General features: G+C 69.9%; 61 protein-coding genes and 1 riboswitch (1 of these 62 cut by a window edge). Of the genes, 30 read left to right on the forward strand and 31 right to left on the reverse strand.

The window, feature by feature from the left end; genetic code table 11:
• Positions 1–234: 234 nt before the first annotated feature.
• The 7 genes from P6F26_RS13630 to P6F26_RS13660 form a co-directional block, all read right to left on the reverse strand.
• Positions 235–1,866, reverse strand: a complete 1,632-nt coding sequence (locus P6F26_RS13630) for an FAD-binding dehydrogenase (RefSeq protein WP_278029240.1) — start codon at positions 1,864–1,866, stop codon at positions 235–237.
• A 309-nt stretch (positions 1,867–2,175) separates the two neighbouring features.
• Positions 2,176–2,955: a succinate dehydrogenase iron-sulfur subunit gene (locus P6F26_RS13635; protein WP_278029241.1), complete on the reverse strand. Its 780-nt coding sequence runs from the start codon at positions 2,953–2,955 to the stop codon at positions 2,176–2,178.
• 70 nt (positions 2,956–3,025) lie between these two features.
• Positions 3,026–3,349, reverse strand: a complete 324-nt coding sequence (locus tag P6F26_RS13640) for a hypothetical protein (RefSeq protein WP_278029242.1) — start codon at positions 3,347–3,349, stop codon at positions 3,026–3,028.
• Positions 3,349–5,157 (reverse strand): succinate dehydrogenase flavoprotein subunit, encoded by a 1,809-nt coding sequence (gene sdhA / locus P6F26_RS13645; protein ID WP_430736751.1) that lies wholly within the window; start codon positions 5,155–5,157, stop codon positions 3,349–3,351. Before sdhA ends, P6F26_RS13640 begins: the two co-directional genes overlap by 1 nt.
• A gap of 33 nt (positions 5,158–5,190) precedes the next feature.
• Positions 5,191–5,562, reverse strand: coding sequence for a succinate dehydrogenase, hydrophobic membrane anchor protein (gene sdhD / locus P6F26_RS13650; RefSeq protein WP_278029244.1), 372 nt, complete (start codon positions 5,560–5,562; stop codon positions 5,191–5,193).
• 12 nt (positions 5,563–5,574) lie between these two features.
• Positions 5,575–5,958 carry a succinate dehydrogenase, cytochrome b556 subunit gene (gene sdhC / locus P6F26_RS13655; RefSeq protein ID WP_278029245.1) on the reverse strand — a complete coding sequence of 128 codons (384 nt, stop codon included), beginning with the start codon at positions 5,956–5,958 and terminating at the stop codon, positions 5,575–5,577.
• Between the two features lie 268 nt (positions 5,959–6,226).
• Positions 6,227–7,222, reverse strand: a complete 996-nt coding sequence (locus P6F26_RS13660; RefSeq protein WP_278029246.1) for an NAD(P)-dependent alcohol dehydrogenase — start codon at positions 7,220–7,222, stop codon at positions 6,227–6,229.
• Between the two features lie 100 nt (positions 7,223–7,322).
• Here P6F26_RS13660 and P6F26_RS13665 point away from each other — a divergent pair, with 100 nt between their 5' ends.
• Complete coding sequence (locus P6F26_RS13665) at positions 7,323–8,213, forward strand: LysR family transcriptional regulator (RefSeq protein ID WP_278029247.1); 891 nt, start codon at positions 7,323–7,325, stop codon at positions 8,211–8,213.
• 76 nt (positions 8,214–8,289) lie between these two features.
• Here P6F26_RS13665 and P6F26_RS13670 read toward each other — a convergent pair whose 3' ends face one another.
• Both P6F26_RS13670 and P6F26_RS13675 read right to left on the reverse strand, forming a co-directional pair.
• Positions 8,290–10,431 carry an esterase-like activity of phytase family protein gene (locus tag P6F26_RS13670; RefSeq protein WP_278029248.1) on the reverse strand — a complete coding sequence of 714 codons (2,142 nt, stop codon included), beginning with the start codon at positions 10,429–10,431 and terminating at the stop codon, positions 8,290–8,292.
• A 129-nt stretch (positions 10,432–10,560) separates the two neighbouring features.
• On the reverse strand, positions 10,561–11,772 hold the full coding sequence (locus P6F26_RS13675) for an aminopeptidase P family protein (RefSeq protein ID WP_278029249.1): 1,212 nt from the start codon (positions 11,770–11,772) through the stop codon (positions 10,561–10,563).
• Positions 11,773–11,937: 165 nt separating this feature from the next.
• Between P6F26_RS13675 and P6F26_RS13680 the strand changes: the two genes are divergently transcribed.
• From P6F26_RS13680 to P6F26_RS13725, 10 genes are all read left to right on the forward strand, one after another.
• Entirely contained in the window at positions 11,938–12,879 is a 942-nt protein-coding gene (locus tag P6F26_RS13680) for an ABC transporter permease (protein ID WP_278029250.1), read from the forward strand.
• 71 nt (positions 12,880–12,950) lie between these two features.
• Positions 12,951–13,715, forward strand: coding sequence for an ABC transporter permease (locus P6F26_RS13685; protein WP_430736752.1), 765 nt, complete (start codon positions 12,951–12,953; stop codon positions 13,713–13,715).
• The gene (locus tag P6F26_RS13690; protein ID WP_278029252.1) at positions 13,712–15,301 is read left to right on the forward strand and encodes an ABC transporter ATP-binding protein; all 1,590 of its coding nucleotides are present in this window, start codon (positions 13,712–13,714) and stop codon (positions 15,299–15,301) included. The genes P6F26_RS13685 and P6F26_RS13690 overlap by 4 nt, the downstream gene beginning before the upstream one ends.
• Complete coding sequence (locus P6F26_RS13695; protein ID WP_278029253.1) at positions 15,298–16,743, forward strand: aldehyde dehydrogenase family protein; 1,446 nt, start codon at positions 15,298–15,300, stop codon at positions 16,741–16,743. Before P6F26_RS13690 ends, P6F26_RS13695 begins: the two co-directional genes overlap by 4 nt.
• Before the next feature lie 126 nt (positions 16,744–16,869).
• Positions 16,870–17,424, forward strand: a complete 555-nt coding sequence (locus P6F26_RS13700) for a hypothetical protein (protein WP_278029254.1) — start codon at positions 16,870–16,872, stop codon at positions 17,422–17,424.
• Positions 17,421–17,867 (forward strand): acyl-CoA thioesterase, encoded by a 447-nt coding sequence (locus P6F26_RS13705; protein WP_278029255.1) that lies wholly within the window; start codon positions 17,421–17,423, stop codon positions 17,865–17,867. Before P6F26_RS13700 ends, P6F26_RS13705 begins: the two co-directional genes overlap by 4 nt.
• The gene (locus P6F26_RS13710; RefSeq protein WP_278029256.1) at positions 17,857–18,597 is read left to right on the forward strand and encodes a glucose 1-dehydrogenase; all 741 of its coding nucleotides are present in this window, start codon (positions 17,857–17,859) and stop codon (positions 18,595–18,597) included. The genes P6F26_RS13705 and P6F26_RS13710 overlap by 11 nt, the downstream gene beginning before the upstream one ends.
• The gene (locus P6F26_RS13715) at positions 18,597–18,950 is read left to right on the forward strand and encodes a hypothetical protein (protein WP_278029257.1); all 354 of its coding nucleotides are present in this window, start codon (positions 18,597–18,599) and stop codon (positions 18,948–18,950) included. Before P6F26_RS13710 ends, P6F26_RS13715 begins: the two co-directional genes overlap by 1 nt.
• Positions 18,950–19,951 carry a P1 family peptidase gene (locus P6F26_RS13720; RefSeq protein WP_278029304.1) on the forward strand — a complete coding sequence of 334 codons (1,002 nt, stop codon included), beginning with the start codon at positions 18,950–18,952 and terminating at the stop codon, positions 19,949–19,951. The genes P6F26_RS13715 and P6F26_RS13720 overlap by 1 nt, the downstream gene beginning before the upstream one ends.
• 79 nt (positions 19,952–20,030) lie before the next feature.
• On the forward strand, positions 20,031–20,594 hold the full coding sequence (locus P6F26_RS13725; RefSeq protein ID WP_278029258.1) for a hypothetical protein: 564 nt from the start codon (positions 20,031–20,033) through the stop codon (positions 20,592–20,594).
• A 59-nt stretch (positions 20,595–20,653) separates the two neighbouring features.
• Here P6F26_RS13725 and P6F26_RS13730 read toward each other — a convergent pair whose 3' ends face one another.
• The 5 genes from P6F26_RS13730 to P6F26_RS13750 all read right to left on the reverse strand — a co-directional run bounded on the left by P6F26_RS13730 (position 20,654) and on the right by P6F26_RS13750 (position 23,341).
• Positions 20,654–21,244 (reverse strand): F0F1 ATP synthase subunit B, encoded by a 591-nt coding sequence (locus tag P6F26_RS13730; protein WP_278029259.1) that lies wholly within the window; start codon positions 21,242–21,244, stop codon positions 20,654–20,656.
• A gap of 4 nt (positions 21,245–21,248) precedes the next feature.
• On the reverse strand, positions 21,249–21,737 hold the full coding sequence (locus P6F26_RS13735; protein WP_278029260.1) for a F0F1 ATP synthase subunit B': 489 nt from the start codon (positions 21,735–21,737) through the stop codon (positions 21,249–21,251).
• A gap of 86 nt (positions 21,738–21,823) precedes the next feature.
• The gene (locus P6F26_RS13740; protein WP_278029261.1) at positions 21,824–22,060 is read right to left on the reverse strand and encodes a F0F1 ATP synthase subunit C; all 237 of its coding nucleotides are present in this window, start codon (positions 22,058–22,060) and stop codon (positions 21,824–21,826) included.
• 74 nt (positions 22,061–22,134) lie between these two features.
• Positions 22,135–22,869, reverse strand: a complete 735-nt coding sequence (locus P6F26_RS13745; RefSeq protein WP_278029305.1) for a F0F1 ATP synthase subunit A — start codon at positions 22,867–22,869, stop codon at positions 22,135–22,137.
• A 118-nt stretch (positions 22,870–22,987) separates the two neighbouring features.
• Positions 22,988–23,341, reverse strand: coding sequence for an AtpZ/AtpI family protein (locus P6F26_RS13750; RefSeq protein ID WP_278029262.1), 354 nt, complete (start codon positions 23,339–23,341; stop codon positions 22,988–22,990).
• A 228-nt stretch (positions 23,342–23,569) separates the two neighbouring features.
• On the opposite strand from P6F26_RS13750, the gene P6F26_RS13755 reads away from it, so the two are divergent.
• Positions 23,570–23,977: an ArsR/SmtB family transcription factor gene (locus P6F26_RS13755; protein WP_278029263.1), complete on the forward strand. Its 408-nt coding sequence runs from the start codon at positions 23,570–23,572 to the stop codon at positions 23,975–23,977.
• On the opposite strand, the gene P6F26_RS13760 is transcribed toward P6F26_RS13755, so the two are convergent.
• Together P6F26_RS13760 and P6F26_RS13765 are read right to left on the reverse strand one after the other, a co-directional pair.
• Positions 23,924–24,820 (reverse strand): DMT family transporter, encoded by an 897-nt coding sequence (locus tag P6F26_RS13760; RefSeq protein WP_278029264.1) that lies wholly within the window; start codon positions 24,818–24,820, stop codon positions 23,924–23,926. The two genes, P6F26_RS13755 and P6F26_RS13760, sit on opposite strands and share 54 nt — an antisense overlap.
• A complete protein-coding gene (locus P6F26_RS13765) occupies positions 24,817–25,698 on the reverse strand; it encodes a LysR family transcriptional regulator (protein WP_278029265.1) in 882 nt (293 codons plus the stop codon). Before P6F26_RS13765 ends, P6F26_RS13760 begins: the two co-directional genes overlap by 4 nt.
• A 185-nt stretch (positions 25,699–25,883) precedes the next feature.
• Here P6F26_RS13765 and P6F26_RS13770 point away from each other — a divergent pair, with 185 nt between their 5' ends.
• From P6F26_RS13770 to P6F26_RS13820, 11 genes are all read left to right on the forward strand, one after another.
• Positions 25,884–26,402, forward strand: coding sequence for a hypothetical protein (locus tag P6F26_RS13770; RefSeq protein ID WP_278029266.1), 519 nt, complete (start codon positions 25,884–25,886; stop codon positions 26,400–26,402).
• 218 nt (positions 26,403–26,620) lie between these two features.
• A complete protein-coding gene (gene ffh, locus P6F26_RS13775) occupies positions 26,621–28,117 on the forward strand; it encodes a signal recognition particle protein (protein WP_278029267.1) in 1,497 nt (498 codons plus the stop codon).
• Between the two features lie 2 nt (positions 28,118–28,119).
• Positions 28,120–28,623, forward strand: a complete 504-nt coding sequence (locus P6F26_RS13780; RefSeq protein WP_278029268.1) for a GNAT family N-acetyltransferase — start codon at positions 28,120–28,122, stop codon at positions 28,621–28,623.
• Positions 28,620–29,192 (forward strand): GNAT family N-acetyltransferase, encoded by a 573-nt coding sequence (locus tag P6F26_RS13785; protein WP_278029269.1) that lies wholly within the window; start codon positions 28,620–28,622, stop codon positions 29,190–29,192. Before P6F26_RS13780 ends, P6F26_RS13785 begins: the two co-directional genes overlap by 4 nt.
• Positions 29,189–29,734, forward strand: coding sequence for a GNAT family N-acetyltransferase (locus P6F26_RS13790; RefSeq protein ID WP_278029270.1), 546 nt, complete (start codon positions 29,189–29,191; stop codon positions 29,732–29,734). The genes P6F26_RS13785 and P6F26_RS13790 overlap by 4 nt, the downstream gene beginning before the upstream one ends.
• Positions 29,731–30,267: a GNAT family N-acetyltransferase gene (locus P6F26_RS13795; protein ID WP_278029271.1), complete on the forward strand. Its 537-nt coding sequence runs from the start codon at positions 29,731–29,733 to the stop codon at positions 30,265–30,267. Before P6F26_RS13790 ends, P6F26_RS13795 begins: the two co-directional genes overlap by 4 nt.
• Complete coding sequence (locus tag P6F26_RS13800) at positions 30,264–30,560, forward strand: chorismate mutase (RefSeq protein ID WP_278029272.1); 297 nt, start codon at positions 30,264–30,266, stop codon at positions 30,558–30,560. The genes P6F26_RS13795 and P6F26_RS13800 overlap by 4 nt, the downstream gene beginning before the upstream one ends.
• A 40-nt stretch (positions 30,561–30,600) precedes the next feature.
• Positions 30,601–31,029 (forward strand): 30S ribosomal protein S16, encoded by a 429-nt coding sequence (gene rpsP / locus P6F26_RS13805; RefSeq protein WP_278029273.1) that lies wholly within the window; start codon positions 30,601–30,603, stop codon positions 31,027–31,029.
• A 132-nt stretch (positions 31,030–31,161) separates the two neighbouring features.
• Positions 31,162–31,356 (forward strand): hypothetical protein, encoded by a 195-nt coding sequence (locus tag P6F26_RS13810; RefSeq protein WP_278029274.1) that lies wholly within the window; start codon positions 31,162–31,164, stop codon positions 31,354–31,356.
• The gene (gene rimM / locus P6F26_RS13815; protein ID WP_278029275.1) at positions 31,349–31,855 is read left to right on the forward strand and encodes a ribosome maturation factor RimM; all 507 of its coding nucleotides are present in this window, start codon (positions 31,349–31,351) and stop codon (positions 31,853–31,855) included. The genes P6F26_RS13810 and rimM overlap by 8 nt, the downstream gene beginning before the upstream one ends.
• A 64-nt stretch (positions 31,856–31,919) precedes the next feature.
• Entirely contained in the window at positions 31,920–32,087 is a 168-nt protein-coding gene (locus P6F26_RS13820) for a DUF1328 family protein (protein WP_430736749.1), read from the forward strand.
• Positions 32,088–32,091: 4 nt separating this feature from the next.
• On the opposite strand, the gene P6F26_RS13825 is transcribed toward P6F26_RS13820, so the two are convergent.
• Positions 32,092–32,853 (reverse strand): ABC transporter permease, encoded by a 762-nt coding sequence (locus P6F26_RS13825; protein WP_278029276.1) that lies wholly within the window; start codon positions 32,851–32,853, stop codon positions 32,092–32,094.
• The gene (locus P6F26_RS13830; protein WP_278029277.1) at positions 32,850–33,788 is read right to left on the reverse strand and encodes an ABC transporter ATP-binding protein; all 939 of its coding nucleotides are present in this window, start codon (positions 33,786–33,788) and stop codon (positions 32,850–32,852) included. The genes P6F26_RS13825 and P6F26_RS13830 overlap by 4 nt, the downstream gene beginning before the upstream one ends.
• Positions 33,789–34,017: 229 nt before the next feature.
• Between P6F26_RS13830 and trmD the strand changes: the two genes are divergently transcribed.
• From trmD to P6F26_RS13850, 4 genes are all read left to right on the forward strand, one after another.
• On the forward strand, positions 34,018–34,869 hold the full coding sequence (trmD, locus tag P6F26_RS13835) for a tRNA (guanosine(37)-N1)-methyltransferase TrmD (RefSeq protein ID WP_278029278.1): 852 nt from the start codon (positions 34,018–34,020) through the stop codon (positions 34,867–34,869).
• 252 nt (positions 34,870–35,121) lie between these two features.
• A complete protein-coding gene (gene rplS, locus P6F26_RS13840) occupies positions 35,122–35,505 on the forward strand; it encodes a 50S ribosomal protein L19 (RefSeq protein ID WP_278029279.1) in 384 nt (127 codons plus the stop codon).
• A gap of 14 nt (positions 35,506–35,519) precedes the next feature.
• Complete coding sequence (gene rpmE, locus P6F26_RS13845; RefSeq protein ID WP_278029280.1) at positions 35,520–35,741, forward strand: 50S ribosomal protein L31; 222 nt, start codon at positions 35,520–35,522, stop codon at positions 35,739–35,741.
• A gap of 284 nt (positions 35,742–36,025) precedes the next feature.
• Positions 36,026–36,835: a division plane positioning ATPase MipZ gene (locus tag P6F26_RS13850; RefSeq protein WP_278029281.1), complete on the forward strand. Its 810-nt coding sequence runs from the start codon at positions 36,026–36,028 to the stop codon at positions 36,833–36,835.
• 108 nt (positions 36,836–36,943) lie between these two features.
• On the opposite strand, the gene P6F26_RS13855 is transcribed toward P6F26_RS13850, so the two are convergent.
• From P6F26_RS13855 to trmB, 7 genes are all read right to left on the reverse strand, one after another.
• The gene (locus P6F26_RS13855; protein ID WP_278029282.1) at positions 36,944–37,957 is read right to left on the reverse strand and encodes a cytochrome d ubiquinol oxidase subunit II; all 1,014 of its coding nucleotides are present in this window, start codon (positions 37,955–37,957) and stop codon (positions 36,944–36,946) included.
• Between the two features lie 4 nt (positions 37,958–37,961).
• Complete coding sequence (locus P6F26_RS13860) at positions 37,962–39,398, reverse strand: cytochrome ubiquinol oxidase subunit I (protein ID WP_278029283.1); 1,437 nt, start codon at positions 39,396–39,398, stop codon at positions 37,962–37,964.
• 19 nt (positions 39,399–39,417) lie between these two features.
• Entirely contained in the window at positions 39,418–39,969 is a 552-nt protein-coding gene (locus P6F26_RS13865; RefSeq protein ID WP_278029284.1) for a GbsR/MarR family transcriptional regulator, read from the reverse strand.
• Positions 39,970–40,516: 547 nt separating this feature from the next.
• Positions 40,517–42,199: a 30S ribosomal protein S1 gene (rpsA, locus tag P6F26_RS13870; RefSeq protein ID WP_278029285.1), complete on the reverse strand. Its 1,683-nt coding sequence runs from the start codon at positions 42,197–42,199 to the stop codon at positions 40,517–40,519.
• 223 nt (positions 42,200–42,422) lie between these two features.
• Positions 42,423–43,031: a (d)CMP kinase gene (locus P6F26_RS13875; protein ID WP_278029286.1), complete on the reverse strand. Its 609-nt coding sequence runs from the start codon at positions 43,029–43,031 to the stop codon at positions 42,423–42,425.
• Positions 43,032–43,112: 81 nt separating this feature from the next.
• A complete protein-coding gene (gene aroA, locus P6F26_RS13880) occupies positions 43,113–44,468 on the reverse strand; it encodes a 3-phosphoshikimate 1-carboxyvinyltransferase (RefSeq protein ID WP_278029287.1) in 1,356 nt (451 codons plus the stop codon).
• Between the two features lie 83 nt (positions 44,469–44,551).
• The gene (trmB, locus tag P6F26_RS13885) at positions 44,552–45,268 is read right to left on the reverse strand and encodes a tRNA (guanine(46)-N(7))-methyltransferase TrmB (RefSeq protein ID WP_278029288.1); all 717 of its coding nucleotides are present in this window, start codon (positions 45,266–45,268) and stop codon (positions 44,552–44,554) included.
• Positions 45,269–45,345: 77 nt separating this feature from the next.
• On the opposite strand from trmB, the gene cls reads away from it, so the two are divergent.
• Positions 45,346–46,755 carry a cardiolipin synthase gene (cls, locus tag P6F26_RS13890; RefSeq protein WP_278029289.1) on the forward strand — a complete coding sequence of 470 codons (1,410 nt, stop codon included), beginning with the start codon at positions 45,346–45,348 and terminating at the stop codon, positions 46,753–46,755.
• Positions 46,756–46,769: 14 nt separating this feature from the next.
• Positions 46,770–47,456: an endonuclease/exonuclease/phosphatase family protein gene (locus P6F26_RS13895; protein WP_278029290.1), complete on the forward strand. Its 687-nt coding sequence runs from the start codon at positions 46,770–46,772 to the stop codon at positions 47,454–47,456.
• Between the two features lie 19 nt (positions 47,457–47,475).
• On the opposite strand, the gene metK is transcribed toward P6F26_RS13895, so the two are convergent.
• The 5 genes from metK to P6F26_RS13920 all read right to left on the reverse strand — a co-directional run bounded on the left by metK (position 47,476) and on the right by P6F26_RS13920 (position 52,846).
• Entirely contained in the window at positions 47,476–48,642 is a 1,167-nt protein-coding gene (metK, locus tag P6F26_RS13900; protein WP_278029291.1) for a methionine adenosyltransferase, read from the reverse strand.
• A 7-nt stretch (positions 48,643–48,649) separates the two neighbouring features.
• Positions 48,650–48,698: riboswitch (SAM-SAH riboswitch) on the reverse strand.
• Between the two features lie 53 nt (positions 48,699–48,751).
• Complete coding sequence (gene lnt, locus P6F26_RS13905; protein WP_278029292.1) at positions 48,752–50,287, reverse strand: apolipoprotein N-acyltransferase; 1,536 nt, start codon at positions 50,285–50,287, stop codon at positions 48,752–48,754.
• Positions 50,284–51,183 carry a transporter associated domain-containing protein gene (locus P6F26_RS13910; protein ID WP_278029293.1) on the reverse strand — a complete coding sequence of 300 codons (900 nt, stop codon included), beginning with the start codon at positions 51,181–51,183 and terminating at the stop codon, positions 50,284–50,286. The genes lnt and P6F26_RS13910 overlap by 4 nt, the downstream gene beginning before the upstream one ends.
• Before the next feature lie 45 nt (positions 51,184–51,228).
• Entirely contained in the window at positions 51,229–51,726 is a 498-nt protein-coding gene (gene ybeY / locus P6F26_RS13915) for an rRNA maturation RNase YbeY (RefSeq protein WP_278029294.1), read from the reverse strand.
• A gap of 64 nt (positions 51,727–51,790) precedes the next feature.
• A complete protein-coding gene (locus P6F26_RS13920) occupies positions 51,791–52,846 on the reverse strand; it encodes a PhoH family protein (protein ID WP_430736750.1) in 1,056 nt (351 codons plus the stop codon).
• A gap of 360 nt (positions 52,847–53,206) precedes the next feature.
• On the opposite strand from P6F26_RS13920, the gene P6F26_RS13925 reads away from it, so the two are divergent.
• Entirely contained in the window at positions 53,207–53,530 is a 324-nt protein-coding gene (locus P6F26_RS13925) for a hypothetical protein (RefSeq protein WP_278029296.1), read from the forward strand.
• Between the two features lie 4 nt (positions 53,531–53,534).
• Here the strand turns inward: P6F26_RS13925 and miaB are convergent, their stop codons facing one another.
• On the reverse strand, positions 53,535–53,767 hold the final stretch of the coding sequence (miaB, locus tag P6F26_RS13930; RefSeq protein WP_278029297.1) for a tRNA (N6-isopentenyl adenosine(37)-C2)-methylthiotransferase MiaB. The gene runs 1,090 nt beyond the window's last position; the window shows 233 of its 1,323 coding nt (coding positions 1,091–1,323); its start codon lies beyond the right edge, outside the window — the gene reads right to left on this strand; its stop codon occupies positions 53,535–53,537.

Consider the following 53,767-nt stretch of genomic DNA (forward strand, 5'->3'; position numbering starts at 1 on the left):
CCGCCCGCGCGGGGAGGCGCGTGCCTTGCGGCGGAGGACGAGGACCACATGGACCGCAAGCCCGATCGCGATCGCCGCCAGCAGCGCGGCCGCGACCGGGTCGGCCGCGTCGGCCGCCGGTGGCGCGGGCGGCGTCAGGAAGAGGATCGGGGCGTCGTTCCGCATGGCCGATGCCTGCCAGCCGACTGCGGCGGATCGATGGCCGCGCGGCGATGAGCGGTCCGCAAGGGCGCGTCAGACCGCCTCGCCGACAACCTTTCCCGAGAAGATGCAGCCTCCCAGGAACGTCCCCTCGAGCGCGTTGTAGCCATGGTAGCCGCCGCCGCCGAACCCCGCCACCTCGCCCGCCGCGTAAAGGCCGGGGAAGGCGCTGCCGTCGGCGCGCAGGACCCGGCCCGACAGGTCCGTGTGCAGCCCCCCGAGCGATTTCCGCGTCAGGACGTTGAGCCTGACGGCGATGAGCGGTCCATGCGCGGGGTCGAGGATGCGGTGCGGCCTTGCCGTGCGCACCAGCCGGTCGCCGAGATAGGCGCGCGCGCCGCGCATCGCCGTCACCTGCGCGTCCTTCGCGACGGCGTTGGCGATCTGGGCGTCCCGCGCCTCGATCTGGGCGGCGATGCCCGCAAGTTCGAGCGGGGCCTCGGGCGTGATCCGGTTCATGCCCTCCACCAGCCTGGCGAGGTCCCTGGCCACGACGAAATCCTCGCCACGGGTCTTGAACGCCTCGACCGCCGCGGGCGCGCCCCGCCCGAGCCGCTCGCGCAGGACGGCGGCCCAGCTGGCCGAGGTCAGGTCCGGGTTCTGTTCGGACCCCGAAAGCGCGAATTCCTTCTCGATGATCGTCTGCGTCAGCACGAACCACGAATGGCCGTGCCCCGTGGACAGGATCCGCCGCAGCGTCGCCAGCGTGTCGAAGCCCGGAAAGCAGGGCGCCTCGAGGCGCGCGCCAAGGGCGTCGAACCACATGGCGGAGGGACCGGGCAGGATGCGGATGCCGTGGCCGGGCCAGATCGGATCCCAGTTCCTCAGGCCCTCGGTGTAGTGCCACATCCGGTCGCGGTTGATGACGGCGGCGCCCGCCGCCTCGGCCACGCCCTGCATCTGGCCGTCGACATGGGCGGGCACGCCGGTGACCATGAAGTCCGGCGGCGGGCCCAGCCGGTCGCGCGGCCATGCGGCGCGCACGAGGTCGTGGTTGCCGCCGATCCCGCCCGAGGCCACGACGACGCACGGGGCGCGCAGGGTGAAATCGGCCAGCACGGTGCGGTTCGTCGGCGCGCCGCGCGGGGCGTCGTCCGGCGAAAGGACCTCGCCCGTGACGCCCATGACCGCGCCCGCCTCGACCAGAAGGCCCGTCACCCGGTGGCGCAGGCGGGGCGAGATGCCGGGATGGGCCGCGACGCGTCCGGCATAGGGCGCGACCACGCCGGTGCCGGTGCCCCATGTGACGTGAAAGCGGGGAACCGAGTTGCCGTGGCCGTGGGCCAGCGCACCGCCGCGCTCGGCCCAGCCAACGATGGGGAACCAGCGCATCCCGAGGCCGCGGAGGTAGCTGCGCATCGGACCGGCGGCGAAGTCGAGAAAGGCCTCGGCCCAGGCGCGGGGGTTGGCATCCTCGGGCCGGTCGAACCCGGCCGAGCCGAACCAGTCGGCGGCGGCGAGCGCGCGGCTGTCCCTGAGGCCGAGGCGGCGCTGTTCGGGCGTGTCGACCATGAAAAGGCCGCCAAGGCTCCACCATGCCTGCCCGCCCACGGACCGCGGCCCCTCCATATCGAGAAGCGCCACGCGCAACCCGCGCTCGGCCGCATGCCATGCCGTCACGAGACCTGCGAGCCCCGCGCCCACAACGATGACATCCGCGTCCATGCGCGCGTCCTCCCCGAACCTGCCCCCGGCTGGAAGACTAGCAGCCCCGCGGTCGTCTGTCCCGAGCCACGGATGGGGCCGCGAACGACAAGAGGCCGATGCGCCCCGACGGGGCATCGAGCAGGACGGGGCGTGCCCGTGCAAGGGGACTGCCCGCCCTGCGGGGCGTCGTGTCGGAGACGGTGGGGGCGGCGGCGGTCCCCGAGCCGTCCCGGCAGGCTGACCGGCGGCCGGTCCGCCCGTCGCCGCCAAGGCCTCGCGGCCCGAAGCGCGCACCGCGTTCGAGCGGGCTTCGGGCTCCGGACCGGGTCAGAGCTGACGTTCGACCATCATCTTCTTGATCTGCGCGATCGCCCGCGCGGGGTTCAGGCCCTTGGGGCAGGTGTTGGCGCAGTTCATGATCGTGTGGCAGCGATAGAGCTTGAACGGATCCTCGAGGTCGTCGAGCCGCTGGCCCGTGGCCTCGTCGCGGCTGTCGATGATCCAGCGGTAGGCATGAAGCAGCGCCGCCGGCCCGAGGAAGCGGTCGCCGTTCCACCAGTAGGAGGGGCAGGACGTCGAGCAGGCCGCGCACATGACGCATTCGTAGAGGCCGTCGAGCTTCTTGCGGTCGTCGATCGACTGACGCCATTCCTTCTCGGGGCGCTGCGTCTCGGTCTCCAGCCACGGCATGATGCTGGCGTGCTGGGCGTAGAAATGCGTGAGGTCGGGGATCAGGTCCTTGACCACGGGCATGTGCGGCAGCGGGTAGATCTTCACGTCGCCCTTGATGTCGTCCATGCCGTAGATGCAGGCGAGCGTGTTGATCCCGTCGATGTTCATCGCGCAGGACCCGCAGATCCCCTCGCGGCAGGAGCGGCGGAAGGTCAGCGTCGGGTCGATCTCGTTCTTGATCTTGATCAGCGCGTCCAGAACCATCGGCCCGCAAGTGTCCATGTCCACCCAGTAGGTGTCCACGCGCGGGTTCTCGCCGTCGTCGGGGTTCCAGCGGTAGACCTGGAACTTGCGCAGGTTGGTGGCGCCTTCGGGCTTGGGCCACGTCTTGCCGGTCTTGATCCGGGAGTTCTTAGGCAGGGCCAGTTCAACCATGGTCGTCCGTCTCCTTATCGGGCGGCGCCGCGAGGGGCGTCCGGTCTGTTCCGTGCGAGTGCGTTCCCGGTCATCGGAAATCGCCCTCGATGGCGAATGTCACGCCCGCGCGGCGGGGCGGCCTGTTGTCCCCGGCGAGGCGCCGGTCGATGCAGGCGCGCAGCGCGTCCTCCTCGGACTGCGGGTCGAGGATGGCCGAGGTGATCATCAAGCTCCCGCCGCCGGCAGCTCCCCGGCTTCCGGCGCCGAAGCGCACGTCGCCCGAGATGCCGTCCGCCTGCCGCGCCTCGTCGGCGCAGAGCCGCGCGGCGCGGTCGCGCGTCATGGGCTGCGCCGCGCACCCGGCGAGAAGCGCGAGCGCGAGGCCTGCCATCACCGGCCGGCCAAGGCGCATCAGTAGACCCGCGCCTTGGGCTTGATCCGCTCGAGGTCGATGCCGCCCTCGTTGTGGCCCATCAGCGGGTTGAGGTGCACCGGGCGGTAGGCGAGCTCGACCTTGGAGCCGTCCACCACGGCCAGCGTGTGCTTGCGCCAGTTCGCGTCATCGCGGTCGGGATAATCCTCGTGGGCATGGGCCCCGCGGCTTTCCTTGCGCGCCTCCGCCGAGGCGATGGTGGCCATCGCGTTCGGCATCAGGTTCGTCAGCTCCAGCGTCTCCATCAGGTCGGAGTTCCAGATCATAGACCGGTCCGTGACGCGCAGGTCGTCGAGCTTGCCCGCGACGCTCGTCATCTTCTCCAGCCCCTCGGCCAGCGTCTTGTCGGTGCGGAAGACGGCGGCGTCCTCCTGCATCGTCTTCTGCATCTCGAGGCGCAGTTCGGCCGTAGGCGTGCCGCCATCTGCATGGCGCACGCCGTCGAAACGCTGGATCGCGTAGTCGAGAGAGGCGCGCGGCACGTCGGGCGCGGCGCTGTCGGGGTCCACCACCTTCGCGGCGCGGATGCCGGCGGCGCGGCCGAACACCACGAGGTCGATCAGGCTGTTCGAGCCGAGGCGGTTCGCGCCGTGCACCGAGGCGCAGCCCGCCTCGCCCACGGCCATGAGGCCGGGCACAATGGCGTCGGGGTTGTCCTTCGTCGGGTTCAGGACCTCGCCCCAGTAGTTGGTGGGGATGCCGCCCATGTTGTAATGCACCGTCGGCAGCACCGGGATCGGCTCTTTCGTGACGTCCACGCCGGCGAAGATCTTGGCCGATTCCGAGATGCCCGGCAGGCGCAGCGCCAGCGTCTCGGGCGGCAGGTGGTTGAGGTGCAGGTGGATATGGTCCTTGTTCGGGCCGACGCCGCGGCCCTCGCGGATCTCCATCGTCATGCAGCGCGAGACGACGTCGCGGCTGGCGAGGTCCTTGTAGGTGGGGGCGTAGCGTTCCATGAAACGCTCGCCCTCGGAGTTCGTGAGGTATCCGCCCTCGCCGCGCGCGCCCTCGGTGATGAGGCAGCCGGCGCCGTAGATGCCGGTGGGGTGGAACTGCACGAATTCCATGTCCTGAAGCGGCAGGCCCTGCCGGGCCACCATGCCGCCGCCGTCGCCGGTGCAGGTATGGGCGGAGGTCGCCGAGAAATAGGCGCGCCCGTAGCCGCCCGTGGCGAGCACCACCATCTTGGCGCGGAAGACGTGCATGGTGCCGTCATCGAGGCTCCAGGCCACGACGCCGACGCACTGGCCGTCCTCGGTCATCAGCAGGTCGGTCGCGAAATACTCGATGTAGAACTCGGCGTTGTTCTTCAGCGACTGGCCGTAGAGCGTGTGCAGGATCGCGTGGCCGGTGCGGTCGGCGGCGGCGCAGGTGCGCTGCACCGGGGGGCCTTCGCCGAACTGCGTCGTGTGCCCGCCGAAGGGACGCTGGTAGATGCGGCCCTCTTCGGTGCGGGAGAACGGAACGCCGTAATGCTCCAGCTCGTAGACCGCCTTGGGCGCCTCGCGGGCGAGGTATTCCATCGCGTCCGTGTCGCCCAGCCAGTCCGACCCCTTCACGGTGTCGTACATGTGCCAGTGCCAGTGGTCGGGCCCCATGTTGCCGAGGGATGCCGCGATGCCGCCCTGCGCTGCCACCGTGTGCGAGCGCGTCGGGAACACCTTGGTCACGCAGGCCGTCTTGAGCCCCTGTTCGGCCATCCCCAGCGTCGCGCGCAGCCCCGAGCCGCCCGCGCCGACCACGACCACATCGTAGACGTGTTCGGTGATGTCGTAGCTTGCCGTCATGTTTGCCGTGTCTTTCATCGCGTCATGTCCCTCTCAGAGCGCCATCTGCGCAAGCGCGACGACGCCGGCGGCCGCGAGGCCGTAGCTGACGATCGTCATCGCGATGATCCAGATCTTGCGGGCGAGGCCGCGCGTGTAATCCTCGATCACCACCGTCACGCCCAGCTTGAAATGGTGCAGTCCGACGACGAGGAAAGCCGCGACCACCGCGGCCGGGATCGGCCGGCCGAGCGTGGCGACGACCTCGGCATGCGGCGCGCCAAGAAGCGGGCCGACGATGGCAAGGAAGAAGGGCGTCAGGATCAGGAGCGCGACGGAGGTCACGGTCATGGTCCAGAAATGGTGGGTGCCGGAATGCGCGGTTCCCATGCCGGTCACGCGCTTGCGGTCTGTCATGTAGCTCATATCGGTGTCCCCTCAGATCGCCAGCAGGGTGATGACGGTCAGGACGACCGAGCCGCCGAGCATCGCCCAGCCCATCTTGTCGGCGGTGCGCGGATCGAGGCCGCGGCCGGTGTCCCAGATCAGGTGCCGAAGCCCGCCGAGCGCGTGATACCAGAGGCCAAGGACCGAAAGGCTCATCACCACATCGCCCAGGAGCGACGTCACGAGGCCGTCGACATAGGCGAAATACGCTTCCCCCGAGGCCACGCCGACCATCCACCAGACCAGGAGGACGGCGGACACGATCATCGCGGTGCCGGTGATCCGGACAAGGATCGAGGTGATCGAGTTGAGTTGCGGTCGGTAGACCTGCAGATGCGGCGAGAGCGGTCTGTTCCCGCGGTTCACATCGGCCATGGCGGACCCCTTTCAGGTTTTGCTTGGCGGCTGTCGCCTTGCTGAAAGGAATAGCGGTTTTTACAGTGCTGTCACGCGCGTTGGGCGCCGTCATGGCCGGTTTTGCGCCCTTGGCGTGGGTCTTAACGCCGCAGCGCCGCATTTTGTGATCACGGATTTTCGAAGTGTGATCACATTTTCCCGGCGCGCTCCCGCCGCGACGCCGTGCGCCCCGGAATCGGTGCCGGCGCGCCGTTCGGGCCTGTTCCGCGACGGCGCGGCGGGACGATCATGCCGCGTCGCGCCCGGCCTCCGCGTCCCCGATCCGCAGCACGACGGAGCCCTTCCGGCTGCGGCTTTCGACGTGGCGGTGCGCCGCGCGGACCTCGGCGAAGGGGTAGACGCGGTCGATGATGGGGCGCAGCCGTCCCTCGGCGACCATTGCGGCCAGGCGGGCGAGACCCTCCTTGCTGTCCCCGCTGACCTTCAGGATCAGCCTGTGGCCATTACGCGACGCCCTGCGGACATGGACGATGTCGCCGACCCCGAAGTTCAGCGGCACGAAGCGCCCGCCCTCGGCCAGCATCCCGGCCGCATCGGGGTAGTTCAGGACGCCGATCGTGTCGAAGATCACGTCGTAGGGCCCGCCGAGCCCGCGGGGGCCGGGCGCGCGATAGTCGATGAAATGCTCAGCGCCAAGCGCGCGCACGAGATCCTCGCGCGGGGCGGACGCGACGCCCGTGACCCTCGCGCCGAGCGCGCGGGCGACCTGCACCGCGTGAACGCCGACGCCGCCCGACGCCCCCAGGATCAGGACACGCTCGCCGGGCTTCAGGGCCGCGAACCGCTCGAGGAACTCCAGCGCGCAGAGACCGCCGAAGGGCAGCGAGGCGGCCTCGGCGTCGTCGAGGCCGGGCGGCGTGGCGAAGACCGGGCCGGCGGCCTTGACCGCGACGTATTCGGCATGCGCCCCGCCCCATGCGAAGCCGAAGACGCGATCGCCCGGCGCGAAGTCGGTGACGCCGGGGCCGGTCTCGACCACGGTTCCGGCGTATTCGCCGCCGAGGACGGGCTTGCGCGGCCGGAAGACGCCGAACATCAGCCGCCCCCCCACGAGGCTGACGAGGCCGGGAAAGGCCGCGGCGCGGATGCGCCAGTCGGCGGTGGTGACGCCCGCCGCGCCGACACGCACGAGGATCTCGCCACGGCGGGGCACGGGGCGGTCGATCTCGCCGAGGCTGACGACCTCGGGGCCTCCGTAGCGGGTATGGATCGCGGCTTTCATCGGGGCCTCCTTCCGGCGGATGCTTGGGCGCGCCCAGACATAGCCATGCGATACGCATATGGAAATTGACCGATTGCGCAGCCTTCCCATACGATTGCGTATGGATTGGAAAAGCCTCGCCTTCGACTGGAACCGCGCCCGCGCCGTCGTCGCCACCGCCGAGACGGGATCGCTGTCGGCCGCCGCGAGGGCGCTGGGTCAGACGCAGCCGACGCTGGGGCGGCAGGTCTCGGCGCTGGAGGAGGAGCTGGGCGTCACGCTTTTCACCCGCGCGGGCAAGCGGATGGAGCTGACCGAGGCGGGGCTGTCGCTGATCGATCACCTGCGCATGATGGCCGAGGGCGCCCATGCCGCCGCGCTCGCCGCCAGCGGCCAGAGCCAGGAGATCGCGGGCGTCGTCACCGTCACGGCCTCGAACCTCTACGCGAGCGAACTTCTGCCGCCGATCCTTGCGCGGATCCGCGACGAGGCGCCGGCGCTGGCCGTGCAGGTCGTGGCCTCGAACGCGATCCGCGACCTGATGCGGCGCGAGGCGGACATCGCCGTGCGGCATGTGCGCCCCGACCAGCCCGAGCTGACGGCAAGGCGCGTGGCCGAGGACGACGCGGCGCTCTATGCGACGCCGGAGCTTCTGGCGCGGGGACCGCTGGGCGCCCTGCCCTTCATCGGCTACGCGCCCGGCGACGGCTACCGCGCGATGCTGGCCGAGCGCGGCGTCGAGGTGCCGGCGGAGCAGTTCGTGCTGTTCAGCGACGACAGCCACACGCAGCTCGGCATGGCGCGCGCGGGCCTCGGCGTCGCCGTCATGCCGACGTGGATGGGGGACGACGACCCCGCGCTCGTCCGCGCGCAACCGGGCGCGCCGCCGCTCGTCACGATCCCGGTCTGGCTTGCGGCGCATCGCGACCTGCACACGTCGCGGCGCGTGCGGCTGGTGTTCGACCGCCTCGCCGAGGGGCTGTCGCAGGTCGGGCGTGGCGGGCCCGTTTGAACGAAACGACCCCCGCGGACGAACCGCGGGGGCCATGACTGCTGAAAATCGCTCCCTCAAATGACGGTGGCGGGCCTCACATCGGTGCGATGGCGAAGAACATCGTCTCGCCCGAATGGTCGTCCACGCCGTCGTTGTCGGTCGAGACCCACATCGTCCCGTCCGCGGCGATGGCCAGCCCCTCGACCTTGTCGAGGACGTAGCCCCCCGTCGAGGTGAGGTAGGGCAGAAGGTCCACCACCACCTCGGGCTCCAGCACCGCCGGCGTCCCGCCCAGCGCGACCATGTCCTGCATCGCGGACATCGGCACGCGTGTGATCAGCTTGGTCACGGCGCGGGCGTCGAGCTGGTTGTCGCGCTCGATGAAATAGAGCCAGTCGCCATGCGCCACGATCTCGGACAGTCCGACCCAGCCCGTTGCGGGCTCGGTCAGGGGGTAGTGGATCACGGACCACTCCCCGGTCCCGAGGTCGTAGCCGAGGATCTTGGCGTGGTTCGCCGGATCGTCGCGCCATTCGCGCTGGACCGCGACATAGAGCATGTCGCCGACCCGCGTGATCCCCTCGAAGCCGAAGCGCGTCTCGACGGCCAGAAGCGCGTCGGGAAGCGCGATGTGGTCCTCGATCTCGCCGTCGGGGCCGACGTGGTAGATCGCGTGTGGAACGAGGCGGTCCGAGCGCCCCTCGCTCGCCACCCAGAACCCGCCCTCGCCGTCGAGCGCGATGCCCTCCATGTCCATCAGCTGCGCGGGCTGCCCCTCGCGGGCGACGCGGATGGCGTCCACGATGCGGGCGGGCGTCGTGCTCACGTCGATATGGAAGATCGTGGGCTGCATGGCGTAGAAGCTGTCGGAGACCGCGTAGATCGTGCGGTCCCCGGCCATCACCTGCCCCGAGATCGCGCCCCAGCCGGTCAGCTCGTCCATGCCCGCCGAGGTGAGATGCGGGTAGGCCGCGGGCGCGTCCTGATACTCGAACAGCATGACATGGGCGCGCGGGCCGGCGTCGTCGGTCTCGTTGGCCGAGACGAGGAGGTTGCGCGCGGGGATCGTGACGTAGCCCTCCGGGCCGATGCCCGAGGGCAGAAGCTGCGTCAGGACGGGGTTCGCGGGATCGGTCGCGTCGTAGACGCCGACGATCGACGCGCGCTCGGCGCCGACGAAGATCATCGGCGTGCCGCCGAAGGTGCCGACGGTGATCGATTCCGGCTCCACGCCCTTGTTGCCGGAACGCTCCTCGGGGTAGTGGCCGATCTGGATGATGGCCTCCTCGAAGGACGTCCCGCTGTCGTGCACGACGCTGCCGTCCTGGGCGAAGATCGTCCAGCCGCGCGTGCCGCCGTCCATGTCGCCCTCGTTGGCCGTAGCGAAGTGGGTGTCGTCGATCCACGCGACGGCATCGGGCTCGCGCGGCCAGGTCAGCGCACCATCGAAGACCAGCGCGCCTTCCTCGTCGGTGTCGATGCCGGTCAGCGTGACCTCGCCCGCCGGGAAGTGGTTCAGGAGGCTCCCGTCGGACGCTAGGACCACGAGATGGTTGTTCTCCTGCAGGGTCACGACGATCTCGCCCTCGCCGTTGATCGCGACGAATTCCGGTTCGGGATCCTCGGGCGCGACGTCGGCAAGGCCGGTGAGATCGGCGCGGACGAGGCCCGCGCACTCCATCGCGCCATCGGCGAGCGGCACGATGGCGACGAAGCCCGCCGGCATCTGCGGCACGCGGCCGTCGCCCGCGTCCTCGTCGCGCTCGTTCTCGATGGCCACCGCGATGAAGCTGCCGTCCGGGGCGATGGCGACGGCGTCCGGCTGGCCGCCGAGGTCGCACGAGCCGGTCACGGATCGCGTGGCGACGTCGATGGAATGCAGGACGCCCGAAGGCCCGGTGAAGCTGGCGGAGGTGTTCTCGCCCACATAGGCGGTCCGGCCCATCACCGCGACGGAGGTAGGTTCGCCCGAAGGCATCGCGACGGCGCCGAGGCCGGTCGGGTTCGCCGGGTTGGTGATGTCGATGAAGCCCACCACGCCCGCCGGGCTGTCGGTGTAGACCAGCGTCATGCCGTCATCTGTCGCGCCGATGATCTCGGCCGAGCTTTCCTCGGCGTCAGGCGCGTTCTGCCCGACCATGAACGAGGCGATGCGGTTGAAGTTCATGTCCTGCGCCACGGCCGGTCCGGCCAGAAGGGCAAGGGCGGACGTCAGCGTCACGAAACGAGGCGTCATTCGGGGCTCCCCACGGGTTCACTTTGCGCTCGTGCTTTGGCCGAGTTGCGTGAAACCTGCGTAACGGGAAGATGTCGGTTCCGTGAAAGGGCCGCGCCACCGTTCCGGGGCGGCGCGGCACGCCTCGCGTCACACGATGTTGTGGCCGGGGCCGTAGGGGAAGCCCGTGATGTTCTCGGTCCCGTCCGCGGTCACGATCAGGATGTCGTGTTCGCGGTAGCCGCCGGCGCCGGGCTGCCCCTCGGGGATGGTCAGCATCGGCTCCATCGAGATGACCATGCCGGGTTCCAGAACCGTGTCGATGTCCTCGCGCAGTTCCAGCCCCGCCTCGCGGCCGTAGTAGTGGCTGAGCACGCCGAAGGAATGGCCGTAGCCGAAGCTGCGGTATTGCAGGAGGTCGCGCTCGGCGAAGAAGTCGTTGATGCGGTGGGTGATCTCGGCGCAGGACACGCCGGGCCGGATCAGCGAGATGCCGAGTTCGTGCGCATCGACGTTGGCCTGCCAGATCGCGAGGGACGCCGCGTCGGGCTGGCCGAGGAAAAGGGTGCGTTCCAGCGCGGTGTAGTAGCCCGAGATCATCGGGAAGGTGTTGAGGCTGAGGATGTCGCCCTTCCGCAGGGCGCGCGCCGTCACCGGGTTGTGCGCGCCGTCGGTGTTCGGGCCGGACTGGAACCAGACCCATGTGTCGCGATACTCGGCCTCGGGGACGCGGGCGGCGATTTCCAGTTCCATCGCGTCGCGCCCCGCCATCGCCACGTCGATCTCGCGCGCGCCTTCCGCGATGGCCGCGCGGATCGCCTCGCCGCCGGCATCCGCGACGGCGGCGCCCATGCGGATGAGGTCGCGCTCGGCCTCGGACTTGACCATGCGCTGGCGCATCGTGGCGGGCGCGATGTCCACGATCGAGTTGGGCGCGAGGAACGCGCGGAGCCTGTCGGTCTGCGCGAGCGTCAGGTGATCGGCCTCGAACCCGACGCACCGGTCACGGCCCGCGACATGGGCGACGGCCTGCCAGAAGTTGTCCCGCTCCCAGTCGGTGTAGGTGATCGCGTCGCAGGCCGCGCGGCGCCACGGCTGGCCGCCGTCGATCCCCGCCGAGATCACCACGGCCTCGGAGGCGGTGACGACCAGCGCGTAGGGCCGCCCGAAGGCGCAGTAGAGAAAGCCCGAGTAGTAGGCGATGTTGTGCATCGAGGTCAGCACCGCCGCGGCGGCGCCGTTCGCGTCCATGATGGCGCGCAGGCCCATCAGGCGCGCCTCGTATTCGGACAGGGCGAAGGGCAGCGGGGCCTTTTCGCCGTTATGGAAGCGGAAGAACTGCGGGCGGTCTTGATTGGTCATGGGCACGGGGCCCTCCCTGGTCACGGAGGCCCGGGCGTTCAGGGCGGTCTGGCCACGTCGCGGGGGCGACGCCATCGCCCCCGGCCTTCCGTGATCTAGACCCGGCCGCGCCCGTTCGGCAAGTCCCCTCTGGCCAGTCCGCGACCCCCCGACTAACGTCGCCGCATGGCTCGCTACGTCGCCCTCCGCGCCCTGTCCCTCGGCCTCAGCCTCGTGGTGGCGAGCGTCGTGATCTTCGCGTTGATCGAGGTCATCCCCGGAGACCCGGCAAGCTACATGCTGGGCATGAACGCGACCGACGAGACGCTGGCCGCCCTGCGCACGGAACTGGGCCTCGACGGATCGAAGGTCGCGCGATACTTCGCGTGGATCGGGGGAATGCTGACGGGGGATTTCGGCACCTCCTACACCTACCGGGTGCCGGTGTCCGAGCTGGTGCTGGACCGCATATGGGTGTCCCTGCCGCTTGCGGTCTACGCGCTGACGCTGTCCACGCTGATCGCGTTCCCGGTGGGCATCCTTGCCGCCGCGAACCGCGGGCGGCTTCTGGACCACGGCATCATGGGCGGCACGCAGCTGGGCATCGCGATCCCGAACTTCTGGTTCGCGATGCTGCTGGTGCTGCTTTTCGCAGTCACGCTGCAATGGTTCTCGGCGGGCGGATTTCCCGGTTGGGAGGACCCCGCCCTCGCGATCAAGTCGCTGACGCTGCCGGCCGTGGCGCTGGCGCTGCCGCAGGCCTCCATCCTCGCGCGGGTCATGCGCTCGGCGCTTCTGGAGACGCTGAACCAGGATTACATCCGCACCGCGCGGGCCAAGGGGCTGACGCGAAGGCAGGCGGTGCTGCGCCATGCGCTGAAGAACGCGCTGATCCCCGTGCTGACGATCATCGGCTTGCAGTTCTCGTTCCTGCTGGCGGGTGCGATCATCATCGAGAACGTCTTTTTCCTGCCGGGCCTCGGGCGGCTGATCTTCCAGGGGATCACGCAGCGCGACCTCGTGGTGGTTGAATCGGTCACGATGCTGCTGGTCTTCGCGGTGATCCTCGTGACGTTCCTGGTCGACGTGGCCTATGCCCTGGTCGACCCGAGGCTCAGGCGCAGATGACGGCGCCCGACGGCAGGACCCTCCCCCCCGCCCTCGTCATCGGCGCGGCGATAACGGCGGCGGTGCTCGCCATGGCCGCGCTCAGCCTCGTCTGGACGCCGCATCCCGTCACCGGCGTGTCGATCGCCGAGCGGCTGCAGCCGCCCTCGGCCACCTACCCGCTGGGCACCGACCAGCTGGGCCGGGACATGCTGTCGATGCTGATGATCGGCGCCCGGACCTCGATCGCGGTGGCGCTGGTCGCGGTCGGAATCGGCATCGGCCTGGGCGTGCCCTTGGGCCTTGCCGCGGCCGCGACGCGGGGCAGCCTGCTGGACGAGATCATCATGCGGGGCAACGACCTGATCTTCGCCTTCCCCTCGCTGGTGATCGCGATCCTGATCACCGCGCGCTACGGGCCGTCGGCGACGAACGCGATCCTCGCCATCGGGATCTTCAACATCCCCGTCTTCGCGCGGGTGGCACGGGGCGGGGCGCTGTCGCTGTGGACGCTGGACTACGTCCTGGCCGCCCGCGCGAGCGGGAAGGGCCGCGTGCGCATCTCGGCCGAGCACATCCTGCCCAACATCCTGAACCTCCTGATCGTGCAGGCCACGATCCAGTTCTCGCTCGGCATCCTTGCCGAGGCGGCGCTGTCCTATGTCGGCCTCGGCGCGCAGCCGCCGGTGCCGTCGTGGGGCCGGATGCTGGCCGAGGCGCAGACCATGATCTACGGCAACCCCTCGCTGGCCATTCTGCCGGGCCTCGCCATCGTGCTGATGGTGCTGGGGCTGAACCTGCTTGGCGACGGGCTGCGCGACGCGCTCGACCCGAGGCTCAGGCGGAGGCGGGCATGATCGGGATCGACCGCCTTGGCGTGGCCATCCATCGAACGCCGATCCTGCGCGACGTCACGCTGGAGGTGAGGCCGGGCGAAATCTTCGGCCTCGTGGGGGAAAGCGGCTCGGGCAAGTCGATGACGGCGCTGGCGCTGATGGGCCTTCTGCCCGACGGCGCGGAGGCGCGCGGCGCGATACGCCTCGACCGGCAGGACCTGCTGCGGCTGCCGGAAAGCGGACTGTGCCGGATCCGGGGCAACGAGATCGGCATGATCTTCCAGGAGCCGATGACGGCGCTGAACCCGGTGCGGACCATCGGCGACCAGGTGGCGGAAACCCTGATGATCCACGGCACGCAGGACCGGCGCGAGGCGGCGCGGATCGCGCGCGACCGGCTGGACCGTGTGGGCCTGACGCACATCGGCATGGACGCCTATCCGCACGAGCTGTCGGGCGGGCAGCGGCAGCGCGTGTGCATCGCCGCGGCGATCGCGCTGCATCCCCGCCTGCTCATCGCGGACGAGCCGACGACGGCGCTGGACGTCACCACGCAGGCGCAGATCCTCGAGCTTCTGCGCGGCCTGGTGGCCGAGGAGGGGATGGGCCTGCTTCTGATCACGCACGACCTCGGCGTCGTGGCGGACATGGCGGACCGCGTGGCGGTGATGCGCGAGGGCGAGATCGTCGAGACGGGCGCCACCGCCGACGTCCTGGCCGAGCGGCGCCACCCCTATACCCGCGCGCTCCTGGCCGCCTCGTCGCACAAGCCCGAGCGGCAGGCGGCCCCGCGCGCCGGTGCCCTGCTGGAGGTCGAGAACCTGCGGCGCGAATACCCCGGACGCCGCGAGGGCTTTCGCCGGGGCGCGCCGGTGGTCGCGGTGGACGGCGTGTCGCTGAGGCTCAACGAGGGCGAGTCCCTTGGCCTGGTCGGGGAATCGGGCTGCGGAAAGTCCACGCTGACGCGCGCGATCCTGGGGCTCGACCCGGTGCAGGGCGGCGACATCCGCCTGTTCGGGACATCCATCGTGCCGAAGATGCCGCGCCCGTTGCGGGCCGGCATCCAGGTCGTGTTCCAGGACCCTTACGGCAGCTTCAATCCCCGCTGGCGGGTCGAACGCCTCGTGGCCGAACCGTTCCACCTCGTGGAGACGCCGCCCCGGGGCTCCGAGCGGCGCGACCGCGTGGCGGAGGCGCTGGCCGCCGTCCACCTGTCTCCCGACGCGATCGACAAGTATCCGCACGAGTTCTCGGGCGGGCAGCGGCAGCGCATCGCCATCGCCCGCGCGCTGATCACGAGGCCCCGCATCATCGTGCTGGACGAGGCCGTGTCGGCGCTGGACGTGTCGGTCAGGGCGCGCATCCTCGACCTTCTGGCAGAGCTTCAGGACGCTTATGGATTGTCCTATCTCTTCGTCTCGCACGACCTGACGGTCGTCCGCGCCATCACCGACAGGGTCATCGTCATGCAGGCGGGCCGCTTCGTCGAGGCGGGCGCGACCGAGGACGTCTTTTCCGCCCCCGAACATCCCTACACGCAGGCCCTGCTGGCGGCCGCGCCGCGGCTGGACCTCGCGTCCCGAACGAAGGAAGGCGAAATGGCATGACACCCTGGTTCGACACCGACAAGGTCTTCATCGGCGGGCGCTGGCAGCCCTGCGCGTCAGGCGGCACCCTGCCCGTCGAGGACCCCTCGACCGGCCGGGAGATCGGGCGCATCGCGCGCGGCGGGGCGGAGGACATCGACGCCGCCGTGCTGGCCGCGCAATCGGCGCTGGAGGGCGCGTGGGGCACGCTGACGGCGGTGGAGCGCGGGCGGCTTCTGGCGCGGCTGGGGCAGCTGGTTCACGATCACGCCGACGCGCTTGCCGAGATGGAAGCGACGGACGTGGGCAAGCCGCTGAGCCAGGCCCGGTCCGACGTCACCGCGCTGGCGCGCTACTGCGAGTTCTACGCGGGCGCGGTCGACAAGGTCATGGGCGAGACGATCCCGTTTCAGGCGGGGTTCACCGTCTACACGCTGCGCGAGCCGATCGGCGTGACGGGCCACATCGTGCCGTGGAACTACCCGATGCAGATCATCGGCCGGTCGCTTGGCGCGGCGCTGGCCATGGGCAACGCCTGCGTTCTGAAACCGGCCGAGGAGGCGTGCCTGACCGCGCTCGCCTTCGCCGACCTCGTGCGGCAGGCGGGCTTCCCTGCGGGGGCGGTCAACGTGGTGCCGGGCCTCGGCGCCGAGGCGGGAGCGGCGCTGACGGCGCATCGCGGCATCGGCCATGTCTCGTTCACCGGCTCGGTCGGCACCGGGCGGCTGGTGCAGGCGGCCGCCGCGCAGAACGTGGTGCCGGTCACGCTGGAGCTGGGCGGCAAATCCCCGCAACTCGTCTTCGCCGACGCCGATCTCGACCGCGCGCTGCCGTTCCTCGTGAACGCGGGGCTGCAGAACGCGGGCCAGACCTGCTCGGCCTCGTCGCGCATCCTCGTGGAGCGCCGCCGCTTCGACGAGGTGACCGAGCGCATGGCCGAGGCCTACCGCGCCAAGCGCGCCGCGCCCGCGATGGCCGACCTCGACCTCGGCCCGCTGATCTCGGCGCGCCAGAAGGAGATCGTGGCGGGCTATCTCGACCTTGCCGGGCAGGGCCAGCGCGTGGCCGAGGGGCAGGTGCACGGCGACGCGCCCGAAGGCGGACACTACGTCGCGCCGGTGCTGCTTGCGGGCCTCGCGCCCGAGGACCGGCTGGCGCAGGAGGAGATCTTCGGGCCGGTGCAGGTCCTGCTGCCCTTCGACGACGAGGAAGAGGCGGCGGCCATCGCCAACGGCACGCCCTACGGACTGGTGGCGAGCGTCTGGTCGGCCGACGGCGGGCGGCAGATGCGGCTGGCGCGGCGGCTGCGCGCGGGGCAGGTCTTTCTCAACAACTACGGGGCGGCGGGGGGCGTCGAACTGCCCTTCGGCGGCACGGGCCATTCGGGCCACGGCCGCGAAAAGGGGTTCGAGGCGCTCTATGGCTTTTCCAGCCTCAAGACGGTGGCGGCGCATCATGGCTGACCCGGCGGGTCCCGGCGCGAGGCGCGCCGCGCCGGGGCATCCGCGCGCCCTGCCGATGGGGCCTTTCGCAGCGCCGCGGCCGCCGCTAGGCTTCATCGCAAGAGCCCCGTTCAGGCCAGGACCCCCGTGACCCGCTTCGGCAAATTCCCCACCTTCGCGCTGCTTCTCGCCGCCGCCGCGCTTGTCGCCACGATCTTCGGCGTGCTGCTGGCGCAACTGAGCTACTCGGTCGGGCCCAGTCATTTCGAGACCGTCCTGTTCCCGCAGAACGGCATCGGGGCCGACACCGCGCCGCGTGTCGGCGCAGCACTCGTGGGGGCGCAGGGCGCGTGGTGGGCGGGCGTCCTGATCGCGCTGCCCGCCTTCGTGTACGGCCTCGCCACCGTTCCGCGCACCGAGAGCTACCTCGCAGCGGGGCTGGGCGCGATCGGGCTGGTCTTCGTGCTGGCGACGCTGACCGCGCTTCTGGGACTGATCGGCGGGCTCGCCGCGGCGGCGACGGGGCTTCTGGACGGGGTCCTGAGGATCCCCGAGGGGCCGAGCCGGGCGGATTTCCTGCGCGCGGGCTTCATGCAGGATGCGGGCCTCGTGGCGGCGGGCCTCGGGGCGTTCCTCGCGTTCTGGCCGATGATCCGCGCGCGGCGGATCGACCATGCGCGGGCAGGCGGGAGCGCCGCATGAGCCCCGCCCTGCCCGGCGTCGAGACGTTCCGCCGCGCCGTGGATCCCTCGGACTGCGACTTTCTCGGCCACATGAACGTGTCGCGCTACCTTCAGGCGTGCTCGGACGGGATGTTCTCGCTTCAATCGGACCTCGGGCTGACGCGCGGCGACATGGAAAGCGGCCGCCGCCTGTCCTTCGCCGTCGTCCACATCGAAAGCGATTTCCGTGCCGAGGTGCTGGCGGGCGACGTGGTGTTCCTGCGCAGTTCGGTGCTGGCCATCGGCACGAAGTCGGCGACGTTCCGGCACAGGCTCTACCGGGCGGGCGACGGCGCGCTGGCGTTCGAGGCGCTGTTCAAGGCCGTGTGCCTCGATCTTGTCGCAAGGCGGGCGGCGCCGATCCCCGACGAGGTGCGGCGCGGACTGGAAACCCTGATCGAGGAGGCGACGGATGCCGCTTGAGAACAAGACCGCCATCGTGACCGGAGGGGGCTCGGGCTTCGGCGCGGGCATCGCAGGGATCCTCGCGCGGGAGGGCGCGAAGGTCATGGTCGCCGACATCAACGCGGGCGCCGCCGAAAGCGTGGCCAGGGAGATCGGCGGCATCGTGCAGGCTGTGGACGTGGCCGACGGAGCGTCGGTCGCCGCGATGGCCGCCGCCGCCCTCGAGGCATGGGGTCGGATCGACATCCTCGTGAACAACGCGGGCATCACCCACATGCCCGCGCCGATGGAGGAGGTCAGCGAGGAGGATTTCGACCGCGTGCTGGCCGTCAACGCGAAGTCCGTCTACCTGACGGCGCGCGAGATCGTGCCGGGAATGAAGGCCGCCGGCGCGGGCGCGATCCTGAACATCGCCTCGACGGCGGGCCTGTCGCCGCGTCCGCGCCTGAACTGGTACAACGCCTCGAAAGGCTGGATGATCACCGCGACCAAGGCCATGGCGGTCGAGCTTGCGCCCGCGGGCATCCGCGTCAACGCGCTCTGCCCCGTGGCGGGCGAGACGCCGCTTCTGAAGAGCTTCATGGGCGAGGACACCCCCGAGATGCGTGCGAAGTTCCTGTCCACCATCCCGCTCGGGCGCTTTTCCACGCCTCAGGACATGGGCGAGGCGGCGGCGTTCCTGTGCTCGGACGCGGCCTCGATGATCACGGGGGTCGCGCTGGAGGTGGACGGGGGGCGCTGCATCTGATGGCGGCCCTGCGCGTCCTTCCCGCGGACATCACGGTCCTTGCCGGGCGCTTCGGGCGCTTTCCCGCCGCGCAGCCGCTGGTCTTCGCGCATCTGTGGGACGTCGCGCCCGAGATCGACCCCGGCCACGTCGAGGTCATCCCCGCCGAGGGCGGGACGGCGCGCCTTGCGGCCTATTTCGACGCGGCGACGATCGCCGGGATGCAGGCGGGGGCGGGCGATGCGGACACGCTGGTCCTGATCCTGCCCGAGGCCTACGAGGGCATCGACCCGCCCGCGCCGGGAAGCGACCGGATGGCGGTGCTGGGCACCTTCCGCGGGCGGTTGCGCCGCAGCCTCGGCAGCGCGCCATGATCCGTCCGGGGCCGCGCAACCTGATCACCGACGTGGCGGGCCTGCGCGTCGGCAACGCGCAGGACGAGACCGTCAAGACCGGTGTGACGGTGCTGGCGGGCGCGCGCCCGTTCACGGCGGCGGTGCATGTGATGGGCGGCGCCCCCGGCACGCGCGAGACCGACCTGCTGGCCCCCGACCGCACGGTGCCGGAGGTGGACGCGATCTTCCTGTCCGGCGGCTCGGCCTTCGGGCTCGACGCCGCCCAAGGCGTGTCCGAGGGGTTGCGCGCGCAGGGGCGTGGCTTTGCGGTGCACGGGCTGACGGTGCCCATCGTGCCCGGCGCGATCGTCTTCGACCTCGTCAACGGCGGCGACAAGGACTGGGCCGTTTCGCCCTATCCGGCGCTTGGCCGCGCGGCCTTCGAGGCGGCATCGGAGACCTTCGCCCTCGGCACGGCGGGCGCGGGCACCGGGGCGACGCTGGCCGACCTGAAGGGGGGCCTGGGATCGGCCTCTGCGGTCTGGGGCGGCTACACGGTGGGCGCGCTGGTCGTGGCCAATCCGGTGGGCAAGGTGACGGTCGGCGACGGGCCGCATTTCCACGCCGCGCCGTCCGAGTTCGGCGACGAGTTCGGCGGCCTCGGGCCCGCGCCGGCCTACGCGCCCGAGCGGATGCCCGTGACGAAGGCCACCCGCAGCGACCGCGAGGCGACGGCGATCGCGGTGGTCGCGACCGACGCGGCCCTGAGCAAGGCGGAGGCGACGCGGCTCGCCGTCATGGCCCATGACGGCATCGCGCGCGCCGTCTGGCCGTCGCACGCGCCGATGGACGGCGACGTGGTCTTCGCCGTCTCGACCGGCGACCGGCCGATCCGGGACGGGGCGGCGGCATCGCTCGACCTTGCGCACCTCGGGCACATGGGCGCGCTGTGCCTGTCGCGGGCGATGGCGCGCGCGGTCTATCACGCCACGCCCGCGCCGGGCGATCCCTGGCCCACCTACAGGCAGCGCTTCGGCTGATACGGGCACAAGGGACTTCATCGCGGGGCACGGGGGCGCTACGCTCGCGCGTGCGTCCGTCCGGAAAGAGAGACCACGAATGTCCCGCACGCTTCCCGCCGCAGCGCTCGCCGCGATTCTCCTGACGGGGCCCGCCACGGCCGACGAGATCACCGACGCGCTGCGCGACGCCATCGCGGCCTACGAGGCGGGCGAGCTTGGCACCGCGCTGGAGGACGTGGCCCGCGCCACCGGGCTTCTGGTGAGCCTTCGGTCGCAGGGGCTTGCGGATTTCCTGCCCCCCGCCCTCGACGGATGGAGCCGCGAGGTATCGGGCGACGCGGCCGAGGGCCTCGGCTTCATGGGTGGCGGGCTGATCGTGGAGGCGGTCTATGCCGGACCCGAGGACGCGTTCTCCATCGTGATGGTCGCCGACAACCCGGTGGTGGGCGCCATGGCCGCGATGTTCGCGAACCCCGCGATGATGTCCACCATGGGCCGGGTCGAGGAAATCGGCGGCGAAAGCTTCCTAGACGCGGATGGCGAGGTGTCGGCGCTGGTCGGCGGCCGGGTGCTGGTGCAGGCCTCGGGGGCGGCCCTTCCGGCGATGCGGGCGCACCTCGAGCGGATCGACTTCGGCGCGCTGGCGGATTTCGGGCGCTGAACGACGAACGCCCCGGCGTTGGCGGCCGGGGCGTCCTGTGCGTGGATATCGCGCCGCGCTCAGTTGAGGCGCGACTTCACCTGTTCGATCGATCCGTCGATCAGCGCGTTGGCGTCGGCCGCGGCCATGCGGCTGGCGATGATCTCGCCCGCGGCGGCGACGGCGACCTCGACGGCGCGGTTGCGCACGGCGCGGACCGCCTTGGCCTCGGCGCTGGCGATCTGGTCGTCCGCGGCGGCCAGACGGCGCGCGATGGAGCGTTCGAGGTCCTCCTTCGCGCTGTCGGCGGCGGCCTGGGCGTCAGCCTTGGCCTGGGCGACGATGCGCTCTGACTGCTCGGCCATCTCGCGGCTCTTGCGCTCGTAGGAGGCGAGCAGGGTCTGCGCCTCCTCGCGAAGCGCGCGCGCCTCGTCGAGTTCGCCGCGGATGCCGTCGGCGCGCTTGTCGAGCATCCCGCCCAGCATCGCCGGCACGTTGAAGTAGAACAGGATCGACAGGAAGATCAGGAAGCCGACCAGCACCACGAAGTCGGTGTTGTAGAGCGACGTGAAGTCGTAGCCGGGCGCGTAGCTTCCGCCGTGGCTTTCCTCGGCGGCGGCGGCTGGCATGGCGGCCCCAAGGGCGGCCGCAAGGATGATCGTGGAGCGCATGGTCCTATCCCTTCATCCGCGCCGAGACGGCGCGGGCCACCTCGTCATTGTCGACCGTCTGGCCGGGCATGATCGCTGTCACGACCGAACCGGCCACGTCGCGGGCCACGTCGCCGACCGACTCGGTGGCGCTTGCCTGGATCTCGCCGATCCGCTTCTCGCTTTCGGCGGTGCGCGCGGCGATCTGCTCATCCGCACGGGCGGTGGCTTCGGCCAGTTGGGCCTGGATCTCGGCACGCGCCTCATCGGCGATGCGCTGCGCTTCGGCGCGGGCATCGGCGAGGGCCTTGTTGTAGGCCTCCTCGGCCTCGGCGGCCTGACGCTTAAGGTCCTCGGCCGCGGCGAGATCGTTGGTCAGCGTCCCCTGGCGTTCGGCCAGGACCGACGCGATGCGGGGCAGCGCGACCTTCGAGAGGATGAAATAGATCGCGACCAGCGTGACGATCAGCCAGAAGATCTGGTTCGGGAACGTCGATAGGTCTAGCTGGGGCATGTCCGTGCTCCTGGAACCGGGCTACACCGGGACCCGCCGACCGATCGGCAGGCCCCGGACGTAAGGATGGTTGCGCGGGGCCCGGATCAGGCTGCGAACATCAGCAGAAGCGCGGTGAGGAAGGCGAAGATGCCCAGCGCTTCCGCGAATGCGATGCCGATGAACAGCGTGGCGGTCTGACCGGCCGCGGCCGAGGGGTTGCGCAGCGCGCCGGCGAGGAAGTTGCCGGCCACGTTGCCGACGCCCAGTGCCGCGATGCCCGAGCCTAGGCCCGCGATGCCGGCGCCGATGAACTGACCCAGTTGTGCGATATCGCCTTCCATTGAACTATTCTCCTTACGTTGGAAGCCTGATGAAGTCGTGCGGACGCGGTGCGGGACGCCGTCCCGCCCCCCGTTCAGTGATGCGGATGCAGCGCGTCCTTGAGATAGACGCAGGTGAGGATCGTGAAGACGTAGGCCTGAATGGCCGACACCAGCACTTCGAGGCCGTAGATCGCCACGACGCCGAGGATCGGGACCAGCCCGCCGAGGCCGAGCGCGCCCGCGAAGCCCGCGAAGACCTTGAGGACCGCGTGGCCCGCCATCATCGCGCCGGCGAGACGGACGGAGTGGCTGACGGGACGGACGAAATACGAGATCAGCTCGATGATCGCGAGGACCGGGCGCAGCACCAGAGGCGCCGAGCTGACCCAGAACAGGCTGAGGAAGGTCGCGCCGTTCTTGATGAAGCCGATCGCGGTCACGGACACGAACACCGTCAGCGCGAGGATCGCGGTCACGGCGAAATGCGACGTCGTCGTGAAGCTGGTGGGGATGAGCCCGAGGAAGTTCGCCGACAGGATGAACAGGAAGACCGTGAAGATGTAGGGGAAGAACGGCAGCGCGTCCTTGCCCGCGACATCCTCGACCATCTTGCGCACGAACCCGTAGGCGAGCTCCGCCATCGACTGGCCGCGCGTCGGGATCACGCCGCGCTTGCCGGTGCCCATCACCATGAGCGCCGTCACCGCGAGGATCGAAAGGCCCATCCAGAGCGTCACGTTCGTCGGCGTGTACCAGCGCACCGGGCCGTCGTTGAACAGGGGCTCGACGATGAACTGGTCCATCGGATGGATGTTGAAGCCTTCCATCGTGTAGTCGTCGGTCAGGCCGAGGACGAACAGGATGGCCGCTGCCGCGATCAGGACGAAGAACACGATGCGGCCCGAGCCGGATTTGCCGCCCGCGCCGGTGGTGCTGTTGGTGCTTTCAGTCGCCACGCCGTTCCCTCTTCTCGTCGCTCGCGGCCTTGTCGGCCGCTTCGTTCTGTTTCCGCTGCACCTCCTCGGCGGAGCGGATCATCGTCTTTACCCCGGCCGCGAAGCCGAGGATGGTGAAGAGCGCCATCAGCCAGGGCCGCGTGCCGAAAAGCGCGTCGAGCCCCATCCCGATGCCGAAGCCGATGCCGAGCCCGGCCACCAGTTCGATCACCATCCTCCAGGCAAGCTGCGCCTGCGAGTAGTGCTCCTCCATGTGGTCCTTTTCCGGCGCGGCCCTCTTGCGGGCCTTCTCGAGCCGTTCCTCCAGCGCCTTGAGGCGGTCGCTTTCGGGGTCTTCGGCCACCGGTCGGGGTCCTCATCGAAGTCGGCGGGAAGCTAGGCGGGCGCGCAGCCGGAGTCAACGCGCATCGCCGCGATGCGGCGGCACGGCAAGCCATTGTTCAAGAACAGTTTTCCACAGCGCCCCAAAACCCGCGCGGTCGCCGGGATGGCGCGGAGGGCCGTTTCCGCCGCGCCGCGCATATTCAACCGAACGGTTGACGATCGCCCGCCCGCATCGCTAAGCGGGCGCATGATCCCCGAGCCGGCCCCCAGCCTCGACGCGGCCTTCGCCGCCCTCGCCGACCCCACGCGGCGGGCGATCCTGACCATGCTGCTCGAGGACGACATGGCCGTGACCGACGTGGCCGAGCCTTTCGAGATGTCGCTGGCCGCGATCTCCAAGCACCTCTCGATCCTCGCGGCCGCGGGCCTGATCAGCCAGGAGAAACGCGGCCGCGTGAAGTGGTGCAAGCTGGAGCCCGACGCGATGAAGCGCGTCTCGGTCTGGATGCAGGGCTTCGGCCAGTTCGAGCCGGTCAACCTCGACGCGTTCGAGGCCTTCCTCGAGCGGGAGTTCGCGGGAGCGATGGACGGGGCCGAGGGGTCATTCCCGGAGCAGCAGGGCGAGCGCGCCGACGCTCAGCGCGACGCCCAGTAGCACCGCCGCCGGCGGCACCGGACGGCCCAGCGCGAATTCCCAGATCAGCACCCAGGACGGCGTGAGATAGGTGTAGGCCATGACCTTTGACGACGGCAGCCGCATCGAGGCGTATTGCACGAGGAACACCGTCGTGGAGCTTGCGATCAGCGCGACATAGCCCAGCGTGATCCAGACGATCGCGGGCAGCCCCGCCCAATCCGTCGCCGCGATGTCGCCCGCGCCCCAGACCAGGAGGATCGCCGCGCAGGCCGCGAGCGTGAGGAAGGTGAAGGCGAGGATCGGCTCGCCCCGGTTCAGGAAGCGCACCAGGGGAGTGTAGGCGGCGTGCGCGACGCAGCCCCAGAAGAAGACGGCCTCGCCCGGGCCGATCTCGAAGGCGAGGATCGCGCCGACATCCGCGCGGAAGATGACCCAGACCGCGCCAGCCGCGCCCAGCGCAAGCGCCAGCGCGATGCGCGGGCCGACCGCCTGCCGCAGCAGGAGCCAGCCGAAGACCGCGCTCATCACCGGGGTCAGCGTGAAGACAGCCGAGGCCGAGACCGGTGGCGCGGTCTTGAGGCCCTCGAACATCGTCACGAAATAGCCCGCGAACAGCCCGCCGAGCACGAGGTAGCGCCACGGCGCGACAAGCGCGGCGCGCGGCAGGCCGCCACGGGCGCGGACCACGGCATAGACGGCGGCGGCGGCGATGGCGAAGCGCACGGCGTTCAGCGCGGCGGGCGAGATCTCGTTCGCGACGAGGCCACCCAGCGAGAAGCTGCCCGCGATAAGCGCCGAGAAGACAAGCATGGCGAGATGGCCGCGCCCGGCCTCCGTGCCCGCGGCGGCCGCTGCGGTCACTGTTCGACCGGCCAGGTCTTCACCTCCTGCTTGAGGTGGCGCACGAAGCTCTGGACCTTGGCGGTGCGGTGCAGGTCCATGTGGGTCACGAGCCAGATCTTCGCCGACCATTCCTCGAGCGTGGGAAGCATGTCCACGAGGTCCTCGGTCCGGTTCTGGTCCCAACCGGCAAGAAATCCGATGCCGACGCCCGCGATCACCGCCTCCTTCACCGCGCGCATGTCCGATGCGCGGAACACCACGTTGCGGTCTGGAACCGTCTCCATCAGCCAGCGGTAGTAGGGCGCGCGCGGCGTCTCCTCGTTGGGGCCGATGAAGCGGTGATGTTCCAGCGTCTCGTCGTTCAGCGGGCCGTGCGCCTCGAGGTAGGCGCGGCTCGCGACCAGACGTAGGGTCTGCGTGAAGAACGGCTGCACCACGTTGTCGGGCTGGTCCGGCAGCTTGCCCGCGCGGATCGCCACATGCGCCTCGCCGTATTCCAGCCGGAACAGGCGGGCGTCCGAGATCAGCCGCACGCGGAGATCGGGGTGGCGGTCCTGGAACTTCGCGATGGTCGGCACCAGAAGCGGGCTGAGCGAGCCCAGCGAGGTCACGATCAGGTCGCCCGTCACCTCGTCGCCGCGGCCCTTGATGCGCCCGGCAAGCTGCGTGAACTGGTCCGAGGCGACCGAGGCCACGGACAGCAGGTCCTGCCCCGCCTCCGTCGCCGTGTAGCCGCGCGCGTGGCGCTGGAACAGCTTGGCGCCAAGCTGCTGCTCGAGCGCGTCGATGTGGCGGATCACCGTCGCATGGTGGACGCCCAGAACCTCCGCCGCGCCGGAGACCGTGCCCAGCCGGGCCACCTGATATGCGGTGCGGATCTCGTCCCAGTTGTCCATTCGCCCCTCGTGCGCCAGCTCACAACATCACGGTAGATTTTTATCTTCCTGTTCAAAAATGCAAGAGGCAAGAATGAGCCTTCCGGGACGCTTCCCGCCCGCGAAGGATGCGCGGGCGCGCGCCCGGCCGCGCCCGATCGCGTCGCACTTTTCCGGCGCTGTCTTCGCGGCTAGGATCGCCGGCGATGGGAACGAGGTTGTGCGCGACATGTCTGGCGGCGCTGGCGCCGGCGATGGCCGGGGCGCAGACCTGCACGCTCGACTTCACGGTGGTGGTGACGCAGGGCGTGGGCGACATCCGCCCCGGCGACGAGATCCACGGGCAGGCCGAATACACCCTCACCGATCGCAGCATCCGGCAGGAGAGCGGCACCACGGCATGGCTCGCCAGCGGCGAGATGCGGCTTGGCACCGACATCGCGGGGCCGATCTGGACGCTGATGACGACGGCGGGCGGGCCGACGGCGGACCTCATCGGGGTCTACGCCAACCACGTCGAGGGGCTGACCGTCGCCGGGGTCGCGTTCGAGGGGCCGATGGCCCTGACGCTGTTCGGGCGGGCCGGCACGCTGCGAGACCCCGCGCCGCCGACCGACCAGGCGGCGTGGGACAGCCTCGATCTGCGCCGGGCGTTCTCGCTTCAGGCGCATGGCCAGGACATGCTGTCGGGCGACGTGGCGGAGGTCATGGCGCGGTGCGAGTGACCGCCGCGAATTGACTCGGCGCCCGAAAGCGCCTATCCGCCCCGCAACATGTCCGGAAAGCGCCAGCCTTCCGGTCCTGCGTCCCGACCAGGATCGCCCCCCGTCAGCGAGGTTTCGCCCACGGGGGCAAGACCCGTTTGGACCACTGGGCATGGCGCATCGACCGATCGCTCCTTACCTTTGGGGCAACGACAGACGAGATAGGGGGCCCGCAGCCCATGTTTGAGAATCTCTCCGAACGCCTCGGCGGCGTCTTCGACCGGCTCACCAAGCAGGGCGCGCTGAGCGAGGACGACGTGCGCACGGCGCTGCGCGAGGTGCGCGTGGCGCTGCTGGAGGCCGACGTCTCGCTGCCGGTCGCCCGACAGTTCATCAAGGCGGTCGAGAAGAAGGCGACCGGCGCGGCGGTCACGAAATCGGTGACGCCCGGCCAGCAGGTCGTGAAGATCGTCCATGACGAGCTGGTGCACGTCCTGACCGGCGACGAGGATCCCGGCCGTCTCAAGATCGACAACCCGCCCGCGCCGATCCTGATGGTCGGCCTTCAGGGCTCGGGCAAGACGACGACGACCGCCAAGCTCGCCAAGCGGTTGAAGGACCGCGAGGGCAAGCGCGTGCTGATGGCCTCGCTCGACACCAACCGGCCCGCCGCGATGGAGCAGCTTGCGATCCTCGGGCAGCAGATCGGCGTCGACACGCTTCCGATCGTGAAGGGCGAGGACCCCGTGACGATCGCCAAGCGCGCCAAGACGCAGGCGAGCCTCGGCGGCTACGACGTCTACATGCTCGACACCGCGGGCCGCCTGCACATCGACCAGGAGCTGATCGCCCAGGCCGCCGCGGTCCGCGACGTCGCCAACCCGCGCGAGACGCTTCTGGTGGTCGACGGCCTGACCGGTCAGGACGCGGTCAACGTCGCCGAGGAATTCGACGACAAGATCGGCGTCTCGGGCGTCGTGCTGACGCGGATGGACGGCGACGGGCGCGGCGGCGCCGCGCTCTCCATGCGGGCGATCACCGGCAAGCCGATCCGCTTCGTCGGCCTCGGCGAGAAGATGGATGCGCTCGAGACGTTCGAGCCATCGCGCATCGCGGGCCGCATCCTCGGCATGGGCGACATCGTCAGCCTCGTGGAGCGCGCGCAGGAGACGCTGGAGGCCGAACAGGCCGAGCGCATGATGAAGCGTTTCCAGAAGGGTCAGTTCAACATGAACGACCTGAAGGGGCAGCTCGAGCAGATGATCCGCATGGGCGGGATGCAGGGCATGATGGGCATGATGCCCGGCATGGCCAAGATGCAGAAACAGCTGGACGAGGCAGGCTTCGACGACACGGTCATCAAGCGGCAGATCGCGCTGATCAACTCGATGACGAAGAAGGAGCGCGCCAATCCGCAGCTTCTTCAGGCCTCGCGCAAGAAGCGCGTGGCGGCGGGCGCGGGACAGGACGTGTCCGACCTCAACAAGCTTCTGAAGATGCACCGCCAGATGGCCGACGCGATGAAGAAGCTTGGCAAGATGGGCAAGAAGGGACTGCTGAAGGGCGGCCTAGGCGCGTTGATGGGCAAGGGCACGCCGCAGTCGCTGCAGGACATGGACCCCGGCAGCATGGACCCCGCCGCGATGGAGAAGGCCGCACGCCAGATGGGCATGGGCGGCATGGGCGGCATGGGCGGCCTGCCCCCGGGCCTCGGCGGTTTCGGCAAGAAGAAGTGACCATGCAGGCCCCGACCCTCCAGACCGGGCGGCTGACGCTCCGGCCCATGCGCGAAGGCGATTTCCCCGCCTATGCCGCGCTGATGGCCGGCCCGCGCGCTGTCCACATGGGCGGGCCGCACGACACGCGCGCGGCCTGGGGGATGTTCTGCCACGACGTGGCGGGGTGGTCGCTGTTCGGGCACGGGGCGCTGATGCTGGAGCGGCGGGACACCGGCGAGACGGCGGGCCAGGTGGGCATCAACGCCGGACCGCTGTTCCCGGAGACCGAGCTTGGCTGGATGCTGTGCGAGGGCCATGAGGGACAGGGCTTCGCGACCGAGGGCGCCGCGGCGCTGCGCGACTGGGCCTTCGACGCGCTGCGCCCGGACACGCTTGTCAGCTACGTCTCGGCGGGGAACGCCGCCTCGCGCGCCGTCGCCCGCCGCCTCGGCGCGGTCGAGGACGCAGCGGCCCCGCGCCCCGAGCCCGGCGACATCGTCTTCCGCCACCGGAGGGCCGCATGACGATCGCGCCCCGCTGCACCCTGCCGCCCACCGGCGACGCCGCCGAGGCCGCGCGGCGCCAGCGCGCCCTCGTTCCGGTGATCGAGACCGGGCGCCTCCGCCTGCGCGCGCCCCGTCCCGAGGACATCGGCGACTGGACGCATGTGTTCCTCGCCGACTTCGCCGCCGACGGTGACGGCGACGAACAGGCCTGGACCGAGTTCAGCTGCTACGCCTCGGGCTGGCTGCTTCATGGCCACGGCCTCTGGACGGTCGAGCGCAAGTCCGACGGCCTTCTGGTGGGCTTCGTCCTTCTGGGTCTGGAATGGTCCGACAGGGAGCCCGAACTGGGCTACGCCTTTCTGCGCGCGCATCGGCGGCAAGGCTATGCGTCCGAAGCCTGCGCGGCGGCCCGCGACTTCGGCTTCACCCTGCTCGACACCTTCGTGAGTTACGTCGAACCCGGCAACGCCGCCTCGAACCGGCTGGCCGAGGGGCTGGGAGCGCGGCGCGACGCCGAGGCCGAAGCGCGGTTGGGCGCGGAGGACGAGGACCTCGTGCATGTCTGGCGCTACCGGAGGGCCGCATGACCGCGCACCTCGCCGATACGCCCGTCCTCGAGACGGAGCGCCTGCGCCTGCGGGCGCCCGAGGCCGCGGATCTCGAGGCCTACGCGCCCTTCGTCATGTCCGCGCGCGCCCGCTTCATCGGCGGCGGCGCGGACAAGGACATGGGCCACGCGTGGCGGATGCTCTCGGTCCTGTCGGGCCACTGGCACCTGCGCGGCTACGGCACCTTCGTCATGGTCGAGAATGCCTCGGGACGGCCCGTGGGATCGGCCGGGCCGTGGCATCCCGGAGACTGGCCCGAACCCGAACTTGGCTGGTCGATCTGGAGCGAGGACGCCGAGGGCCGCGGCTATGCTTTCGAGGCGGTGACGGAACTGCGCCGCCACGCCTACGGGCGACTGGGCTGGTCGACCGCCGTCAGCTACATCGACGCGCGCAACGCGCGGTCGCTGGCGCTGGCCCGGCGGCTGGGCTGCACGCCAGACGATGCGGCCGCGCAACCCCACCGGGACGAGCCGGTGCAGGTCTGGCGTCATCCGGCCCCGGCGGAGGTGGCGGCATGACGCGGACCGTCTCCCCTATCCCGACCTTCGAGGCCGGCCGCCTGCGGTATCGCGCGCCCCGGATGGACGACTTCGAGGCGTACCACGCCTTTTGCGCGTCGGACCGGTCGGTCGGCGTGGGCGGCCCCTTTCCGCACCGCTCGGACGCGTTCGGCCGCATGGCGGGGCTGATCGGCCACTGGCACCTGCGCGGCTACGGCCGGTGGATGGTGGCCGACCTCGAGACCGACGCGCCCCTCGGCGTCGTCGGCCCGATGTTCCCCGAAGACTGGCCCGAGCCCGAGATCGCCTGGAGCGTGTTCGAGAACGCCGAGGGCAAGGGCATCGCCCACGAGGCGGCCCTGTTCGCGCGGTCCTACGCCTACCGGACCCTCGGCTGGCCCACCGTCATCAGCTGCATCAAGCCCGACAACGCGCGCTCCGCCGCGCTGGCGCGCCGCCTCGGTGCGACCCTCGAGGGCGACTATGACCACCCCGTGATCGGCACCGTGCAGATCTGGCGCCATCCATCCCCGAACGAGGCCGAGACATGAGCGACGACAGCGCCCGCGCGGCGTCCCTTCTGAAGGACCACCGCGAAAGCATCGACCGGCTGGACGCGATCCTGATCTATACGCTCGGCGAGCGGTTCAAGCACACGCAGGCCGTGGGCAAGCTCAAGGCCGCGCACGACCTTCCCCCGTCCGATCCGGACCGCGAGGCGGCCCAGATCGCGCGGCTTGAAGACCTGGCGAGGCGGGCCGATCTCGACCCCGAATTCGCCAAGAAGTTCCTGCGTTTCGTGATCGACGAGGTCATTCGTCACCACGAGCGTCATCAATCCTGAGGCCATAGGCCTCGCCCCGCCATTCAAAGGAGAACAGCAAATGGCAATGAAGATCCGACTGGCCCGCGCCGGCGCAAAGAAACGCCCCTTCTACCGCATCGTGGCCTCCGACAGCCGGATGCCCCGCGACGGCCGCTTCATCGAGAAGCTCGGCACCTACAACCCGCTCCTGCCCAAGGACAGCGAGGACCGCATCAAGATGGACCTCGACCGCGTGAAGCACTGGCTCGACCAGGGCGCGCAGCCGACCGACCGCGTGAGCCGCTTCCTCGAGGCCGCGGGCGTCCTCGAGAAGAAGGAACGCGCGAACGCCAAGAAGGGCGTGCCGGGCGCCAAGGCCAAGGAGCGCGCCGAGGAGAAGGCCGCCAAGGCCGCCGCAGCCGCAGAGGCCGCGAACGCTCCCGCCGAGGAGGCCCCCGCGGAGGAGGCCCCCGCCGAGGAGGCCGCGGCAGAAGAGAAGTCCGAGTAACCAGGGACGCGGGGCGCCCCGCGGCGCCCCGCCTCGCCCTGCCTCCGCCATGCACGTTCCCGGCCCAGCATACCGCTGCCGTCCAACCCGCTCCGTGGCCCCGCCGCGGCGCAGAGGCCGGGGCGTGCGGCCATGATCCTCGCGATCCTCGGCCTCGGCGGCGTCGGCCTGTGGTTCCTGATCGCGGGCGACGGGCCCGCGCGCCTCGTGGGGGTTCTGCTGATCGCGCTTGCGGGCGTCTTCGGCTTCCTGCTCTGGGTGGCGCTCGAGGTCGAGCGTCCCTCGCCTTCGGACGCTGCGTTGCCGGCGGAGATCGTGAATGGCTGAACGGGTCTGTGTGGGCGCCATATCGGGCGCATTCGGGGTGCGCGGCGAGGTGCGCCTGAAAAGCTTCTGCGCCATCGCCGAGGACATCGCCACCTACGGCCCCCTCACCACCGAGGACGGCGCCCGCAGCTTCGACGTCAGGCTGACCGGCCTGGTGAAGGGCGGCCTGGCGGCCCGGCTCTCAGGCGTCTCGACCAAGGAAGAGGCCGATGCCCTGCGCGGCACCCGCCTCTATGCGCCGCGCGACGCGCTGCCCACGCTTCCCGACGACGAATTCTACCACGCCGACCTGATCGGCCTTGAGGTCCACGACACCGGCGGCGCGCTTCTGGGCAAGGTCGCGGCGGTCCTGAACCACGGCGCGGGCGATATCCTGGAGGTGCGGGGCCCCGGCCTCGACGGATCGGCCCTCGTGCCCTTCACGCTCGAGATCGTGCCAACGGTCGATCTGGCGGCGAAACGCGTCGTCATCGATCCTCCCGAGGGCCTGCTCGACTGAGCGGAGGGAACAAATCCCGCCGGCGCAAGGTTTGTTCGGCAGACCCAATAGGCCGGAGACTGCAATGGACATCCTCACGCTGATCCTCATCCTGCTCGCGATCGCGGCCATCGCCGGGGTGTTCGGCTTCGGGCGCATCTCGGGCATGGCGCTCACCGGGGTGAAGATCCTCGTGATCGTCGCGCTGGTCCTGTTCCTCCTGGTCCTGCTTGGCGTGATCGCGCTGGCCTGACCGCTCAGGGGCGCAGGCGCCAGCCTGTGCGGAAGATCCACGCGACCACCCCGAGGCACAGGATCAGGAACCCCGTGATCGCCACCAGCGACCAGCCCACCGGCACGTCCGCCATTCCGAAGAACGACCAGCGGAACCCCGAGATCAGGTAGACCACCGGGTTGAACAGGCTGACCGTCTGCCACGCGCCCGGCAGCATCGAGATCGAGTAGAACGCCCCGCCGAGGAACACGAGCGGCGTGATCACCAGAAGCGGCACAAGCTGCAACTGCTCGAAATTCTGCGCCCAGATCCCGATGACGAACCCGAAAAGCGCGAAGGACAGGCAGGTCAGCACGAGGAACAGCGCCATCGCGAACGGCTGCTGGATCGTGAGGTCCACGAAGAAGAACGACGTCGCCAGGATGATCAGCCCGATGGTCAGCGCCTTGGTCGCCGCCGCCAGCACGTAGCCCGCCGTCACCTCCAGGAACGAGACCGGCGCGGACAGAAGCTCGTAGACCGTACCGATGAACTTGGGAAAGTAGATCCCGAAGGCCGCGTTCGTGACCGATTGCTGCAACACCGTCAGCATGATCAGCCCCGGCACGATGAAGGCGCCGTAATCGACGCCCTCGACCTCCTGGATGCGGCTGCCGATGGCGGTGCCGAAGACAACGAAATAAAGCGACGTCGTCAGCACGGGCGAGACCACGGACTGCCCGAGCGTTCGGAAGGTCCGCCCCATCTCGAAGCGGTAGATCGCGGCGACGGCGCGCAGGTTCATGAGCTCGCTCCCTCTTCGGCGACGAGACCGACGAAGATCTCCTCGAGCGAGGACTGCCGCGTCTCCACGTCGCGCAGATGAAGCCCCGCCGCCTGGATGTCGGCCAGAAGCCGCGTGATCCCGGTGCGCTCGGCCTGCGTGTCGTAGGTGTAGACGAGGCTGTGCCCGTCGCCCGCGGGCCTGAGGCCATGAGCGGCCAGCGCCTCGGGCACGGCCTCGACCGGCTCGCGCAGCTCGATCACCAGTTCCTTGCGCCCCAGCCGCCGCATCAGCGCGGCCTTCTCCTCGACCAGCAGGATGCGCCCCTTGCTGATGACGCCGACGCGATCGGCCATCGCCTCGGCCTCCTCGAGGTAATGCGTCGTCAGGATGATCGTCACGCCGTCTTCCTTGAGCCCGCGCACGACCTCCCACATGTCGCGGCGCAACTCCACGTCCACGCCCGCCGTCGGCTCGTCCAGGAACAGGATGCGCGGCTCGTGCGCCAGCGCCTTGGCGATCAGGACGCGCCGTTTCATGCCGCCCGACAGCGCCCGGATCGGGCTGTCGCGCTTCTCCCACAGCGACAGCTGCCGCAGGATCCGCTCGATCAGCGCGTCGTCGCGCCGCTTGCCGAACAGCCCGCGCGAGAAGCGCACCGTGGCGATCACCTTCTCGAAGGGCTCGAGGTTCACCTCCTGCGGCACCAGCCCGATCAGGCTGCGCGCCGCGCGGTATCCCGCCTGCGTGTCGTGCCCCGCCACCAGGACGCGCCCGCCCGTGGGCTGCACCAGCCCGCAGACCGCGCCGATCAGCGTGGTCTTGCCCGCGCCGTTGGGACCCAGAAGCGCGAGGATCTCACCCTCGCGTATGTCGAGCGACACGTCGTCGAGCGCGGCGAACCCGCCTTCGTAGACCTTGGACAGCCCGTCGATCGACAGGATCGGCTGTGTCATCGCGCATCTCCTCTTAGGGGCGGAGACATAACCGCGCGATCGGCAGGAACAACCCCCTCCTTCATCCTTGCAGGAAACTCCCGCCGGAGGCAGCAGCGCCGGCGAGGGGCCGGCGGCCCCGAGGCGGCGCTTCCCCCCTCCCCGGCTTGCGGGCGGCCCTGCGGTCGGGCCCCAGATCCCGCGCCCGATCCCATTGCCAGCCACCGGGCCGCCCGCTAAGCCTCGCGCCATGTCCGATCGCCCGACCGACCCGCCCAAGCCCGCCCCCGGCCGCTCGCACGGCCGGCTCGCCGTCTCGCCCAGCCTCAAGCCGCGCGCGCTGATGGACGAGCCGCCGCGCCTCAAGGGCGCGTGGTGCGCCAAGGTGCTGACGCTCTTCCCCGAGACCTTCCCCGGCGTTCTGGGCGCCTCGCTCACCGGACGCGCCCTGCAGCAGGGCATCTGGGCGCTCGAGACGGTGGACCTGCGCACCTTCGGCACCGGCCGCCACCGGCAGGTCGACGACACGCCCGCGGGCGGCGGCGCGGGCCTCGTGATGCGGGCCGACGTGCTCGGCCGGGCCCTCGACCTCGCCGCCACCGGCACGCCCGGCGATCCCGCGCGCTGGCCGCGCGTCTACCTCAGCCCGCGCGGCGCGCCCTTCACGCAGGCCCACGCCCGCCGCTTCGCCGCCGCCGAGGGCGTCACGCTCCTGTGCGGCCGCTTCGAGGGCGTCGACCAGCGGGTGATCGACCATTTCGCGCTCGAGGAGATCAGCCTCGGCGACTTCGTCCTGACCGGCGGCGAGATCGCCGCGCAGGCCGTTCTCGACGCCACGGTGCGCCTGATCCCCGGCGTGCTCGGCAACGCCGCCTCGACCGAGGAGGAAAGCTTCTCGGACGGCCTTCTCGAGCATCCCCAGTACACGCAGCCGCGCGACTGGCGCGGCCGCGCGATCCCGGACGTGCTGCTGTCGGGCAACCACGCCGCGATCGCGCGCTGGCGCCGCGCCGAGGCCGAAGGGCTGACCCGCGCGCGCAGGCCGGACCTCTGGGCGGCGCATGTCGCCCGCGGCGACGGGCCATCCGACGCCGAGGGTTGATCGCCGCGCGAAAGACCCTTAAGAGCGCCCTGTCCGGGGCCGGAATCGGCCTGCCGGGCCCGTTCTGCTTCGCCCAAGGCGCGTCTTCGGCGCCCCAAGGGGGCGAGCGGTCCGGCACCGAACGGCAATGATGGACCGAACCTCTGGCGGGCGCCTTCCGGCACGGACAGGCGGACCCGGATCGAAGACCGGAGCTCTGGGGACGCGACACACCTTCGCGGGACAACCGCGAGCAGGATAGGAGACGGTCGGATGAACCTGATCGCACAACTGGAGGCCGAGCAGATCCAGGCTCTGGCCAAGGACATTCCGGACTTCAAGGCCGGTGACACGATCCGCGTGGGCTACAAGGTGACCGAGGGCACCCGCACCCGCGTGCAGAACTACGAGGGCGTGTGCATCTCGCGCAAGAACGGCAGCGGCATCGCCGCATCCTTCACGGTGCGCAAGATCTCCTTCGGCGAAGGCGTGGAACGCGTTTTCCCGCTCTACTCCACGAACATCGATTCCATCGAGGTGGTCCGCCGCGGCAAGGTGCGCCGCGCGAAGCTCTACTACCTGCGCGCGCGCCGGGGCAAATCCGCCCGGATCGCCGAGGATTCGACCTACAAGCCCAAAACGGCCGCCGAAGCCTGAAGGAGCCGCGAGAGATGAAGAAGAACATCCATCCCGACTATCACGTCATCGACGTCAAGATGACCAACGGCGACGTGGTGCAGATGCGCTCGACCTGGGGCTCGGAAGGCGACACGCTGTCGCTCGACATCGACCCCACGGTGCACCCCGCATGGACGGGCGGCAGCACCCGCCTCATGGACCAAGGCGGCCGCGTGTCGAAGTTCAAGAAGAAATACGAGGGCCTCGGCTTCTGAGCCGGCGCCACCCGCATTTCGCGCATTCAGGAAACGGCCGGCGATCCCGGCCGTTTTTTTCATGAGGCGACACCGAGGCGGGCCGCCATGCGACCCCGGCACGACCACCGGAACGCCACCCGGCACGACCGACATCCTTCGGCAAGCCCTGCGGGCCCGGACCGCGGTTCCCGTTTCAGCCCGACCGGCGCTCTATCGGGGTTAACACCGCCGCCACGCTCCCGTATGATCCGATGGATCACGCCCCGGTGAACGAGGGCGCGACGGAACCGAGGGCGACAGCAGTGGCACACATCATCGTTCTGGGAAACGAAAAGGGCGGCTCGGGCAAGTCGACCACGGCCATGCACGTCGCGACCGCGCTGTCGCGGCTCGGCCACGTCGTGGGCACGCTCGACCTCGACCTGCGCCAGCGCAGCCTCGGACGCTATGTCGAGAACCGGCAGAACACGATCGCGCGGCGGCGCCTGGACATGGCCTGCCCGGTCGCGATGGAGCTTCCCGCCATCGACCCCGCGACGCTCGGCGAGGGCGAGAACATCTACGACCGGCGCCTGTCGGCGGCCGTGGCCGAGCACGAGGCCGCCTGCGACTTCATCGTGATCGACTGTCCCGGCAGCCACACGCGCCTGAGCCAGGTCGCCCACAGCCTCGCCGACACGCTGGTCACGCCGATGAACGACAGCTTCGTCGATTTCGACCTCCTCGCGCGGATCGACCCGGACAGCTACGCCATCAAGGGCCCCAGCGTCTATTCCGAGATGGTCTGGCACGCCCGGCAGCTCCGCGCGAAGGCGGGCCTGAAGGCGATGGACTGGATCGTGGTGCGCAACCGGCTCGGCGCGCAGGAGATGCACAACAAGCGCAAGGTCGGCCGCGCGCTCGACGAGCTGTCGAAGCGCATCGGCTTCCGGGTCGCGCCTGGCTTCTCCGAACGCGTCATCTTCCGCGAGCTGTTCCCCACGGGGATGACGCTTCTCGACCTGCGCGAGTTGGGTGTCGAGCGGCTCAACGTGTCGAACCTCGCCGCGAGACAGGAGTTGCGCGACCTGATGCGCGCCCTGAACCTGCCGTCCGTCAGCATCGACTTCTGACGGACGGGGGGCCAGCCCCCCGGGCCTTCGGCCTCCCCCCGGAGTTTTCCTGCAAGGATGAAGACGACCCCGTTTCGCCTTCATCTTTCTTCAAATACGCCTGCGACCTCAGTCGTATCGCAGCGCCGTCGCCTTGCCGCGGAAGATCGTGTAGGCCAGCACGGAGTAGCCGAGGATCACCGGCACGACGACGAGGGCGCCCACAAGGATGATCAGGAGGCTCTCGGGCGCGGCGGCCGCCTCGTAGATCGTCAGACGGTCGGGCACGACGTAGGGATAGAAGCTGTAGGCCATGCCGAGATAGGCCAGCGCGAAGAGGGTCGCCGAGGCGGCGAAAGGCAGCCACGACAGGCGGTCGCCCGAGGAGGGCATCCGCCGCAGCATCATCCAGAGCGCGGCGACGAGGGCGGCCGAGATCATCGGCAGCGGCGCGAGGTAGAGCACCTCGGGCCAGGCGAACCACTTCTCGAAGATCCGGTCGGAGACGAAGGGCGTGGCGAGCGACACTGCGCCAATGCCGAGGATCACGCCCCAGAGGCTCTCGCGGGCCCAGCGCACCGACTTCAGCTGAAGCGCGCCCTCGGTCTTGTGCACGAGCCATGCCGCACCGATGAAACTGTAGCCGACCGCGAGGAAGACCGCGGTGAGGGTGGCGAAGGCGTAGGTCGAGAGGCTCGTCTCGAGCCCCATGACGTAGAGGCCCAGCATGAAGCCCTGCGCAAGCGCAGTCATGAGGCTGCCCGCGAAGAACAGCCGATTCCACAGCCGCTTGTGGCGGTCGCGGGCCTTGGCGCGGAATTCGAAGGCGACGCCGCGCAGGATCAGGCCCACGAGCATCACGAAGACCGGCAGGTAGAGCGTGGAGAGGATCAGGCCGTGCGCCGTGGGGAAGGCCACGAGGAGAAGCCCCACGGCAAGCACGAGCCAGGTCTCGTTGGCGTCCCAGAACGGCCCGATCGAGCCGATCATGCGGTCCCGCTCCTCGGCCTCGGCCAGCGGGAAGAGGATGCCGACGCCAAGATCGAAGCCGTCGAGGATGACGTAGATCAGGATCGACAGCCCCATGAGCGAGGCGAAGGCCCAGGGCAGCCAGTCGGCGGGGTTCGCGAAATCGGGCAGCATGGGATCACTCCGCGGGGGATATGGCGGCGACCTCGGCGGCGCCGGAATGGGTGATGTCCTCCATCGGCGCGTCGTCGCCCCGCGCGGCCTTGCGGGCGAGGTAGACGATGACGCCGACATAGGCGAAGAGCAGCGCGGCATAGATCGCGAGGTAGGTCACGAGCGTGCCCATCACCATCGGCGCGGGCACGTCGGCCACCGCCATCTCGGTCGTCATGACGCCGTGCACGAGCCAGGGCTGGCGGCCGATCTCGGTCGTGTACCAGCCCGCGAGCGTCGCGACCCAGCCCGAGAAGGCCATCGGCACGAGCGCCCAGACCAGCGGCCTCGGAAGGCCCTCCACGGCGAGCCGGTGGCCCGCCACGCGGCCCTCGTGCAGCGCGCGTCGGCGCCACATGAAGAAGACCGAGGCCCAGCTGAGCGCCAGCATCGCGACGCCGGTGCCCACCATGACGCGGAAGGACCAGAAGACGGGCGCCACGGGCGGGTGCAGGACCTCGCCGTCCTCGGTGACGAACTCGTTCAGGCCCTTCAGCTCGCCGTTCCAGTCATGGGTCAGGATGAAGGAGGCGAGGCCCGGGATCTCGATGGCGTTCCGGTTCTCGCGCGCGGCCTCGTCGGGGATGCCGAACAGCACGAGCGGCGCGCCTTCGGTCGTCTCCCAAAGGCCCTCCATCGCGGCGACCTTGGCCGGCTGGTATTCCTTGGTGTTGAGGCCGTGCATGTCGCCCATGAAGATCTGCACCGGGATCAGGAGCGCCGCGATCGCGATACCGGTCTTCAGCATCGAGCGCACCTCGCGGGAGCGGTCGCCGAGGATCCAGCGGAAGGCCGAAACGCCCGCCACGAGGAAGCCTACGGTCAGGAAACTCGCCAGCATCATGTGGGCGAAACGGTAGGGCATCGACGGGTTGAAGACGATCGCCCACCAGTCCGTCGCGTGGGCGACGCCGTCGATCATCTCGAAGCCCTGCGGGGTGTGCATCCACGAGTTCAGGACGATGATCCAGAAGGCCGACATCGTCGTTCCGAAGGCGACGAGGCCGGTGGCCAGGATGTGCACCCAGCCCGGCACGCGGGAGAAGCCGAACAGCATGATGCCGATGAAGACGGCCTCGAGGAAGAAGGCGGTCAGCACCTCGTAGGCGAGGAGCGGCCCGGCGATGTTGCCGACGGTCTCCATGAAGCCCGGCCAGTTGGTGCCGAACTGGAAGGACATGGTGATGCCCGAGACGACGCCCATGGCGAAGCTGAGGGCGAAGACCTTCACCCAGAAGCGGTAGGCGGCCATCCACTTGTCGTCGCCCGTCTGGGCGAAGCGGACGCGGAAGAAGAACAGCACCCAGCCCAGCGCGATGGTGATCGTCGGGAACAGGATGTGGAACGAGATGTTGGCCGCGAACTGGATACGGCTGAGGATGAGGGTGTCGAGGGCTTCCATGTGACGTGTCCCCTACGTGTTACTTGCGTCTGGCGAAGGACGGCAGCGCGCCGCCCGCCTTGTCGATGAGGCCAGCGACCCGGCTGCCCATGGTCATGAGCTTAACGAGGCGCTCGGTCTCGAGTTTCTCCATCTCGGCGTAGAAGCCGGTGAGCATCTCGATCAACTCGCGCAGCTCGGCGATGCGGGCCTCGGCGTAGTCGTCGCCGGCGGGGCCGGACATCTCCAGCTCGCGCAATTTGGACAGCGTCGGATCGATCTCGCGCTTCTTGCGCTCGGCGACGAGGATGCGCACGATCTCCCAGAGGTCCTCGGGGGTGGTGAAGTAGTCGCGGCGGTCGCCCGGGTAGTGCTTCAGGCGCACGAGGGACCAGGACTGAAGCTCCTTCAGGCCCATCGAGGTGTTCGACCGGCTGATCCTCAGGGCGTCCGTGATCTGTTCCGCGTTCAGCGGCTCGCGGGAGAGAAACAGCAGGGCATAGATCTGCCCAACGGTGCGGTTGATGCCCCACCGGCTGCCCATCTCGCCGAAGTGCAGGACGAACTCCTGCTGGAGAGGTGTCAGTGTCATGGTCCTCAAGATCCTGTTCGCGCAGGTATTTCAGTAATTTCTGAAATGAAGGTATGTCTGCGCGCCACCGAGGCAAGCCGTCCTTCTGCGACATGATGGCGTGGAAGGCTGCGCGCGCGAGGCGGGAGGTCGTGGCTGTCCGGCCAAGCGGCGCGCACCGGGATGTCGGGTTCATGGCCCGTCAGACGCTGGAGCGGGCCCCGTCCAGGCGCCTTCGGCCCCGCGCAGGACGCGCGGGGCCTTCCGGGGGGACGTTCGCGGGCGGCTGGGACTTTGGGGATTGAACCGCCCGGCGCGTCCATGCTGGCACGGCCATGTAACAGGAATATCTCGATAGGGCCGCAGGGGCGGGCTGGGCTGGGCTGGGTGAGGCTGAGGGACGAGGGGGTTTCGCGCCTTGCCATCGCGCGGGAAGCCGGCCTGGCGGCTGCGGGGCCGGCGGGTCCGCGACCGCGCTGCACATCCCCCGGAGATGGGGGGCGCGACGAAAAAGGCCCCGCCGGTCCGGCGGGGCCTTCGTTCTTCAGGGCGGGCCGAAGCCCCGGCCCTAGTCGTCGTCCTTCTTCAGCGCCGCGCCGAGGATGTCGCCCAGCGATGCGCCGGAAGCCGACGAGCCATACTGCTCGACCGCTTCCTTCTCTTCGGCGATCTCGCGGGCCTTGATCGACAGGCCGAGGCGGCGCGACTTGGAGTCCACGTTGGTGACGCGCACGTCCAGCTTGTCGCCGACCTGGAAGCGCTCGGGGCGCTGTTCGGAGCGGTCGCGGCTGAGATCGGAGCGGCGGATGAACGACTTCATGCCGTTGTAGTCCACCTCGATCCCGCCATCCTCGATCGCCGTCACCTCGACGGTGATGATCGAGCCGCGCTTCACGCCGTCGATCGCATCGGCGAAGGGGTCGCCTTCGACCGCCTTGATCGAGAGCGAGATACGCTCCTTCTCGGTGTCGACCTCGGTGACGACCGCCTTGACGATGTCGCCCTTGCGGAAGTTCTGGATCACGTCCTCGCCCCGGCCTTCCCAGGTCAGGTCGGAGAGGTGAACCATGCCGTCGATGTCGTTGTCGAGACCCACGAACAGACCGAATTCGGTGATGTTCTTGACCTCGCCCTCGACCTGCGTGCCGACCGGATGCGTCTCTTCGAAGACTTCCCAGGGGTTGCGCATGGTCTGCTTGAGGCCCAGCGAGACGCGACGCTTGGCGGTGTCGATCTCGAGCACCATGACCTCGACCTCCTGGGAGGTGGAGACGATCTTGCCGGGATGGACGTTCTTCTTGGTCCACGACATCTCGGAGACGTGCACGAGGCCCTCGACACCGGGCTCCAGCTCCACGAAGGCGCCGTAGTCGGTGATGTTGGTCACGCGGCCGGTATGGACGCTGCCGAGCGGGAATTTCGCCTCGACGGCATCCCACGGATCGTCCTGCAGCTGCTTCATGCCGAGGCTGATGCGGTGGGTGTCCTTGTTGACCTTGATGACCTGGACCTTGACGGTCTCGCCGATCGACAGGATCTCCTTGGGGTCGTTGACGCGGCGCCATGCCATGTCGGTGACGTGCAGGAGGCCGTCGACGCCACCGAGATCGACGAAGGCGCCGTATTCGGTGATGTTCTTGACCACGCCGTCCACGACGTCGCCCTCGTTGAGCTTGCCGATGACCTCGGCGCGCTGCTCGGCGCGGGATTCTTCGAGGATCGCGCGGCGCGAGACCACGATGTTGCCCCGGCGGCGGTCCATCTTGAGGATCTGGAACGGCTGCTTGAGACCCATGAGCGGGCCTGCGTCGCGCACGGGGCGCACGTCGACCTGGCTGCCGGGCAGGAAGGCCACGGCGCCGCCGAGATCGACCGTGAAGCCACCCTTGACGCGGCCGAAGATCGCGCCCTCGACGCGCTCCTCGTCGGCATATGCCTTCTCGAGACGGTCCCACGCGGCTTCGCGCTTGGCCATCTCGTGGCTGATCACGGCCTCGCCGCGGGCGTTCTCGACGCTGCGCAGGTAGACGTCGACGTCATCGCCGATCTCGATCTGCGGCGCTTCGCCGGGATTCGCGAATTCCTTGAGATCGACGCGGCCTTCCATCTTGTAGCCGACGTCGATGATGGCCTGTCCCGCCTCGATGGCGATGACCTTGCCCTTTACGACAGATCCCTCGTCGGGGGTGTCGATGTCGAAGCTTTCGTTCAGGAGGGCTTCGAATTCCTCCATGGTTGCTTTAGCGCACATGCGTGTGTCGATTCCTATTCGTTCGATTTTTCCGGCCGCGCGGTTGTCTCCGCCGGTCTTGGGTTGGTCTCTGGCGCCGCGAAAGCAAGAAGGGCCGGAGGATGTCCGACCCTGCCCGACCTCTGTTCGCGTGGCGTGTTCGCCGTCTTGACGGAGCGGCATATAGCCAAGCGCGGCCTTTCGCGCAAGGGGCCACAGGGGGGCAGCAGGGCGGGAGGCGCGCCTAGCGCCGCGCCTCGACCGCGGCGATGGCGGCGGCCACGGCGTCCTCGATGCTGAGCGTGCTGGTGTCGAGGACGACGGCATCCTCGGCGGCGACCATCGGCGCGGCGCTTCGGCCGGCGTCGCGCGCGTCGCGCTCCCTCACGTCGGAGAGCACCTCCTGAAGGCTGATCTGGTGACCCCGCTCCAGGAGTTCCCGGTGCCGGCGCTCGGCGCGCACCTCGGCGCTGGCCGTCACGAACAGCTTGGCCTCGGCCTCGGGGCAGATCACGGTGCCGATGTCGCGGCCATCGAGCACCGCGCCGCCCGCGCGCCGGGCGAAGGCGCGCTGGAAATCGACAAGCGCCGCTCGCACCTCGGGGATCGCGGCCACCTTCGAGGCGGCCTGCGCCACGTCCGGGCCGCGCAGGTCCTCGGTCACCTCGAGGTCCTCGGCGCGCAGCGCCAGCGCCGCCTCCTCGGGCTCCTCGCCCTTCAGCATCCGCGCCCCGACGGCCCGGTAGAGAAGCCCGGTATCGAGGTGCCCCAGCCCGAAATGGCCGGCGACCGCGCGGCCAATGGTGCCCTTCCCGCTTGCCGCGGGCCCGTCGATGGCGACCGTGAAGCTCATGGCGTCCCCCGTATCGTGATGGACCGACAGCCTAGCGCGCGGGGCCGCGGACGCAATGCGCCGCCCGTCCCGCCGCGCCACTCATGCCGCGCCCGTCCGGTCCAGATCCGCGCCGAGGCCGCGCATCAGGGGCTCGAAGATCGGAAAGGACGTGACGATCGGACCGGCGTCGTCCACGCTCACGGGGGTGCGGCTCGCCAGTCCGAGGCAAAGGAAGGACATCGCGATCCGGTGGTCGAGATGGGTGGCGCAGGTCGCGCCGCCCGGAACGCCCAGAGCGCCGCGCCCCTCGACGATCCACCAGTCGGGACCGTCCTCGACCGTGACGCCGCAGGCGCGCAGGCCGTCGGCCATGGCGGCGATGCGGTCGCTTTCCTTCACGCGCAACTCCCTGACGCCGCGCATGACGGTCCGCCCCTCGGCGCAGGCGGCGACGACCGACAGGATCGGGTATTCGTCGATCATCGAGGCCGCCCGCTCGGGCGGGACCTCGACACCCTTCATGTCGGGCGAGAACCGGGCGCGCAGGTCGGCCACCGGTTCGCCGCCCTCTTCGCGCTCGTTTTCGTAGACGAGGTCAGCCCCCATCTCGCGCAGCGTGGTGAAGAGGCCCGCGCGCGTGGGGTTGAGGCCGATGTTCGGCACCAGCACGTCCGACCCTTCCGCGATCAGCGCGGCGCAGACCGGGAAGGCGGCCGAGGACGGGTCGCGCGGGACGACGATGGTCTGGGGCCTGAGGTCGGGGCGCCCCCGCAGCGTGATGACGCGGCCTTCGGGCGTGACCTCGGTCGCGATCGCTGCGCCGAAGCCCGCCAGCATCCGCTCGGTGTGGTCGCGCGTGGCCTCGGCCTCGATCACCACGGTCTCGCCCGGCGCGTTCAGGCCGGCCAGAAGGACCGCCGACTTCACCTGCGCCGACGGCACCGGCAGCGTGTAGCGCACCGGCATGGGGTCGGCCGCGCCGATCACGGTCATCGGAAGCCGCCCGCCGGCCCGGCCAACGGCCTGCGTCCCGAACAGCGACAGCGGGTCGGTCACGCGCGCCATCGGGCGCTTGCGGAGGCTGGCGTCGCCGGTGAAGGTCGCGGTGATCGGCGTCGTGGCCATCGCGCCCATGACCAGGCGCACACCGGTGCCGGAATTGCCGCAGTCGATCACGTCCTCGGGCTCGCCGAAGCCGCCGACGCCTACGCCGTGGACGCTCCAGACGCCGTCTGCGTCCCGGTCCACCTCGGCCCCGAAAGCCTGCATGGCGCGGGCGGTGTCGAGGACGTCCTGCCCCTCGAGCAGGCCCGTCACCCGCGTCTCGCCCACCGAAAGCGCGCCGAGAATGAGGCTGCGATGCGAGATCGACTTGTCGCCGGGCACGTCGGCCGTGCCGGTGAGGGGCCCGCCCCTGCGCGCTGTCATCGGAACTGGATCGCCGTGGCCGGACATGCGCCGCCTCCCCTGTCGTCGGTCGCGCGCGTGATAGACGCGGGCCGGGGCGGCGTCCACACCAAAGCCGTTCGCGCGGGCCGCTACAGGCGCCGGAACGTCATGTAATGCGGCACGCGCGCCTCGCGCAGGGCCTTCTGCTCGTAGCGGGTCGAGATCCAGTCGCCCCACGGCGCGCGCCAGTCGCCCGGCCCCTCGGCCAGCCATTCGAAACCGTGGCGCGGGACCTCCTGCAGGGTCTGGCGGACGTAGTCGGGAATGTCGGTGGCCACGCGGAACTCCGCGCCCGGCTTCAGCACGCGGGCGAGCGGTCGGAGATGCTCGGGCGTGACGAAGCGGCGGCGGTGGTGGCGGGCCTTTGGCCACGGGTCGGGATAGAGCAGGAAGGCCCTGCCGATCGAGGCCTCGGGCAGGACGTCGAACAGGTCGCGCGCGTCGCCGGGATGGATGCGCAGGTTGTCCACGCCCGCACGGCGGATCTTGCCCAGAAGCATCGCGACGCCGTTGATGTAGGGCTCGCAACCGATGATCCCGACCTCGGGATGCAGGCCCGCCTGGTGGACCATGTGCTCGCCGCCGCCGAAGCCGACCTCGAGCCAGACCTCGCGCCCGCCGAACATCCCGGCAAGGTCGAGGGCTCGGCGTTCCGGGTTCGCGTCCCAGTCGACGGGACCGGGCGACAGGGCGTCCAGATCCTCGTCGAGGTAGGCCTCCTGGCTTTCGCGCAGGTGCTTTCCGCGCCGGCGGCCGTAGAAGTTGCGGCGAGGGCGCTGGGGCGGGGGTTCGGGATCACGCGTCATGGCCGCGCTACCTACTGCGCGGCCGGGGCGTTAGCAACGTGGCACGCCGCACCGATTTGGGGCAAAAGCAAGGTACGATGCTGAACGTGATCCTGCCGATCCTCTCCGCCATGCTCGTGGCGCTGGCGCTATGGCTGGCGTGGCGCGCGGCCAAGACCGCGCGGACGCCGCAGGCCGCCGTGGGGTGGGTCGTCTTCCTGCTGGCCGCGCCGTATCTCGCCGTGGTCGCCTACGCCTTCCTCGGCCCGCACCGCTACGAGTCGCGGCGCCGGGCGCGCAGGCTGAGCCGGAAGCTCTTCGACGACCACCGCAGCGACTGGCCGGACGCAATCGGCAACGACCCGCTCGCCATCAACCTGCGCCCCTTCGAGCAGGTCGCGGGCCTGCCGGTCGTGCGCGGCAACAGGGCGGCCCTCCTGGTCGACGGGCAGGAGACCTTCGACGCGCTTTTCGAGGCCATCGACGCGGCACGGCATTACCTGCTGGTGCAGTTCTACATCTACCGCGACGACGCGCTCGGCCGGAAGATGGCGGACCACCTGATCGAGGCGGCCCGGCGCGGCGTGAGCGTGCGGCTTGGCTACGATGTCTTCGGCTCGTTCGGCCTGGGGCGCGGGCTCCTGCGGGAGATGTCGCAGGCCGGAATCGAGGTCATGAGCACCCGCCGGGGCGGGCCGATCGAGCGGCGCTTCCAGGTCAATTTCCGCAACCACCGGAAGGTCGTCATCGCCGACGGGCGCGTGGGCTTCCTCGGCGGTCTGAACGTGGGCGACGAATACATGGGTCGCGATCCCGCCTACGGGGCGTGGCGCGACACGTTCTGCCGGATCGAGGGCCCGATGGTCACGCAACTGCAGCTGATCTTCGCCGAAGACTGGCACTGGGTCACCGGTGAGGTCCTGCGCGACATCCTCGACTGGTCTTCCGAGGACGGTCCGGGCGGGATGGACGGGCTGATCGTGGCGACGGGGCCGATCGACACCGAGGATACCGGCAGCGCGATGCTGTTCTCGACGCTGGCCGCCGCGCGGTCGCGGATCTGGGTCTCGACGCCCTACCTCGTGCCGGACCTCGCGACGCTCACCGCGCTGAAACATGCCGCGATCGAGGGCAAGGAGGTGCGCATCCTCGTGCCAGACGCGATCGACCATTACCTGCCGTGGCTCGCGGCCTTCGCCTATTTCGACGAGCTTCTGGAGGCCGGCGTCGAGATCTGGCGCTACCGCGAGGGATTTCTGCACCAGAAGGCGTTCCTGATCGACGACGGGCTGGCGGCGGTGGGCACGCACAACCTCGACCACCGGTCGTCTCAGCTGAACTTCGAGACGATGGCCTATTTCTTCGACAAGGGGTTCTGCGCCGAGCTGGAGGCGGTCCTGCGCAAGGATTTCGCCCGCGCCGTCCGGCTGGAGAAGACGCTGGACGAACAACCTCTGCGCCTTCGCATCGCCGCACCGGTCGCGCGGCTGATGGCGCCCGTCCTTTAGGGGGAGCGCATCGCGTGAGGATCGTCAGCTACAACATCCGCAAGGCCGTCGGACTGGACGGGCGCCGCGACCCCGAGCGGGTGCAGAAGGTGCTGATCGACTCGCAGGCCGACGTGCTGGTGCTGCAGGAGGCGGACCGGCGCATGGCGCCCCGGCCCTCGGCCCTGCCAAAGGCCATCCTCGAGGCCGAGACGCCCTACCGCGTGGCCGACGTCGCGGTCACGGACGTGAGCCTCGGCTGGCATGGCAACGCGGTGCTGGTGCATCGCGACCTCGCCATCCGCGAGACCGCGCGCATCCCCCTGCCGGGACTGGAGCCGCGCGGCGCGGTGCGGGTGGAGGTCGAGGGGCCGTTCGGCTTGATTTCGGTGGTCGGCGCGCATCTGGGGCTGTTGCGGAAGTGGCGCCGCCTCCAGCTTCATGCGCTGCGCGAGCATCTGGAGCGTACCGACCATGACCGGATGCTCATCGCCGGGGATTTCAACGAATGGTCGCCGAACTCGGGGTTCGAGCCGCTCGGCCCGGATTTCGACGTGGTGTCGCCGGGGCGGAGCTTCCACGCGTCCTACCCGGTGGCAGCCCTCGACCGGTTCGCGCACGGACCCGGCCTGCGGCTGACCGAAACCGGCGTGATCCGCGAGGGCGCGGCGCGCCACGCCTCGGACCACCTGCCTGTCTGGGCGCGGATCGCGCCGGCCTGAGGACCGGCGCGACGCCGTTTCAGACCGCGGCCTTCAGCGCCTCGGTCAGGTCCGTGCGCTCCCAGCTGAAGCCGCCGTCGGCCTCGGGCTGGCGTCCGAAATGGCCGTAGGCGGCGGTGCGCTGGTAGATCGGGCGGTTCAGCGCGAGGTGCGTGCGGATGCCGCGCGGCGTGAGGTCCATGCAGTCGCGCACGGCCTTCTCGATCCGCTCCTCGTCGACGAGGCCGGTGCCGTGGGTGTCGGCATAGACCGACAGCGGCTCGGCCACGCCGATGGCGTAGGACAGCTGAAGCGTGCAGCGCCGCGCGAGGCCCGCCGCGACGACGTTCTTCGCGAGATAGCGCGCGGCATAGGCTGCCGAGCGGTCCACCTTCGTCGGATCCTTGCCCGAGAACGCGCCGCCGCCATGGGGCGCCGCGCCACCGTAGGTGTCCACGATGATCTTGCGCCCGGTAAGGCCCGCATCGCCGTCGGGGCCGCCGATGACGAACTTGCCCGTGGGGTTCACCCACCATTTCGTCGCCTCGGTGATCCAGCTCGTGGGCAGGACCTCGCGGATGTAGGGCTCGACCACGGCGCGCACGTCGTCCGAGGTCATGTCCTCGTCGAGGTGCTGCGTGGACAGGACGATCGACGTGACTTCGACGGGCTTGCCGCCCTCGTAGCGCAGGGTGAGCTGGCTTTTCGCGTCGGGGCCGAGCGTGGGCTCCTCGCCCGATTTGCGCACTTCGGCGAGGCGGCGCAGGATCGCGTGGGAATAAAGGATCGGCGCGGGCATCAGCTCGGGCGTCTCGTCGACGGCGTAGCCGAACATGATGCCCTGGTCGCCCGCCCCGTCGGTGTCCACGCCCTGCGCGATATGCGCCGACTGCTCGTGCAGGAAGTTCAAGACGTGGCAGGTGTTCCAGTGGAACTTGTCCTGCTCGTAGCCGATATCCTTGATGCAGTCGCGGGCGATCTCGCCGATCTTGCCCATGAAGGTCTTGAGGCGTTCCTTGTCGCTCAGGCCCACTTCGCCGCCGATGACGACCATGCCGGTGGTGGCGAAGGTCTCGCAGGCGACGCGGGCCTCGGGCTCCTCTGAGAGGAAGGCGTCGAGGACGGCATCGGAAATCCGGTCGCAGACCTTGTCGGGGTGGCCCTCCGAGACGGACTCGGAGGTGAAGATGTAGTTTTCGCGGGCCATGGGGAAGTGCTCCATTACATGTCGGTCCCCACGCCAGGAAGCCGTTGTGGGGTCGCGAAGCCTTACGCTGACCGCCCCCGGTGATCAATGGGGCTTTTTCCGCCGCGCGTCAGCGCGATGTCCGCCGTGCCGCGAACATGATGGCGCAGGCCAGCGCCAACGTCAGAAGGAGCGCGGGCAGATCGCCCCACCGCGCGTAGGGCGTGGGCGGCGCGGGCGGCGGAAGCCGGGCGTCGATGACCCCGGCCTCGCCAAGCCCGAGCGACCGCACGACCCGTCCGCGCGCGTCGATCACCGCCGAGACGCCGGTATTGGCGGCGCGCAGGACCGGCAGCCCCTGCTCGGCGGCCCTGAGGCGCGCGAGGGCGAGGTGCTGCCACGGTCCCGAGAAGGTGCCGAACCATGCGTCGTTGGTGACATGCGCCATCCAGTCCGGCCTCCGGGGCAGATCGCGGATGTAGCCGGGAAAGATCGCCTCGTAGCAGATCATCGGAAAGGCGCGGCCGAGGCGCGGCCCGAGGTCCAGCGCGGCCGGTCCGGGGCCAGGCCGGTAGCCTGCGGGCATCACCGCGGCGAGCGCGCGGATGTCCAGCCGCTCGGCCAGCCCCTGAAGCGGGACGTATTCGCCGAAGGGCACGAGGTGGTGCTTGTCGTAGAGCGCCGTGACCGATCCGCCGGGGTCGAGGACCGCGAGGCTGTTTCGCACGGTGAAGTCCTCGAAGCGCTGGACGCCGACCATGACCTGCGCCGCGCCGGCGGCCTGCGACAGCTGCAGGCGCGCGACGTCGGAGCGGCCGAGTAGGACCGGAAGGCTGGTCTCGGGCCAGACCACGAGGTCGGGCGTGCCGAGGTCGGGATCGGCGGGCGCCGCCGTCAGGTCGCGGCCCCGCTGCCAGAACACCGGGATCATGTCCTCGCGCCATTTCAGGTGCTGGGGCGCGTTGGGCTGGACCAGCCGCACGACCGGCGCATCGGACCCGGCCTGCGGCGCCTGCGCGACCGGCAGGACGTAGGGGGCGAAGAGCACCGGCAGGCCGAGCGCGGCGGCCAGCGCGGCGCGCCGGTCGAGAAGCGCCGCCGCCCAGAGCGAAGCCACGAGGGTCACGGCCAGCGTCATGCCGTGCGCGCCGAGGAGGCCGCCGAGCTGCAGCCATGGCGTGTCGATCAGCGCATGTCCCGGCAGCGCCCATGGAAAGCCCGTCAGGGCCGTGGAGCGCACCACCTCGGCCAGCGTCAGAAGCGGCGCGAAAAGCGCGATCCGGGGCATCGTCCCGCGCGCGAGGCGCAGCGTCCCCCATCCCGCCGCAGCCCAGAACAGCGCCAGCCCCACCGCGAAGAGGACCAGCGCGAAGGGCGCCATCCAGCCGTGGCGCGCGGCGTCCACGAAGAACGGCTCGACGATCCAGTGCAGCGACAGCGCGAAATGCCCAGCGCCGCCGGCCAGCCCTCGCAGGAACCCGGCCCGCGCGTCCGGCGCCAGCGCGACCAGAAGCGCAAGCGCCGCAAGCCCGAGCGGCATGGCGAGCCACAGGTCGAACGGCGCCTGCCCGAGCCCCGCGAGAAGGCCCGAGGCGAAGGCCGCAGGAAGGGCCGCGCGGCCGCGCAGCCCCTCCAGCGATGCGGCAAGGCCGCCTGCCGGTCTCATTCGGCGGTCATGTCCCTCGGCCTGCGCACCCGAAGACGCTTGATCCGGCGCGGATCGGCGTCGATCACCTCGAACTCGACGCCGGAAGGATGCGGCACGACCTCGCCACGTGCGGGAACGCGGCCCGTCAGCAGAAAAACGAGACCGCCAAGCGTATCGACTTCCTCCTCGTCGTCCACCGCGGCGAGGTCGATCCCGATCTCGGCCTGGAATTCGTCGAGCGGGGTGCGCGCCAGCGCGAGCCACGAATGGTCGCCTTCGCGGCTCCAGGTCTGGGCCTCCTCGATGTCGTGCTCGTCCTCGATCTCGCCGATCACCTGTTCGATGAGATCCTCGATCGTCAACAGCCCGTCCACGCCGCCGTATTCGTCGATCACGAGCGCCATGTGCGTGCGGTCGGTCTGCATCTTGGTGAGCAGGACCCCGATCGGCATGGAGGGCGGCGCGAACAGCAGCGGACGCAGCATCGTGCGAAGCGAGAAGCTGCCATTGGCCTTGTCGAAGCCGTAGCGCAGGGCGACGTCCTTGAGGTGCACCAGCCCCACCGGCACGTCGAGCGCGCCGTCGTAGACCGGCAGGCGCGTCATGCCGCTTTCGCGGAAGGTCTCGACCAGTTCGGGAAGCGTCGCGTCGCAGGAGACCGACACGATCTCGGCACGCGGGATCGCCACGTCCTCCACCCGCATTCGCCGCAGGTTGGACATGCCGAAGGGACGCGTGCCTGCGCCACGCGCCTCGGGCCAGGAACTGGCGGCGCCGTGCGCTTCGTCGGGTTCGCCTTGAGGGGGACCGCCAAACAGGCGGGCGAGGAAACCGGGTCTTTGGCCCGGAGGCTCATCCTCGTCGATCTGCGCGCCATGCGCCGCCGAAGACGAGGGATCAGGGTTCGAGCTCATCGCTCCTTTCCAACACGTTGGCCGGGCTTTGATCACCCGTTGCGGTCAATATGGGTCAGGAACCCCCAGTCTTGCAAGGACATGCGTCTCGAGGCGCTCCATCAATTCCGCGTCGGCGTCGGTTTCGTGGTCGAATCCGAGCAGATGGAGAAGCCCGTGCACCAGAAGATGGGCGACATGATGATCGAGGGGCCGTCCCGCGGCCTCCGCCTCGCGGCGGCAAGTCTCGTAGGCGAGCGCGATGTCGCCCAGCTCCTCGGGGGGACCGGCGGGATCCGGCCGGGGGAGGTCGGGCATCGCGCCCGGCACCTCGGCGCCCCGCTCTTCCGAGGGCCAGGACAGCACGTTCGTCGGCTGCGCCTTGCCGCGAAACTCGGCGTTCAGGCCGGCGATGCGGGCGTCGTCGCAGGCGAGGATGCTGACAGAGAAGCGCGCGGGGTCGAGGTCGAGCTGGCGCAGCGCCGTCTCGCAGGCCTCGGGCGCGAGGGCCTCGAGCGCTGTTTCCTCCCAGGCGGGGGCGTCGATGAGGATGTCGATTTCCATGACGCCGCTCCTGCCCGCCGACGGGGCCCTCGTCAATCGCCGGACCGCGGCGGCGGCGCGGGCTTCAGGACGCCTCGTCGGCGTCGTAAGCCTCGATGATGCGCGCGACCATGGGGTGGCGGACCACGTCCTTGGCGGTGAAGTAGTTGAAGCTGATGCTTTTCACGTTGCCGAGGATCCGCTCGGCGTCCATCAGGCCCGAGGGCATCCCGCGCGGCAGGTCCACCTGGCTGCGGTCCCCGGTGATGACCATGCGGCTGCCCTGCCCGAGGCGCGTGAGGAACATCTTCATCTGCATCGTGGAGGCGTTCTGCGCCTCGTCGAGCACGACATAGGCGTTCGACAGCGTCCGTCCCCGCATGAAGGCGAGGGGCGCGATCTCGATCGTCTTCTCTTCCATCAGCTTCTGAAGCTGCTTGCCGGGAAGAAAGTCGTTCAGCGCGTCGTAGAGCGGCTGCATGTAGGGATCGACCTTCTCCTTCATGTCGCCGGGAAGGAAGCCGAGCCTTTCGCCCGCCTCGACCGCCGGGCGGCTGAGGATGATCTTGTCGACATGGCCGTTGATCATCTGGTTCACGGCCACCGCGACCGCGAGGTAGGTCTTGCCGGTGCCCGCAGGCCCGATGCCGAAGGCAAGCTCGTGCGTGAAGAGGTTGCGCACATAGGCCTGCTGGGCCTGCGTGCGCGGCTCGACCGTCTTCTTGCGCGTGCCGATCTCGAGCATCCCCGCGCCGAACATCTCCATCTGGTCGCCCGAGCGCGCACCGGTATCCTCGGCGCTGCCGCCAAGGCGCACCGCCGCGTCGATATCGCCGGGCTCGATGCTCTTGCCGGCCTCGAGGCGCGCATAGAGCCCCTTCAGGACGCCCGCGGCCCGCGCCCGCGCCTCGCCCAGCAAGGCCAGCTCGTTGCCGCGCCGCACGATGTGGACCGACAGCAGGTGCTCGACCTGCGCGAGGTTGCGGTCGAACTCGCCGCAAAGCTCGATGAGAAGGCGATTGTCGGGGAATTGCAGAAGCAGTTCCAAGGGTGGCTCGGAGGGCGGCTCGGCAGCGGGGTGCGGCAGAGGGGTTATCGCCAAGTTGGGCTCCCGTGGTTCAGGCCAATGCTCTGCTGGCATGTTCGCAAGCGCCGCCACACAACGCAACAGATTGTGTCGCCTGTCACGAATTATTCTTGATGCAGTGGAGCGGCGCAGGCGGCCTCCATGGGCGAAGGCGCCGCCGCGCCCACGCGCCCGATCAGGCACAGCGCGGGGTTTGACGGTCGCGGGACCCCGGCACCCGCAGCGGCGTTCCGGCAACGGCGACAATGATTGCAATACGGGGCCACCGTCCCGGAGCCCGCCCCAATGACGCTTTCCCCCTGACGCGGAGTCTTAATAATGTGTTAACAATGTGGCGAAGCAGGCTCGCGACGCGCCTGATTCATGACACATTTGAGCGGCGCGTCTTCGATTTCCGTGGGGGAACGGCATTTCATGACACGACACGTTTTCATCGCATCCTGCGGCATGGCCGCCGTGCTGGGCGCGGCACCCGCCGCCGCGACCTCCTACGCCCACGAGACCGCGGCCGCCAATTCGGTGGTCACGGTCAGCTGCTTTCGCGGTCCGTGGGAAGAGGTCATCTGGGATCGCCCGAACGCCGTCTTCGTCGATAGCCTCGTGGCCATCGGCTACAACTTCCCGGAAGCGCACGCCATCGCCGAGCGTGTCTGCCGCGACGAGGCCACCGTGGGCGACCCCGAGGCCGCGGCGGCCGTGATGCGCCGCATCCTCGCCGACAACCCGCCCGGACGCTGACGCCTCAGACGAGCTGCCCGGCAAGCGAGTTCGGGCCGCTGTCCACGATCCTGACGGGCGCGATGCCGCCGATCAGCGCGGCGTCGCCCTCGGCATGGACGGCGTGCAGGTATTCCGACTTGCCGACGATCTGGCCGGGCATCCGGCCCGTCTTCTCGAACAGCACAGAAACCGTGCGCCCGACCATGGCGTCCTGCGCCGCGCGCTGCTGACGGGTCAGGAGCGCCTGCAGACGTT

The organism is Roseicyclus salinarum (assembly GCF_029624655.1).
Classification (GTDB): Bacteria; Pseudomonadota; Alphaproteobacteria; order Rhodobacterales; family Rhodobacteraceae; genus Roseibacterium; species Roseibacterium salinarum.

Bases quoted from the DNA above. Each gene is read 5' to 3' on its own strand.
- P6F26_RS13920 (WP_430736750.1), bottom strand. From the start codon at position 52,846: ATGCCAGCAGAGCATTGGCCTGAACCACGGGAGCCCAACTTGGCGATA.
- trmD (WP_278029278.1), top strand. From the start codon at position 34,018: ATGTCCGATCGCCCGACCGACCCGCCCAAGCCCGCCCCCGGCCGCTCG.
- sdhA (WP_430736751.1), bottom strand. From the start codon at position 5,157: ATGACGGCAAGCTACGACATCACCGAACACGTCTACGATGTGGTCGTG.
- P6F26_RS13825 (WP_278029276.1), bottom strand. From the start codon at position 32,853: ATGAACCTGCGCGCCGTCGCCGCGATCTACCGCTTCGAGATGGGGCGG.
- P6F26_RS13695 (WP_278029253.1), top strand. From the start codon at position 15,298: ATGACACCCTGGTTCGACACCGACAAGGTCTTCATCGGCGGGCGCTGG.
- P6F26_RS13705 (WP_278029255.1), top strand. From the start codon at position 17,421: ATGAGCCCCGCCCTGCCCGGCGTCGAGACGTTCCGCCGCGCCGTGGAT.
- rplS (WP_278029279.1), top strand. From the start codon at position 35,122: ATGAACCTGATCGCACAACTGGAGGCCGAGCAGATCCAGGCTCTGGCC.
- cls (WP_278029289.1), top strand. From the start codon at position 45,346: ATGCTGAACGTGATCCTGCCGATCCTCTCCGCCATGCTCGTGGCGCTG.
- P6F26_RS13640 (WP_278029242.1), bottom strand. From the start codon at position 3,349: ATGCGCCTTGGCCGGCCGGTGATGGCAGGCCTCGCGCTCGCGCTTCTC.
- P6F26_RS13790 (WP_278029270.1), top strand. From the start codon at position 29,189: ATGACCGCGCACCTCGCCGATACGCCCGTCCTCGAGACGGAGCGCCTG.
- P6F26_RS13855 (WP_278029282.1), bottom strand. From the start codon at position 37,957: ATGCTGCCCGATTTCGCGAACCCCGCCGACTGGCTGCCCTGGGCCTTC.
- P6F26_RS13820 (WP_430736749.1), top strand. From the start codon at position 31,920: ATGGACATCCTCACGCTGATCCTCATCCTGCTCGCGATCGCGGCCATC.
- sdhD (WP_278029244.1), bottom strand. From the start codon at position 5,562: ATGAGCTACATGACAGACCGCAAGCGCGTGACCGGCATGGGAACCGCG.
- P6F26_RS13730 (WP_278029259.1), bottom strand. From the start codon at position 21,244: ATGCGCTCCACGATCATCCTTGCGGCCGCCCTTGGGGCCGCCATGCCA.
- rpsA (WP_278029285.1), bottom strand. From the start codon at position 42,199: ATGTGCGCTAAAGCAACCATGGAGGAATTCGAAGCCCTCCTGAACGAA.
- ybeY (WP_278029294.1), bottom strand. From the start codon at position 51,726: ATGGAAATCGACATCCTCATCGACGCCCCCGCCTGGGAGGAAACAGCG.
- P6F26_RS13635 (WP_278029241.1), bottom strand. From the start codon at position 2,955: ATGGTTGAACTGGCCCTGCCTAAGAACTCCCGGATCAAGACCGGCAAG.
- P6F26_RS13670 (WP_278029248.1), bottom strand. From the start codon at position 10,431: ATGACGCCTCGTTTCGTGACGCTGACGTCCGCCCTTGCCCTTCTGGCC.
- P6F26_RS13735 (WP_278029260.1), bottom strand. From the start codon at position 21,737: ATGCCCCAGCTAGACCTATCGACGTTCCCGAACCAGATCTTCTGGCTG.
- P6F26_RS13630 (WP_278029240.1), bottom strand. From the start codon at position 1,866: ATGGACGCGGATGTCATCGTTGTGGGCGCGGGGCTCGCAGGTCTCGTG.
- P6F26_RS13665 (WP_278029247.1), top strand. From the start codon at position 7,323: ATGGATTGGAAAAGCCTCGCCTTCGACTGGAACCGCGCCCGCGCCGTC.
- P6F26_RS13690 (WP_278029252.1), top strand. From the start codon at position 13,712: ATGATCGGGATCGACCGCCTTGGCGTGGCCATCCATCGAACGCCGATC.
- sdhC (WP_278029245.1), bottom strand. From the start codon at position 5,958: ATGGCCGATGTGAACCGCGGGAACAGACCGCTCTCGCCGCATCTGCAG.
- P6F26_RS13800 (WP_278029272.1), top strand. From the start codon at position 30,264: ATGAGCGACGACAGCGCCCGCGCGGCGTCCCTTCTGAAGGACCACCGC.
- P6F26_RS13745 (WP_278029305.1), bottom strand. From the start codon at position 22,869: ATGGAAGGCTTCAACATCCATCCGATGGACCAGTTCATCGTCGAGCCC.
- P6F26_RS13910 (WP_278029293.1), bottom strand. From the start codon at position 51,183: ATGAGCTCGAACCCTGATCCCTCGTCTTCGGCGGCGCATGGCGCGCAG.
- P6F26_RS13740 (WP_278029261.1), bottom strand. From the start codon at position 22,060: ATGGAAGGCGATATCGCACAACTGGGTCAGTTCATCGGCGCCGGCATC.
- P6F26_RS13875 (WP_278029286.1), bottom strand. From the start codon at position 43,031: ATGAGCTTCACGGTCGCCATCGACGGGCCCGCGGCAAGCGGGAAGGGC.
- P6F26_RS13770 (WP_278029266.1), top strand. From the start codon at position 25,884: ATGGGAACGAGGTTGTGCGCGACATGTCTGGCGGCGCTGGCGCCGGCG.
- P6F26_RS13865 (WP_278029284.1), bottom strand. From the start codon at position 39,969: ATGACACTGACACCTCTCCAGCAGGAGTTCGTCCTGCACTTCGGCGAG.
- P6F26_RS13830 (WP_278029277.1), bottom strand. From the start codon at position 33,788: ATGACACAGCCGATCCTGTCGATCGACGGGCTGTCCAAGGTCTACGAA.
- trmB (WP_278029288.1), bottom strand. From the start codon at position 45,268: ATGACGCGTGATCCCGAACCCCCGCCCCAGCGCCCTCGCCGCAACTTC.
- metK (WP_278029291.1), bottom strand. From the start codon at position 48,642: ATGGCCCGCGAAAACTACATCTTCACCTCCGAGTCCGTCTCGGAGGGC.
- P6F26_RS13755 (WP_278029263.1), top strand. From the start codon at position 23,570: ATGATCCCCGAGCCGGCCCCCAGCCTCGACGCGGCCTTCGCCGCCCTC.
- P6F26_RS13725 (WP_278029258.1), top strand. From the start codon at position 20,031: ATGTCCCGCACGCTTCCCGCCGCAGCGCTCGCCGCGATTCTCCTGACG.
- P6F26_RS13710 (WP_278029256.1), top strand. From the start codon at position 17,857: ATGCCGCTTGAGAACAAGACCGCCATCGTGACCGGAGGGGGCTCGGGC.
- lnt (WP_278029292.1), bottom strand. From the start codon at position 50,287: ATGAGACCGGCAGGCGGCCTTGCCGCATCGCTGGAGGGGCTGCGCGGC.
- rpmE (WP_278029280.1), top strand. From the start codon at position 35,520: ATGAAGAAGAACATCCATCCCGACTATCACGTCATCGACGTCAAGATG.
- P6F26_RS13765 (WP_278029265.1), bottom strand. From the start codon at position 25,698: ATGGACAACTGGGACGAGATCCGCACCGCATATCAGGTGGCCCGGCTG.
- P6F26_RS13685 (WP_430736752.1), top strand. From the start codon at position 12,951: ATGGCCGCGCTCAGCCTCGTCTGGACGCCGCATCCCGTCACCGGCGTG.
- P6F26_RS13860 (WP_278029283.1), bottom strand. From the start codon at position 39,398: ATGGAAGCCCTCGACACCCTCATCCTCAGCCGTATCCAGTTCGCGGCC.
- P6F26_RS13785 (WP_278029269.1), top strand. From the start codon at position 28,620: ATGACGATCGCGCCCCGCTGCACCCTGCCGCCCACCGGCGACGCCGCC.
- P6F26_RS13925 (WP_278029296.1), top strand. From the start codon at position 53,207: ATGACACGACACGTTTTCATCGCATCCTGCGGCATGGCCGCCGTGCTG.
- rimM (WP_278029275.1), top strand. From the start codon at position 31,349: ATGGCTGAACGGGTCTGTGTGGGCGCCATATCGGGCGCATTCGGGGTG.
- P6F26_RS13680 (WP_278029250.1), top strand. From the start codon at position 11,938: ATGGCTCGCTACGTCGCCCTCCGCGCCCTGTCCCTCGGCCTCAGCCTC.
- rpsP (WP_278029273.1), top strand. From the start codon at position 30,601: ATGGCAATGAAGATCCGACTGGCCCGCGCCGGCGCAAAGAAACGCCCC.
- aroA (WP_278029287.1), bottom strand. From the start codon at position 44,468: ATGTCCGGCCACGGCGATCCAGTTCCGATGACAGCGCGCAGGGGCGGG.
- P6F26_RS13660 (WP_278029246.1), bottom strand. From the start codon at position 7,222: ATGAAAGCCGCGATCCATACCCGCTACGGAGGCCCCGAGGTCGTCAGC.
- P6F26_RS13795 (WP_278029271.1), top strand. From the start codon at position 29,731: ATGACGCGGACCGTCTCCCCTATCCCGACCTTCGAGGCCGGCCGCCTG.
- P6F26_RS13675 (WP_278029249.1), bottom strand. From the start codon at position 11,772: ATGACCAATCAAGACCGCCCGCAGTTCTTCCGCTTCCATAACGGCGAA.
- P6F26_RS13810 (WP_278029274.1), top strand. From the start codon at position 31,162: ATGATCCTCGCGATCCTCGGCCTCGGCGGCGTCGGCCTGTGGTTCCTG.
- P6F26_RS13715 (WP_278029257.1), top strand. From the start codon at position 18,597: ATGGCGGCCCTGCGCGTCCTTCCCGCGGACATCACGGTCCTTGCCGGG.
- ffh (WP_278029267.1), top strand. From the start codon at position 26,621: ATGTTTGAGAATCTCTCCGAACGCCTCGGCGGCGTCTTCGACCGGCTC.
- P6F26_RS13780 (WP_278029268.1), top strand. From the start codon at position 28,120: ATGCAGGCCCCGACCCTCCAGACCGGGCGGCTGACGCTCCGGCCCATG.